58 protein-coding genes and 4 tRNA genes (1 of these 62 running past the window's edge) are annotated in these 54,638 nt (G+C 70.8%); 46 read left to right on the forward strand and 16 right to left on the reverse strand.

What is annotated here, in order from left to right:
* Positions 1-274: 274 nt before the first annotated feature.
* The 3 genes from ACIRSS_RS48545 to ACIRSS_RS48555 all read right to left on the reverse strand — a co-directional run bounded on the left by ACIRSS_RS48545 (position 275) and on the right by ACIRSS_RS48555 (position 4,055).
* Positions 275-2,596, reverse strand: coding sequence for a WD40/YVTN/BNR-like repeat-containing protein (locus ACIRSS_RS48545; RefSeq protein ID WP_400908849.1), 2,322 nt, complete (start codon positions 2,594-2,596; stop codon positions 275-277).
* 334 nt (positions 2,597-2,930) lie between these two features.
* A complete protein-coding gene (locus tag ACIRSS_RS48550) occupies positions 2,931-3,410 on the reverse strand; it encodes a hypothetical protein (RefSeq protein WP_400908852.1) in 480 nt (159 codons plus the stop codon).
* 39 nt (positions 3,411-3,449) lie between these two features.
* Entirely contained in the window at positions 3,450-4,055 is a 606-nt protein-coding gene (locus ACIRSS_RS48555; protein ID WP_400908855.1) for a TetR/AcrR family transcriptional regulator, read from the reverse strand.
* A 148-nt stretch (positions 4,056-4,203) separates the two neighbouring features.
* Here ACIRSS_RS48555 and ACIRSS_RS48560 point away from each other — a divergent pair, with 148 nt between their 5' ends.
* Positions 4,204-4,926 carry a hypothetical protein gene (locus ACIRSS_RS48560; protein WP_400908858.1) on the forward strand — a complete coding sequence of 241 codons (723 nt, stop codon included), beginning with the start codon at positions 4,204-4,206 and terminating at the stop codon, positions 4,924-4,926.
* 97 nt (positions 4,927-5,023) lie between these two features.
* The gene (locus tag ACIRSS_RS48565) at positions 5,024-6,085 is read left to right on the forward strand and encodes a hypothetical protein (protein ID WP_400908860.1); all 1,062 of its coding nucleotides are present in this window, start codon (positions 5,024-5,026) and stop codon (positions 6,083-6,085) included.
* 78 nt (positions 6,086-6,163) lie between these two features.
* Here ACIRSS_RS48565 and ACIRSS_RS48570 read toward each other — a convergent pair whose 3' ends face one another.
* Positions 6,164-6,451 (reverse strand): phosphotransferase, encoded by a 288-nt coding sequence (locus ACIRSS_RS48570; RefSeq protein WP_400909522.1) that lies wholly within the window; start codon positions 6,449-6,451, stop codon positions 6,164-6,166.
* 74 nt (positions 6,452-6,525) lie between these two features.
* Here ACIRSS_RS48570 and ACIRSS_RS48575 point away from each other — a divergent pair, with 74 nt between their 5' ends.
* Positions 6,526-7,008: a DUF3592 domain-containing protein gene (locus ACIRSS_RS48575; RefSeq protein WP_400908863.1), complete on the forward strand. Its 483-nt coding sequence runs from the start codon at positions 6,526-6,528 to the stop codon at positions 7,006-7,008.
* A 662-nt stretch (positions 7,009-7,670) separates the two neighbouring features.
* On the opposite strand, the gene ACIRSS_RS48580 is transcribed toward ACIRSS_RS48575, so the two are convergent.
* Entirely contained in the window at positions 7,671-8,642 is a 972-nt protein-coding gene (locus ACIRSS_RS48580) for a helix-turn-helix domain-containing protein (protein ID WP_400908866.1), read from the reverse strand.
* 162 nt (positions 8,643-8,804) lie between these two features.
* On the opposite strand from ACIRSS_RS48580, the gene ACIRSS_RS48585 reads away from it, so the two are divergent.
* The 9 genes from ACIRSS_RS48585 to ACIRSS_RS48625 all read left to right on the forward strand — a co-directional run bounded on the left by ACIRSS_RS48585 (position 8,805) and on the right by ACIRSS_RS48625 (position 16,355).
* A complete protein-coding gene (locus ACIRSS_RS48585) occupies positions 8,805-10,340 on the forward strand; it encodes an amidase (RefSeq protein ID WP_400908868.1) in 1,536 nt (511 codons plus the stop codon).
* Positions 10,337-11,044: a nitrile hydratase subunit beta gene (gene nthB / locus ACIRSS_RS48590; RefSeq protein WP_400908872.1), complete on the forward strand. Its 708-nt coding sequence runs from the start codon at positions 10,337-10,339 to the stop codon at positions 11,042-11,044. The genes ACIRSS_RS48585 and nthB overlap by 4 nt, the downstream gene beginning before the upstream one ends.
* Positions 11,041-11,640: a nitrile hydratase subunit alpha gene (nthA, locus tag ACIRSS_RS48595; RefSeq protein WP_400908875.1), complete on the forward strand. Its 600-nt coding sequence runs from the start codon at positions 11,041-11,043 to the stop codon at positions 11,638-11,640. Before nthB ends, nthA begins: the two co-directional genes overlap by 4 nt.
* Positions 11,640-12,077, forward strand: coding sequence for a nitrile hydratase accessory protein (locus tag ACIRSS_RS48600; RefSeq protein WP_400908877.1), 438 nt, complete (start codon positions 11,640-11,642; stop codon positions 12,075-12,077). The genes nthA and ACIRSS_RS48600 overlap by 1 nt, the downstream gene beginning before the upstream one ends.
* A gap of 16 nt (positions 12,078-12,093) precedes the next feature.
* Positions 12,094-12,288 (forward strand): CbtB-domain containing protein, encoded by a 195-nt coding sequence (locus tag ACIRSS_RS48605; protein ID WP_400908880.1) that lies wholly within the window; start codon positions 12,094-12,096, stop codon positions 12,286-12,288.
* 17 nt (positions 12,289-12,305) lie between these two features.
* On the forward strand, positions 12,306-13,064 hold the full coding sequence (locus ACIRSS_RS48610) for a CbtA family protein (protein WP_400908882.1): 759 nt from the start codon (positions 12,306-12,308) through the stop codon (positions 13,062-13,064).
* 23 nt (positions 13,065-13,087) lie between these two features.
* On the forward strand, positions 13,088-13,435 hold the full coding sequence (locus ACIRSS_RS48615; protein WP_400908885.1) for a hypothetical protein: 348 nt from the start codon (positions 13,088-13,090) through the stop codon (positions 13,433-13,435).
* A 32-nt stretch (positions 13,436-13,467) separates the two neighbouring features.
* Positions 13,468-14,529 (forward strand): phenylacetaldoxime dehydratase family protein, encoded by a 1,062-nt coding sequence (locus ACIRSS_RS48620; protein ID WP_400908888.1) that lies wholly within the window; start codon positions 13,468-13,470, stop codon positions 14,527-14,529.
* Positions 14,530-14,627: 98 nt separating this feature from the next.
* Positions 14,628-16,355 (forward strand): AMP-binding protein, encoded by a 1,728-nt coding sequence (locus ACIRSS_RS48625; protein WP_400908891.1) that lies wholly within the window; start codon positions 14,628-14,630, stop codon positions 16,353-16,355.
* Between the two features lie 45 nt (positions 16,356-16,400).
* On the opposite strand, the gene ACIRSS_RS48630 is transcribed toward ACIRSS_RS48625, so the two are convergent.
* The 3 genes from ACIRSS_RS48630 to ACIRSS_RS48640 form a co-directional block, all read right to left on the reverse strand.
* Positions 16,401-17,456: an alpha/beta fold hydrolase gene (locus ACIRSS_RS48630; RefSeq protein WP_400908894.1), complete on the reverse strand. Its 1,056-nt coding sequence runs from the start codon at positions 17,454-17,456 to the stop codon at positions 16,401-16,403.
* 11 nt (positions 17,457-17,467) lie between these two features.
* A complete protein-coding gene (locus tag ACIRSS_RS48635; protein WP_400908897.1) occupies positions 17,468-18,727 on the reverse strand; it encodes an esterase/lipase family protein in 1,260 nt (419 codons plus the stop codon).
* Between the two features lie 808 nt (positions 18,728-19,535).
* Positions 19,536-19,715: a histone-like nucleoid-structuring protein Lsr2 gene (locus tag ACIRSS_RS48640; protein WP_400908899.1), complete on the reverse strand. Its 180-nt coding sequence runs from the start codon at positions 19,713-19,715 to the stop codon at positions 19,536-19,538.
* A 113-nt stretch (positions 19,716-19,828) separates the two neighbouring features.
* Here ACIRSS_RS48640 and ACIRSS_RS48645 point away from each other — a divergent pair, with 113 nt between their 5' ends.
* The 3 genes from ACIRSS_RS48645 to ACIRSS_RS48655 all read left to right on the forward strand — a co-directional run bounded on the left by ACIRSS_RS48645 (position 19,829) and on the right by ACIRSS_RS48655 (position 21,169).
* On the forward strand, positions 19,829-20,167 hold the full coding sequence (locus tag ACIRSS_RS48645) for a helix-turn-helix domain-containing protein (protein ID WP_400908902.1): 339 nt from the start codon (positions 19,829-19,831) through the stop codon (positions 20,165-20,167).
* A gap of 3 nt (positions 20,168-20,170) precedes the next feature.
* Positions 20,171-20,638 (forward strand): hypothetical protein, encoded by a 468-nt coding sequence (locus ACIRSS_RS48650; protein WP_400908905.1) that lies wholly within the window; start codon positions 20,171-20,173, stop codon positions 20,636-20,638.
* Between the two features lie 291 nt (positions 20,639-20,929).
* Positions 20,930-21,169, forward strand: coding sequence for a hypothetical protein (locus ACIRSS_RS48655; RefSeq protein WP_400908907.1), 240 nt, complete (start codon positions 20,930-20,932; stop codon positions 21,167-21,169).
* Positions 21,170-21,295: 126 nt separating this feature from the next.
* Here ACIRSS_RS48655 and ACIRSS_RS48660 read toward each other — a convergent pair.
* The 4 genes from ACIRSS_RS48660 to ACIRSS_RS48675 all read right to left on the reverse strand — a co-directional run bounded on the left by ACIRSS_RS48660 (position 21,296) and on the right by ACIRSS_RS48675 (position 22,100).
* Positions 21,296-21,370: transfer RNA gene (locus tag ACIRSS_RS48660), tRNA-Val, on the reverse strand.
* Position 21,371: 1 nt separating this feature from the next.
* Positions 21,372-21,442: transfer RNA gene (locus tag ACIRSS_RS48665), tRNA-Cys, on the reverse strand.
* A gap of 23 nt (positions 21,443-21,465) precedes the next feature.
* A tRNA-Gly gene (locus tag ACIRSS_RS48670) sits at positions 21,466-21,538 on the reverse strand.
* A gap of 136 nt (positions 21,539-21,674) precedes the next feature.
* Positions 21,675-22,100, reverse strand: coding sequence for an SsgA family sporulation/cell division regulator (locus ACIRSS_RS48675; RefSeq protein ID WP_033293569.1), 426 nt, complete (start codon positions 22,098-22,100; stop codon positions 21,675-21,677).
* 393 nt (positions 22,101-22,493) lie between these two features.
* Here ACIRSS_RS48675 and ACIRSS_RS48680 point away from each other — a divergent pair.
* The 14 genes from ACIRSS_RS48680 (at position 22,494) to ACIRSS_RS48745 (ending at position 33,720) form a co-directional block, all read left to right on the forward strand.
* Positions 22,494-22,565 (forward strand) — tRNA-Val (locus ACIRSS_RS48680).
* A gap of 703 nt (positions 22,566-23,268) precedes the next feature.
* A complete protein-coding gene (locus tag ACIRSS_RS48685) occupies positions 23,269-24,795 on the forward strand; it encodes a sugar transferase (RefSeq protein ID WP_400908910.1) in 1,527 nt (508 codons plus the stop codon).
* A gap of 393 nt (positions 24,796-25,188) precedes the next feature.
* Positions 25,189-25,803 (forward strand): malonic semialdehyde reductase, encoded by a 615-nt coding sequence (locus tag ACIRSS_RS48690; protein ID WP_400908912.1) that lies wholly within the window; start codon positions 25,189-25,191, stop codon positions 25,801-25,803.
* Between the two features lie 133 nt (positions 25,804-25,936).
* Entirely contained in the window at positions 25,937-27,973 is a 2,037-nt protein-coding gene (thrS, locus tag ACIRSS_RS48695) for a threonine--tRNA ligase (RefSeq protein ID WP_400908913.1), read from the forward strand.
* Positions 27,970-28,512: an HIT family protein gene (locus ACIRSS_RS48700; protein ID WP_400908915.1), complete on the forward strand. Its 543-nt coding sequence runs from the start codon at positions 27,970-27,972 to the stop codon at positions 28,510-28,512. The genes thrS and ACIRSS_RS48700 overlap by 4 nt, the downstream gene beginning before the upstream one ends.
* Positions 28,513-28,574: 62 nt before the next feature.
* Positions 28,575-29,105 carry a MarR family winged helix-turn-helix transcriptional regulator gene (locus ACIRSS_RS48705; protein ID WP_400908918.1) on the forward strand — a complete coding sequence of 177 codons (531 nt, stop codon included), beginning with the start codon at positions 28,575-28,577 and terminating at the stop codon, positions 29,103-29,105.
* 89 nt (positions 29,106-29,194) lie between these two features.
* On the forward strand, positions 29,195-29,821 hold the full coding sequence (pgsA, locus tag ACIRSS_RS48710; RefSeq protein WP_400908921.1) for a phosphatidylinositol phosphate synthase: 627 nt from the start codon (positions 29,195-29,197) through the stop codon (positions 29,819-29,821).
* Positions 29,818-30,735, forward strand: a complete 918-nt coding sequence (locus ACIRSS_RS48715) for a phosphatidylinositol mannoside acyltransferase (RefSeq protein ID WP_400908924.1) — start codon at positions 29,818-29,820, stop codon at positions 30,733-30,735. The genes pgsA and ACIRSS_RS48715 overlap by 4 nt, the downstream gene beginning before the upstream one ends.
* A gap of 18 nt (positions 30,736-30,753) precedes the next feature.
* Positions 30,754-31,899, forward strand: a complete 1,146-nt coding sequence (locus tag ACIRSS_RS48720) for a glycosyltransferase family 4 protein (RefSeq protein ID WP_400909524.1) — start codon at positions 30,754-30,756, stop codon at positions 31,897-31,899.
* Entirely contained in the window at positions 31,896-32,378 is a 483-nt protein-coding gene (locus ACIRSS_RS48725; RefSeq protein WP_400908927.1) for an NUDIX hydrolase, read from the forward strand. Before ACIRSS_RS48720 ends, ACIRSS_RS48725 begins: the two co-directional genes overlap by 4 nt.
* A gap of 1 nt (position 32,379) precedes the next feature.
* A complete protein-coding gene (locus tag ACIRSS_RS48730) occupies positions 32,380-32,649 on the forward strand; it encodes a hypothetical protein (RefSeq protein ID WP_400908930.1) in 270 nt (89 codons plus the stop codon).
* The gene (locus ACIRSS_RS48735) at positions 32,646-32,903 is read left to right on the forward strand and encodes a hypothetical protein (RefSeq protein WP_400908933.1); all 258 of its coding nucleotides are present in this window, start codon (positions 32,646-32,648) and stop codon (positions 32,901-32,903) included. The genes ACIRSS_RS48730 and ACIRSS_RS48735 overlap by 4 nt, the downstream gene beginning before the upstream one ends.
* Positions 32,904-32,936: 33 nt before the next feature.
* Positions 32,937-33,203, forward strand: coding sequence for a hypothetical protein (locus tag ACIRSS_RS48740; protein ID WP_400908936.1), 267 nt, complete (start codon positions 32,937-32,939; stop codon positions 33,201-33,203).
* Between the two features lie 13 nt (positions 33,204-33,216).
* The gene (locus tag ACIRSS_RS48745; RefSeq protein ID WP_400908939.1) at positions 33,217-33,720 is read left to right on the forward strand and encodes an XdhC family protein; all 504 of its coding nucleotides are present in this window, start codon (positions 33,217-33,219) and stop codon (positions 33,718-33,720) included.
* Positions 33,721-33,922: 202 nt separating this feature from the next.
* Here the strand turns inward: ACIRSS_RS48745 and ACIRSS_RS48750 are convergent, their stop codons facing one another.
* Positions 33,923-36,031 carry an elongation factor G-like protein EF-G2 gene (locus ACIRSS_RS48750; protein WP_400908942.1) on the reverse strand — a complete coding sequence of 703 codons (2,109 nt, stop codon included), beginning with the start codon at positions 36,029-36,031 and terminating at the stop codon, positions 33,923-33,925.
* A 129-nt stretch (positions 36,032-36,160) separates the two neighbouring features.
* Here ACIRSS_RS48750 and ACIRSS_RS48755 point away from each other — a divergent pair, with 129 nt between their 5' ends.
* The 3 genes from ACIRSS_RS48755 (at position 36,161) to pdxS (ending at position 39,628) form a co-directional block, all read left to right on the forward strand.
* Positions 36,161-37,603, forward strand: coding sequence for an FAD-binding oxidoreductase (locus ACIRSS_RS48755; RefSeq protein WP_400908944.1), 1,443 nt, complete (start codon positions 36,161-36,163; stop codon positions 37,601-37,603).
* 30 nt (positions 37,604-37,633) lie between these two features.
* Positions 37,634-38,617, forward strand: coding sequence for a DUF5937 family protein (locus ACIRSS_RS48760; RefSeq protein WP_400908947.1), 984 nt, complete (start codon positions 37,634-37,636; stop codon positions 38,615-38,617).
* 69 nt (positions 38,618-38,686) lie between these two features.
* The gene (pdxS, locus tag ACIRSS_RS48765) at positions 38,687-39,628 is read left to right on the forward strand and encodes a pyridoxal 5'-phosphate synthase lyase subunit PdxS (RefSeq protein WP_400908950.1); all 942 of its coding nucleotides are present in this window, start codon (positions 38,687-38,689) and stop codon (positions 39,626-39,628) included.
* Positions 39,629-39,716: 88 nt separating this feature from the next.
* Here pdxS and ACIRSS_RS48770 read toward each other — a convergent pair whose 3' ends face one another.
* Positions 39,717-40,280 (reverse strand): helix-turn-helix domain-containing protein, encoded by a 564-nt coding sequence (locus ACIRSS_RS48770; protein ID WP_400908952.1) that lies wholly within the window; start codon positions 40,278-40,280, stop codon positions 39,717-39,719.
* A 69-nt stretch (positions 40,281-40,349) separates the two neighbouring features.
* On the opposite strand from ACIRSS_RS48770, the gene ACIRSS_RS48775 reads away from it, so the two are divergent.
* The 5 genes from ACIRSS_RS48775 to ACIRSS_RS48795 all read left to right on the forward strand — a co-directional run bounded on the left by ACIRSS_RS48775 (position 40,350) and on the right by ACIRSS_RS48795 (position 43,487).
* A complete protein-coding gene (locus ACIRSS_RS48775) occupies positions 40,350-41,042 on the forward strand; it encodes an AzlC family ABC transporter permease (protein WP_400908955.1) in 693 nt (230 codons plus the stop codon).
* Positions 41,042-41,362 (forward strand): AzlD domain-containing protein, encoded by a 321-nt coding sequence (locus ACIRSS_RS48780; RefSeq protein ID WP_400908958.1) that lies wholly within the window; start codon positions 41,042-41,044, stop codon positions 41,360-41,362. Before ACIRSS_RS48775 ends, ACIRSS_RS48780 begins: the two co-directional genes overlap by 1 nt.
* A gap of 75 nt (positions 41,363-41,437) precedes the next feature.
* On the forward strand, positions 41,438-42,055 hold the full coding sequence (gene pdxT / locus ACIRSS_RS48785) for a pyridoxal 5'-phosphate synthase glutaminase subunit PdxT (protein WP_400908961.1): 618 nt from the start codon (positions 41,438-41,440) through the stop codon (positions 42,053-42,055).
* A gap of 41 nt (positions 42,056-42,096) precedes the next feature.
* Positions 42,097-42,852: a YebC/PmpR family DNA-binding transcriptional regulator gene (locus tag ACIRSS_RS48790; RefSeq protein ID WP_400908964.1), complete on the forward strand. Its 756-nt coding sequence runs from the start codon at positions 42,097-42,099 to the stop codon at positions 42,850-42,852.
* Between the two features lie 86 nt (positions 42,853-42,938).
* Positions 42,939-43,487 carry a DUF4262 domain-containing protein gene (locus ACIRSS_RS48795; RefSeq protein WP_400908967.1) on the forward strand — a complete coding sequence of 183 codons (549 nt, stop codon included), beginning with the start codon at positions 42,939-42,941 and terminating at the stop codon, positions 43,485-43,487.
* Here the strand turns inward: ACIRSS_RS48795 and ACIRSS_RS48800 are convergent.
* Positions 43,484-43,924 (reverse strand): cupin domain-containing protein, encoded by a 441-nt coding sequence (locus ACIRSS_RS48800; protein WP_400908970.1) that lies wholly within the window; start codon positions 43,922-43,924, stop codon positions 43,484-43,486. The two genes, ACIRSS_RS48795 and ACIRSS_RS48800, sit on opposite strands and share 4 nt — an antisense overlap.
* Before the next feature lie 75 nt (positions 43,925-43,999).
* Here ACIRSS_RS48800 and ruvC point away from each other — a divergent pair, with 75 nt between their 5' ends.
* The 8 genes from ruvC to ACIRSS_RS48840 all read left to right on the forward strand — a co-directional run bounded on the left by ruvC (position 44,000) and on the right by ACIRSS_RS48840 (position 53,068).
* Complete coding sequence (ruvC, locus tag ACIRSS_RS48805; protein ID WP_354828982.1) at positions 44,000-44,584, forward strand: crossover junction endodeoxyribonuclease RuvC; 585 nt, start codon at positions 44,000-44,002, stop codon at positions 44,582-44,584.
* Positions 44,581-45,174 (forward strand): Holliday junction branch migration protein RuvA, encoded by a 594-nt coding sequence (gene ruvA / locus ACIRSS_RS48810; RefSeq protein WP_400908975.1) that lies wholly within the window; start codon positions 44,581-44,583, stop codon positions 45,172-45,174. The genes ruvC and ruvA overlap by 4 nt, the downstream gene beginning before the upstream one ends.
* Positions 45,175-45,182: 8 nt before the next feature.
* Positions 45,183-46,250 (forward strand): Holliday junction branch migration DNA helicase RuvB, encoded by a 1,068-nt coding sequence (ruvB, locus tag ACIRSS_RS48815; RefSeq protein ID WP_400908978.1) that lies wholly within the window; start codon positions 45,183-45,185, stop codon positions 46,248-46,250.
* A gap of 119 nt (positions 46,251-46,369) precedes the next feature.
* Positions 46,370-46,777 carry a preprotein translocase subunit YajC gene (yajC, locus tag ACIRSS_RS48820; protein ID WP_400908981.1) on the forward strand — a complete coding sequence of 136 codons (408 nt, stop codon included), beginning with the start codon at positions 46,370-46,372 and terminating at the stop codon, positions 46,775-46,777.
* Between the two features lie 206 nt (positions 46,778-46,983).
* Positions 46,984-48,780, forward strand: a complete 1,797-nt coding sequence (gene secD, locus ACIRSS_RS48825) for a protein translocase subunit SecD (protein ID WP_400908984.1) — start codon at positions 46,984-46,986, stop codon at positions 48,778-48,780.
* Between the two features lies 1 nt (position 48,781).
* Positions 48,782-50,011 carry a protein translocase subunit SecF gene (secF, locus tag ACIRSS_RS48830; RefSeq protein ID WP_400908987.1) on the forward strand — a complete coding sequence of 410 codons (1,230 nt, stop codon included), beginning with the start codon at positions 48,782-48,784 and terminating at the stop codon, positions 50,009-50,011.
* Position 50,012: 1 nt separating this feature from the next.
* Positions 50,013-50,531, forward strand: coding sequence for an adenine phosphoribosyltransferase (locus ACIRSS_RS48835; RefSeq protein WP_400908989.1), 519 nt, complete (start codon positions 50,013-50,015; stop codon positions 50,529-50,531).
* A gap of 188 nt (positions 50,532-50,719) precedes the next feature.
* Positions 50,720-53,068 carry a RelA/SpoT family protein gene (locus ACIRSS_RS48840; protein ID WP_400908992.1) on the forward strand — a complete coding sequence of 783 codons (2,349 nt, stop codon included), beginning with the start codon at positions 50,720-50,722 and terminating at the stop codon, positions 53,066-53,068.
* On the opposite strand, the gene ACIRSS_RS48845 is transcribed toward ACIRSS_RS48840, so the two are convergent.
* Entirely contained in the window at positions 53,044-54,321 is a 1,278-nt protein-coding gene (locus tag ACIRSS_RS48845; protein ID WP_400908995.1) for an amidohydrolase family protein, read from the reverse strand. The genes ACIRSS_RS48840 and ACIRSS_RS48845 overlap by 25 nt on opposite strands.
* A 45-nt stretch (positions 54,322-54,366) precedes the next feature.
* Between ACIRSS_RS48845 and ACIRSS_RS48850 the strand changes: the two genes are divergently transcribed.
* Positions 54,367-54,638: the 5' portion of a MarR family winged helix-turn-helix transcriptional regulator gene (locus tag ACIRSS_RS48850; protein ID WP_400908998.1), read on the forward strand. The gene runs 151 nt beyond the window's last position; the window shows 272 of its 423 coding nt (coding positions 1-272); its start codon is at positions 54,367-54,369; its stop codon lies beyond the right edge, outside the window.

Consider the following 54,638-nt stretch of genomic DNA (forward strand, 5'->3'; position numbering starts at 1 on the left):
CCGCTATGCCAAACGCGCTGCTTACTACCAGGCCGAGCTGACCATCGCTGCGATTGTGCTCTGGCTCCGATGACTTACAGGACAGCTCCTAGCCGGAGACGGTCTCGCAGGTTCGGGTTTCGTCGAACAACGCTTGACGAAACTGTTGACTTGAACGGGATGTCACGCCCCTTACGGTGACGATCTGCTAGGAGCTCGCCTCGGCAAACGTACGAATTGAGCATCTGACGACGCCGTGTAACGATCGTGCGGGTGAGGTAGCCGCTGGCAAGCGTCAGTCGTCGATCCGGATCGACCAGACGCTGCGGCCGAAGGTGGCGGCGTAGAGGGTCCGGCCGTCACCCGTGATCTTGATGTCCAAAATGGACGTGTTCGGCAGTCCGCGACCCAGGCGACGCCAGTTGCCGCGGCCGTCACGGTTGACGAACACACCGAGGTTGGTGGCCGCGTAGAGCCGTTTCCGCGATGGGTCGTAGGTGATCATCTCGACCGGTGCGTTCGGCAGCCGGCCGCTGATGTTGTCCCACGAGTTCCCGCCGTCGGTGGTTTCCCAGACGTTGGCGGCGAGATCGCCCTCGCGGTAGCCGGAGAACGCCACGAACGCGTGCTTGGCGTCCGTGGGGTCGACGACGATCGCATTGACCCAGCGTGTCGGCAGTCCCTTGCCGGTGAACTCGGTCCACGTCGCGCCGAGGTCCGTGGTCTTCCACAGCCGGCCGGTATCGGTGCCGAGGTAGATCGTGTTCGGGTCGGTCTTCGCCGGCGCGATCCACGTGATCGTCGCGTACTCGTTGCCGTAGAACGGACCCTGGTCGTTCTCGTTCGGCGGTACCGGACCGGTCAGGAAATCGCCGGGCGGGCTGATCCGGGTGAACGTGACGCCACCGTCGGTCGACCGGTCCAGGACGTTGCCCCCGAAGTAGACGACCTTGGGGTCGGTGGGATCCAGCACGACCGGTGCGTCCGTGGTGATGCGGTCGGAGTGCCGGGTGCCGAAGCTGACCGACTGCGAGTTCCCACCCGAGTCCACGTGCCGGTGACAGACACCGACCTGCGAACACTCGTAGTAGACGTTGTGGTCGCGGTAGTCGATCAGCACCTCGTGCCCGTCTCCGCCGCCGTAGGCGTTCCACTGGGTGAGGTCACCGGGTGGGGTCGTCGGTGTCCACGTCCGGACGCTTCCGTTGTCCTGCAGGCCAGTGGCCAGCCGGGTGGGATCGTCCTGGGCCACGGCGAGGTGGTACGACTGGTTGAACGGCTCGTACGTGGCGTGGACCCAGGCGCCCGACGCGCCGTTGGTGTCCGACCGGTAGACGCCACCGTCGTTGCCGAGGTAGATCCGGCCGGTCTTGTTCGGATCCCACTGCATCGCGTGCTGGTCGGCGTGGACTCCGTCGGACACGTGCCAGGTCGCGCCGCTGTCGTTGGACTCCCGCAGGTTGACGTCCGCGGCGAACAGGTGGTTCTCGTGCTGCGGGTCGACCCACATCTTTCCGAACCACCAGGCGTAACCGCTGCCGCCGCCGGCGTGCCCACCCGGCGTGAACGAGTTCCCGCCGTCGTTGGACACGTAGAAACCCTTGTCCGGGCCGTATTGCGTGGCGGAAATGACGTAGACCCGGTTCGGGTCGTTCGGTGCGACGGCGACGCCGATGCGGCCGAGGCTCGGATCGCTGTGCAGCCCGGTGCCGGCCTGGTCGGTCGACGCGGTGCCGATCACGTTCTCCAGCCGTGTCCACGTGTCGCCGCCGTTGTCCGAACGGAACAGCCCGGAGCCGACGCCGCCGTAGACGCGCGCGCCGTTGTTGCGCTGGTGGTCCCACAGCACGGCGTAGATCCGGTTGTGGTTGACGGGGTCCATCGCCAGGTCCACGCCACCGGTGGTCTTGTTCGGCGCCGGGAGCACGAGCCGCCAGTCCCGGCCGTTGTCGGACAGCCGGTAGATGCCACGCTGCTGAGCCGTTCCGGACAGGTTGCCGGTCGCGGCGACGTACACGCGCCGTGGATCCACCGGGTCGGCCAGGATCCTGCCGATCGAGCCGCTGCGGGTCAGGCCCCAGGAGTCCCAGGAACGGCCGCCGTCGGTGGACCGGTACACACCGTTGCCGAAGAACGTCAGGCCGCCGCCGGACGGATTCGCCTCGCCCGTGCCGGCCCACAACGTCCCGTCCCGTCCCATTTCCAGCGAGCCGATCGCCTGCGGCAGCCCGGCCGGCCAGGCCGGCTGGAACGTGGCGGCGGCGTCCGTGCTGCGCCACACGCCACCGCCTGCCGCCGCGACGTACATCGTGTCCGGACGACGGGGGTCGACCACGAGGCCGGTGATCCGCCCACCGACGTTGGACGGTCCGACCAGACGCCAGCCGTTGCCGTTCTCGGGCAAGGCCGCGGCCTGCGCTTCCGCCTGCCGCACCTGATCGTCGGTGACGGTCCGGAACGAAGTGAACTTGTCGTCGAGGTAGTCCGCGGGCGTCTGCGGACCGCCGGCGCCCTCGTCCTCGTCGACCTGACCGCTGTCGGCGTCGTGATCCTCGCCCTCGAGCCCGGTCACGTGCCCGGTCGCCGAGGTCAGCAACACCGCGGCGACCACGGCCACGACGAATATGCCTATGAGCCGTGAAAACCGCCGGAAACCGAACATATAGCGCACCTCGCCCGGGTGACCCTCTGATCAGCAAGGCACGCTAACCCGTTCCAACCCCGGGTGTCATCGGACGATCGACGGAAAATCCAGGCGTGCTCGGCCATTCGGCCCGCGTCGAAAGTAGGCGGAGTCATCATTTCCGATCGATGTCCGAGGCGGGCGTGAAGTTCCCCGAGCCGCCTGCCACCGCGAGGACGGGCATGTCCAGTTCGCGGGCCGCGAGCGCACGGAGGTCCGTGGCGCAGTACTTTGCTGACGAGGACGCGTCGGCGCGAGAGTGCGGTGATCAACTCGTCGGTGGTAGCCAGTCGTCTGTCTCGCGGTGGCGGCCGAGCCCGACGGCATCGAACTCATCGAGGTGCTTGCCCTTGACCGCGCCGAGCCGTCGAAGCGCCCGGGAGATGGGGCTGCCCTCGGCCGGCATCGGCTTTCCTTCGGGAAGGTGCAGGGGACCGAGGACCACCTGACCGTTCTTCCACACCTGCGCGGATTGGGCTCCGATTCCCCCGAAGTAGTCAGCCTCGACGTAGCTGATGGGACCGTCCGCTGAACAAGCGGCCAAGGCGTGACCGAACCCGGCGGGTGCTTTCCAGAACCCTTCGAGCTTCGCCGCTCCGGCGACGGTGACCGCGTCGAACAACGCGTCGGTCATCGGCAGTAAGCAGAGGTGCTGCGCGAGCGGAACGATGCATGCGACGTCCACCGTGCCCGCCAACTTCCGGAGCACAGGCTCGGCCGCGACGACCGCCTGCAGTTGATATCCCATGGCCTCATTCTCGTTGTGGCAGCGCGAGCCTTGACGATCCTAGGAGGCTTGCGGCGCGACTCCGGACGTCGGCACCGCGGCCGGTGCCTCCAGCACGGCGCGCAGGCCGGGGAGAACCAGCTTTCGCCACGTCCCGGCCAACCAGGCCGGGTCGTGGCAGAAGTCGTGCATGACCCACCAGCCCAACAGGCCGAGCGTCGTGTTGGTGTAGTGGTCGACGACCAGGTCGACCGGCAGATCCGAACCGGACTCGGCCAGCGGTTGGCTCAGGTGCTCGGTCAGCACCTGGCCGACCATCCGTTGCAGGTGGCCCGCGACCAGGTTGCCGCCCTGCCGCCCGCACAGCGCCCGGTACACCGTGCGGTGTTCGTAGGCGTGCTCGTAGAGCAGCTCGGCCGGCCGCGCGGTGTCGGTCGGGGACAGCGTGCCGACCGCGTCGCGCAGCTGGCCGAGCATCTCCTCGAAGCAGCTGAACAGCAGCGCGTCCTTGTCCTGGTAGTGCGCGTAGAACGTGGAGCGGACCACGTCCGCGCGGTCCAGGATCTCCCGGACGCTCACTGCCTCGTAGCCCTTCTCCAGCACCAGTTCGATCAACGCCTCGTGCAGCGCGCGGCGGGTGCGCCGGACGCGTCTGTCGTCGGGCATCGCAGCCTCCCGGATTCCGGTCGGTTTCGCCGATCTGTTCGTTTCCGGACAGTCGGCCCGGATCGCACGTTGACGATCGCCTGGTCCCGAACACCATACTCGAACAAGTTGTTCGATATCAGACTGACTGTTCGATGAAGGGTGCGTCATGGTCATGTGGGTACTGGTGCTCGTCGGGGCGGTGGCCACGCCGTCCGTGGCCGCCGTCGCGCTGTATCGCGGTGGGCCGGCCGCCGGGCTGTCGCCGCGCAGATCGGCCGGGGTCGCGGTGCTCGTCGGCGTGGTGTGGGGCGCGTGGGTCGTGGCGAGTGCGGCATTGGCCGCGAACGACGTCTATCACGACCCGGACGCGGTGGTGCCCTGGCTGGGGGTGGCCGCGCTCGGCGCGCTCGTCGCCGCGTTGCTGGCTGCCCGGACTCCGGTGCTGGCGCGCATCCTGGCCGCCTCGGGCACGACGACGCGGCCGGCGTGGCCGCACGCGGTGCGGGTCTTGGGCGTGCTGTTCCTGATCGCCATGGTCCAGGGCACGCTGCCGGCCGTGTTCGCGCTGCCCGCCGGGCTGGGCGACATGGCGATCGGCGTCGCGGCCCTCCTGCTGGCCCGCCGCTGGAGCCGGCGTCGGGCGATCTGGTTCAACGTGTTCGGCCTCCTCGACCTCGTTGTCGCGGTCACGCTGGGTCTGCTCGGCGGTCTCGCGACCCACCCGGTCCTGGCGGTTTCCCCGTCCACGGCGGCCATGTCGCTGCTGCCGCTCGCCCTGATCCCGACCACGGTGGTGCCGCTGGACGCGGCGTTGCACGTGCTGTCGCTGGCCCGGCTGCGTCGCGCGACGCGCTCGGCCACGCTGCCGGTGCCGGTCGTCAGCGGGTGATTCGGCAACGTCGGGTAGCCCGGGGCGCCTCATTCCCGCACCCGGGCCCGGTACGATTCCGCGGCTGAGCGGAAGCGCCGACGGGGGAAGAAGAATCATGGACATCGCTGCGAACGCGGACAGAGTCCGCGTTCACGAACCCGCGCCGCACGTGCCGTCGGGGGCCGAGCCGCTGTTCGCCGGGTACATCCGGCAGCTGACCAGGACGACCGTCCTCCGCACGGGACTCAACTGCGCGCTCGTCGGCTTCGGTGTGCTGCTCGCGCTGACCGAAAAGCGGGGGAGCGGGCTGCCGTACTTCTACTTGACGGTCTTCGGCGCCATCCTGGCGATGTTGTGCTACGTCCTGAACCTGTACCGGCGGGTCCGGCGGCTCTTCGCGGAGCCTTACCACCGGCTGGACGTCGCCCCGGACGGCTTGCTCGTGAAGGGGTCCCGGGTGTCCGTGCGGCTGCCGGACGGGCGGTGGCTGCGGACCCGGCTCTACGACGGGCAGCGGGTGCAACTGGCCGGCGAGCGCCGGTTGTGGGTGCTCGGCACCGGGCGGCGGGTGTTCGTCCGGCTGCCGGGCGCGATGTGGTTGCGGGAGGGGCGGATCGAGGACGCGCCGGTGGCCGGCGCGACGCCCGCGGAGCCGGTCTCGCGCCACCCGACGCCGCCGCGACGCGACCCGGTGCTCGCCGCGCACCGGGCGTTCCAGATCCGGCGGACGCTCGGGTCCGCGGTGACGTTCCTGGCGCTGGGCGCGGCCGGTTTCGTCTTCGTGTCGATCGTGTCGTTCGACCCCGGCAGCATCGCCGGCGCGCCCGCGGTGGGTGGCGTCGCCGGCAGCAGCGCGGTGTTCCTGTTGCTGGGCCTGCTGGTGCTCGTCGGCGCGCTGCGGATCCGCCGCCCGATCACCGAAGACACCTGGGTCGAGCTGCGGGTCGCGCTCGACACGCAGTTCGTGCCGCGCACTCGCGGGGCGACCCGGCTGACCGGCTGGGCCCTGCACCCCGACGGCCGGCAGACGCGGTTCCGGCTCGTGGCCGACGTTTCAATGGCCACGAACGTCGCGACGACCGGGCAGCTGTGGCTGCAGGGTTATCCGCGGCCGGGAAAACCGGTGAAAGCGGGTCTCCCGGGCTATCCCTGCGTGGGCTGGTTTCGCTTGACCTGAGCGCGGCTCAGCTGGAATGCCTCAAGCGATCGAGATCGAGGCCGAGCGACGGAATCGCGCGAAAGGGGCAACAGTGCATCACCGGGTCAGGGAGATGAGTTCGTCGATCGCCGATTCCGGACCGTCGTAGGTGAGGTGGGCGATGGCGTTCGCGACTCGTTGACAACGCACCTCGACGCCTTCGTGCGCGGTGCACGCCTCGGAATCGATCGCGACCAGACCGCGCAACGGTCCGCCATCGAGGACGTTGCCCAGGTGCAGATCGCCGTGCAACAACACAGGCCGGGTCCGGGTGTCCAGCAGCGCCGCGCAGCGTTCGATCGCCCGCCGCCAAGGCGTGAGTCTCGACAGCGGAGCCCGTAGGATCGTCGGATGGCGATTTCACCGCACCGGGCGGGCCCACCCCGACCGTCGGCCTTCCGGGTCCACCTCATCCGCCCGTGACCGAGCCCGAAGGCATCCCTTCTCCTGGGCGGCGGAAACCGCCGTACCGCGCGGTTTTGGGCACCCGGGTCGCCCTCGGGATCCTGCTGGCCGGGCTTGTACTCGCGGTGGCCGTCGGCCTCGGCGCAGTCGCTGTCCAGCAGTACGAGAACGACGTCCGCGGACGAGCGCTGGAGGCGCCCGCCGTGGTCACGGAGCGGGTCGACATCCGCGGCGGCTACAACGTGCGCGTCCGGTTCGTCACGGCCTCGGGCCAGGACGTCGTCGCGCTCCTGTCCGACTTTCCTCGTGATCCCGGCTTGCGCCCGGGGGAAGAGCTGCGCGTCCGCTACGACCCCGAACGGCCGGACCGGACGCTCTGGGACACCCGAGAGCCCCTGGACTTCTCCGGCTCCCGCAACGAGATGGTGGGCCTGGCTGCGGTGCTGGCGATCGCGGCCATCACGTTCTTCGTGTATACGCGCCTTCGGCAGCCCTGAGCAACCGAGCTGGTTGCGAGGCGGGGGTCGGTCGCACCGACTCGTTCGGCGGCGCCGTATGCGACGGGCGCGAACTCGATCCGGCTGAGCACAATTCAGCTCCCACGGCGAGAAGACACTTACGCCGGGATGAGGTCCGGCTCGGCGCTCAGCCAGGCGATGGCTCAGCCGCTCAAAGGCGTTGCGTTGTCGGGAATCGGCTGATCCCGAAGGCCTGATCGCACACGGGCGTCACATCCGACCGGGCACAAGACCGCCGGCGACTCACGAACCGGGACCGAAGCAGGGCGCGGTGATCTGCCTCAGTGCCCACTGCGGTCAGCGTCCGCTGACCCGTGACACTGCCGTTCCGGGATTGGCGTGCGCGCTGGCGCGGATGGCTGCCGACTTGGGTTGACGTCGCCTGAGCGAGACGCCACCGGCGACTGGCGTCTGATCGGCAACAGGGACTGAGGCGCTAAGGTGTTGTCTTGCGGCCGGTATTTGGTTGCCGGCCCGTGCGGCGGGGCCGTCCTCGTTCGTGAGTCGCCGCAGCCGGCGCGGCCGCCGACGCGGCGGTGGACGATCGGGCGACGGAGTTGCAGAGCACCGTGGCGAGCCGGACGTACGTCCAGCGCCGTCCGGGACCCTGGCTTTTGGTGGGCTGGCCGAATTCGAGCCAGCTAGCCCGAAGGTTGCTGGTGATGCTCCGCCGCGTCGGGGCGTGCGGTGCGGCGCAGCGCGCCCGGAGTCAGGCCGAAGTGCTTCTTGAACATCCGGCTGAAGTGCGCCGGGTCGGTGATGCCCCATCGCTGGGCGATGTGGTTTACCGTCTCGTCCACTGTGGCCGACGTCAGGTCGCGGTGGGCGGCCTGTAGCCGCTTCTCCCGGAGATAGCCGACGACTGTTGTGCCGTCGTTGGCGAAGATCCGGTGCAGGTAGCTCAAGGAAAGATTGCATGCCGCCGCGATATCCGCCGGAGAAAGGCTTGGGTCGCCCAGGTTGCGGACGATGAACGATTTCGCCATGGACAGGTGGACCGCCGGCGGGCTGCCGGCGACCCCGTCCTCCGACAGCAACGCGACGTACATGCTCACCATGGCTTGCTGCAAGGCCAGTTGCTGGCTCGGAGAGGTCTCCGAGTCCTGCCGGGCCATCGAAGTGAGGAGGGCGGCCGCCGCGGGGCCGACGCCCTCCTGGGAGGAGAAGACCCGGGCGGTGTGTTCCTGCTGCACCCTCTCGGACAGCGGGAGGAGCCGCTTCGGCAGAAGGCAGATCGTGAACTGGAACTCGTCGCCGGTCCGGAAGCGGAACGCACGGGAGCTGTCGTAGAGCAGCAGGTCACCCTGGGTCAGAGTCGCCGTCCGGCCGTCCTGTTCCACGACTGCCTCGCCGCGGTCCTGGAGCAGGAGGTGAAGGACGCCGGGGTCCTCGGCGCGGATGTCGCTGGTCCGCCGTTCGAACGTGTGCCGGGTGGCGCGGATCCGCCGCAGCCTGGTCTCCGCGACGCCGCCGCCGGCGACCCGTCCGCGCAGTGCGGTGCCGACCGGCTCGACGGCGAGCGGCACGAACTGGTCGCACACGCTCGAGCGCCAGTAGTCGACGCGTTCCGGGGGAGGCCGGTCCGCGGCATCGATCTGCACCGCACCTGACATGGGGTAACAGTGCGTCGTGCCCCGAACCTTGTCAACTTTTCTGCACCTCCGTGCCCTCGGATTGACTCTCGCTACCCAAGGCCGCTCCGGGTTGTTGACCCGCTCGCGCCGGGGGGCATTTGATCCCGGGCAGCGACCCGCCGACCTTGACGAGGAGAAATCATGGAGCTCCCCTCCCGCAGTGAGATCGAGGGCCTCGCCGACGAGTTGAGACTGGGGATCGGTCCCGGAGACCTCGACGTGTACCACGCGGCGGCAACGGGCCTCTTGGGCTCGTGGGAGGTCGTCGAGAGCCTGTACGACGCCGAGGTGGCTCCCACAGCCCCGGAGCGGGCGTGGTCCGAGCCGGCCGAAAATCCCCTGGGCGCCTGGTACGTCACCACCGAGCTGACCGGACGCCCGGACGGACCTCTGTCCGGGCGGCGGGTGGCGGTCAAGGACAACGTCGCGGTCGCCGGGGTCCCGATGATGAACGGGTCGGAGACGGTCCGGGGCTTCGTCCCGAAGGTCGACGCGACCGTCGTGACGCGCCTGCTCGACGCGGGAGCGACCATCACGGGCAAATCCGTGTGCGAGGACCTCTGCTTCTCCGGCGCCTCGCACACGGCGAAGACCGGGCCGATCCGCAACCCGTGGGATCTCGACCGCACAAGCGGCGGTTCGTCGAGCGGCAGCGCCGCCCTGGTCGCCGCCGGCGAGGTCGACCTGGCGATCGGCGGCGATCAGGGCGGCTCGATCCGCATTCCGGCGTCTTTCTGCGGGGTCGTCGGGCACAAGCCGACCTTCGGGCTGGTGCCCTACACCGGGGCGTTCCCGATCGAGCAGACCATCGATCACCTCGGCCCGATCGCGCCGACGGTCGCCGGCGCCGCGGCCATGCTGACCGTGCTCGCCGGTGCGGACGGCCAGGACCCCCGGCAGCCGGCCGGCGTCACCGGCGTCGACTACGTCGCCGCGCTGGAGCAGCTGGATCGTGGCGTACGGATCGGCGTGGTGGCCGAGGGCTTCGACCAGGCCAACTCCGATCCCGGAGTCAACGCCGTGGTCCGGCGGGCCGTCGAAAGCCTGACCGCCGCCGGGCACGTGGCCGAGGAAGTGCCGATCCCGTGGCACAAACACGGCGCGGCGATCTGGGACGTCATCTCCGTGGAGGGCGCGACGTGGCAGATGGTGCAGGGCAACGCCTACGGGCTCAACTGGAAGGGCACCTACGACCCGGACCAGATGGCGTTCTACGGCCGGCAATGGCGACGGGACCCGTCAGCGTTCTCGGAGACGGTCAAACTGGTCGCGCTCGGCGGCACGTACGCGTTGCGGAACGGCTACGGCGCGGGCTACGCGAAGGCCCGCAACCTCGAGCGCGTCCTGGCCGCCGCCTATGACACGGCTCTCGCCACCTACGACGTCCTGGTGATGCCGACGCTCCCGATCACCGCGAGCCTGATCCCGCCCCCGGACGCGCCGGTCGAGGAGATCATCGGCCGCGCCCTGGAGATGGTCTCCAACACCGCGCCCTTCGACGTGACCGGTCACCCCGCCTGCTCGATCCCCGCCGGCCTGTCCGGCGGCCTTCCGGTCGGACTGATGGTCGTCGGCAGGAAAGACGACGACGCGGGCGTGCTGGCCGCCGCCCACGCCTTCGAGCGCACGCTCGGAACTTTCACCGCACCCCAGTACCAGAAGGAGTTCAGCGCATGAACGGAGTGTTCGACCTCGCCGGCACCGACGGTGTCGGCCCGGTCATCGTCCCCGGCGAGGAGCCGGTCTTCCGCGCCGAGTGGGAGAAGGCCGTGTTCCCGATGTTCGCCATGTGCTTCCGGGCGGGCTTCTTCGGCGTCGACCAGTTCCGCCACGGCATCGAGCTGATCGACCCCGCCGTGTACCTGAAGTCGCCGTACTACGAGCACTGGGTTCACACCGTCGAGCACTTCGGCGAGCAGCTCGGCAAGCTCGACGTGGCCGAGCTCGACCGCCGGACCGAGTACTACCTGGCGAACCCGGACGCCCCGCTGCCCGAGCACGCCGACGACCCCGACCTGCTCGCGTTCGTCGAGGCTGTCGTTCCGACCGGTGCGTCCGCCAAGCGCGAGTCGGGCAAGCCGGCCCGGTTCACCGTCGGCGACGTCGTCCGGGTCGACCGGTCCGCGCCCAAGGGCCACACCCGCCGGGCCCGGTACATCCGCGGCGCGGTCGGTCAGGTGGTGCTGGCACACGGCAGCTTCATCTACCCCGACACCGCGGGCAACGGGCTCGGCGAACACCCCGAGCACGTCTACACCGTCCGGTTCACCAACGAAGAACTGTGGGGCGCCGACCACGCCGAGCCCAACGGATCGGTCTACTTCGACGTCTGGGACCCCTACATCGAGCTCGCCACCACCGCCGAAGGAGCGCACGCATGAGCGCGAAGATCCGTACCCAGGAGGAGATCGCCGCCCGCGTCAAGGCGCTGGAGTCGATGCTCATCGAGCAGGGGGTCATGACGACCCAAGCCATCGACCGCATGGTCGAGTTGTACGAACACGAGGTCGGGCCGCAGCTGGGCGCCAAGGTCGTCGCCAAGGCGTGGAGTGACCCCGGGTTCAAGGCCCGGCTCGTCGAGGACGCCAGCGAAGCGTGCAAAGAGCTCGGGATCAGCGGCCTGCAGGGCGAAGACATGGTCGTGGTGGAGAATAGCGACACGGTGCACAACATCATCGTCTGCACCCTCTGCTCCTGCTACCCGTGGCCGGTGCTCGGCCTGCCGCCGAACTGGTACAAGGACCCGCAGTACCGCGCGGCCATCACGCGGGAGCCGCGGAAGGTGCTGCACGAGGCGTTCGGTTTCGACGTTCCCGACCACGTCGAGGTGCGGGTGTGGGACTCCAGCAGCGAGATGCGCTACTGGGTGCTGCCGCAGCGCCCGGCCGGCACCGAGGGGTGGACCGAGGAGCAGCTGTTCGCCCTGGTCACCCGTGACTCGATGATCGGCGTCGGCCCGGTCGCCGAGGTCGCCTGATGTCCGCCGTGACGACCCTTCCGGCGCCGTACGCCGGCGCTGCGGTCCTGAGCGAAACGCGACGGGAAGTCGAGCAGCTCGTCTGCGGGATGCCCGGCGGCGAACCGGGTTTCGACCACCCGTGGGAGATCCGTGCGTTCGCCATGGCCGTGGCCGCCCATCGCCGAATCGGTTTCGACTGGGCGGAGTTCCAGGGCGCGCTGATCGCGTCCATTCAGGACTGGGAGCGCGCCGGGTCGGCGGGTGCGGTCCCGTGGTCCTACTACGAGCACTGGGTGTCCGCTCTCGAAGTCGTGATGGCCGAGGCCGGCGTGCTCGACGCGGCCGAACTCGACGTCCAGGCCAGGGAAGTCCTGGCGCTGCCGGCCAACCGCAACCACCACGAGGCGCACACCGAGCCGATCGCCGTCGATCCCGCGCGCACCGTTCCCGCCTGACCCGGAAGGAAACACCATGACACAGCGCATCGCCGTCGCCGGCGGCAAGCTCGCGACCACCAACCTCGGCATCGTGCTCACCGTCCTCGCGCTGCTGGGCGTGCTGTTCCTGTTGCAGGAAAACGGGTTCGCCCTCTCCGCGCAGGCCGCCCACTACCTGCACGAACTCACCCACGACGCGCGCCACGCCCTCGGCGTCCCGTGTCACTGAGCGGCGGGGGACAGCTGATGGACACCGTTCCGATCGGCCGCACGATCGGCTACGGCGCTCTCGCGGGCGTCGTGGCCGGCGTGGCCGGAACCGCAGCCATGTACTGGCTCGTCGAGCCGTCGATCCGGGCCTCGATCGCCATCGAGGACGCGGAGGCCGAAGGGCACAGCGGCCATGCGCACGCCACGGCGGAGGTGGTGACCCGGGACCAGCAGGTCTCCTTCGGCCTGGCCACCGTGGTGGTCGTCGGAATCCTGATCGGCATCGCGTTCGCCCTGGTCCACCGGTTCCTCCGGGCGAGGCTGCCCGGCAGCGGCTCGCCCGCGGCGTCGGTGATGGTGCTGGCCGGACTCGGCTTCGTCTCCTTCACCTTGGCCCCCGCCCTCATCGTCCCGGCGAACCCACCCGCGGTCGGCGACCCCATGACCGTCGATGCCCGCACCCTCACCTACCTGGGGGCCATCGTGGGCGCCGTCGTCCTGGTGGCCGTGGTCACCGGCGTCGCGCGCGCCAAGACCCTGTCGCAGGGAGCGCGCGCGGCGGCGGCCACCGCCGTGGGGATCGCCGGAACAGCGGTGCTGTTCTGGGCGCTGCCGGACGTCGCCGACCCGGTGCCGGCGACCGTCCCTGCCGAGCTGATCTGGCACTTCCGCGTCGCCTCGCTGGCCCAGATCGGGGTGATGTGGGTGGTTCTCGCCGCCGTTTTCGCGTTGCTGACGTCCGCCCGCCCGCGGCTCGCCCTGTCCGCGAGGCCACAGCGCGCCCAGGCCGGGTGAACGCGTCCGGGCCGCGGATCAGGATGTGCCGCGGCTGCTGCTGCGGAACCGTCCGCAAGCACCCGGACGTCGACCACGAAGGCATCGCCGACGTCCTCGAGACCACGATCGGTCCCGAAGCACAGCTCACGCGCGTCGACTGCCTGTGGGCGTGTGATCTGTCGAACGTCGTGGTCGTGAACCCGGCCTCCGATGCCCGCCGGGCGGGTGCCCGGCCGGCTTGGGTCGTGAAGGTCAACACCGTCGAACGGGCGCGTGCCGTCGCCGACTGGGTGCGCCGCGGTGGCCCCGGCCTCGCCGAGCCACCGGAAGAACTCGGCGAGGTGCTGTCCGCGGCCGGGCTCCGGCGCGTCAATCCACCCCGCCCCTGACAGCCCAGAACACTTCGTCAAGGAGAAGCACGATGGAATCCGCGATCGACACCCACCTGCAGTGCCCGCGCACCCTGACGCGCCGGGTCCCCGACGACTACCAGCCGCCGTTCCCGATGTGGGTGGCCCGCGCCGGCACCGGCCTGCAGCAGGTCGCGATGGCCTACCTCGGTGTCCAATATGGACGTGACGAGCAGCGACCGGCCGCGCTGGCCGCGCTCCGCCACATCGTCGGCACGTTCGAGGGTGCGAACGGCCCCGGTCACCACGACCTCACCGACCACGTCGACAACTCCGGCCACCACAACCTCATGGCCGTCGGCTACTGGAGCGACCCGGCCGCCTTCTGCCGCTGGCTGCGCTCCGACGAGGTCAAGGGCTGGTGGGACTCCGACGAGCGGCTGAGCGAGGGCCTCGGCTACTTCAGGGAAGTCGTCACCCCGCGCGCTGAGCAGTTCGAAACCCTCTACGCGTTCCAGGACGACCTCCCGGGTGTCGGGAGCGTCATGGGGGAGATCAGCGGCGAGATCAGCGAGCACGGCTACTGGGGTTCGATGCGTGACCGCATCCCGCGGTCGCAGACCGACTGGTTGCAGGCCGCCGGGGAGCTCACCGTCGTGTCCGGTCACCCGGCCGAGGGCGGCCGGGTGGTGGTCCGCGGCCACGACAACATCGCCCTCATCCGCTCGGGCCAGGACTGGCGGGACGCCGGCGAGGAGGAGCGCTCGCTCTACCTGGACGAGCTCCTCCCGGCCCTCGAGGAGGGCATGGATTTCCTCCGGGACAACGGCGAAACCGCCGGCTGCTACAGCAACCGGTTCGTGCACAGCATCGACCTGGACGGCAACGAGCTCGACGAGAGTTACAACATCGGCCACTGGCGGTCGCTGGAACACCTCGAGCGGTGGGCCGAGTCCCACCCGACCCACCTGCGGATCTTCGTCACGTTCTTCCGGGTCGTCACCGGCCTGGAGAAGCTGCGCCTGTACCACGAGGTGTCGGTGTCCGACGGCCGGGAGCAGATCTTCGAGTACATCAACTGCCACCCGCGAACCGGCATGCTGCGCGACGCGCGCCTGCCCGCCGGCGCCTGACCGGCTTCTCCGGGCCGGATTGCCTTCCGCGCCCGGCCCGGAGACGCCCTACCCCGTGTCCCCATGCGCGACGACCGCCCGCCTCGAGGAGCCCGCCGATGAGTACCCCCACCCCGCTGCGACGTCCGCGAGCGGTCGTCGACCTCCGCGCGGCCCGCGACCGGTTGCGCGACCTGCGGACGTCCTACGACGAGGCCGTGGCGTCGTTCCGGTGGCCCGACGTCGGCCCCACGTTCAACTTCGTCCACGACTGGTTCGACGCCTTCGCGCGCGGCAACGACCGGCCCGCGCTGGTGATCACCGAAGAGGACGGGCGCCGCGGCGCGTACACCTTCGACGAGCTGGTCACCCGCTCCGAGCTGGTCGCGGCCCACCTCGCCGGCCACGGAGTACGGCCCGGCGACAGCGTCGTGGTGATGCTCGGCAACCAGGTCGAGCTGTGGGAAAGCATGCTGGCCGTGATCCGGCTCGGGGCGGTGATCATGCCGACGACCACGGCCGTCGGCCCCGCCGAGCTGGCCGACCGCCTCGACCGGGGGCAGGCCAGGGCGGTCATCTGCAACCCCGCCGACGCGCCGAAGTTCGGCGAGGTACCGGGCAGCTACCTCCGCTTCGTCGTGGGCGGAGCCGTCGACGGCTGGCTCGACTACGCCGCGGCGTACGACACCGCTCCCGGCGCGGTTCCCCATCCGGGCAATGCCAGTACGGCGCGGCTGCTGCTGTACTTCACCTCCGGTACGACCAGCCGGCCGAAGCTCGTCGAGCACACGCACGTGTCCTATCCGGTCGGGCATCTGTCCACGATGTACTGGCTCGGCCTGCAGCCGGGCGACGTCCACCTCAACATCTCCAGCCCGGGGTGGGCCAAACACGCCTGGTCGAACTTCTTCGCGCCTTGGCTCGCCGAAGCCACCGTCTACGTCTACAACTACGGTCGTTTCGATCCGGCGGCTCTTCTGGAGCACATTCGCGTCGAGGGCGTCACGTCGTTCTGCGCTCCGCCGACGGTGTGGCGGATGCTGATCAACGCCGACCTGTCCGGTGGTCGCGGCCGGTTGCGAGAGGTGATCGCCGCCGGTGAGCCGCTCAACCCCGAGGTCATCAGCCAGGTCGAGAAGCACTGGGACCTGACGATCCGCGACGGTTTCGGCCAGACCGAGATGACCGCGTGCGTCGCCAACACCCCGGGCCAGGGAGTCAAGGCCGGCTCGATGGGCCGGCCGCTGCCGGGTGTCCCGGTCGTCGTGGTCGACCCGGTGACGAACACCGTCGTCGAGGGTCCCGGCGAGGGAGAAGTCTGCCTGGACCTCGCGCAGCGGCCGCTGACCCTCATGACCGGCTACCTGGGTGACGCCGAGCGCAACGCCGAGGCGATGGCCGGCGGCTTCTACCACACCGGCGACGTCGTCTCCCGCGACGAGGACGGCTACCTCACCTACATCGGCCGCACCGACGACGTCTTCAAGGCTTCCGACTACAAAGTCAGCCCGTTCGAGCTCGAGTCGGTGCTGATCGAGCACCCGGCGGTCGCCGAAGCGGCCGTCGTGCCGGCACCCGACCCGGTCCGGCTGGCCGTCCCGAAGGCATACGTCGCACTGGTTCCCGGCCACGAGCCCGACGCCGAGACAGCGCGCTCGATCCTCGCCTACGCCCGCTCGCACCTGGCGCCGTATCTGCGGGTACGCCGGCTGGAGTTCTCAGAGCTCCCCAAAACCATCTCCGGCAAGATCCGCCGGGTCGAGCTGCGCCGACGCGAAATCGAGGCGCGAGACAACCGGCAGGCCGGAGAGCACCGCGACGACGACTTCCCCGATCTGAAGAGTTGACCGCGCAGGCGGGTTTCGCCGGCGCGACCTGCGCGACGATGCTCTTCAGCCCTTGGCCAGCCCCTCGAGCAGCGCCGCCGAGAACTCCTTCGGCTTCTCGATGTGCGGGCTGTGCCCGGTGTCGGCGATGACCACCTCGCGGTAGTCGCCGCCCGCCGCCGCGTAGTGGTCGAGGACGGCTCTGGTCTGGGCGACCATCGGCTGCGCGGGATGGGTGGCCTCGCCCGGCCAGCCGGGCACCGCGCCGAGCCGGCCGAGGTGGGCGAGGTCGAACATCGAGGTGTCGGACACGATCTGGTCGTCCGCTCCCCGCACCCAGAGGATCGGGGGCTTGCGCTCGATCGCGTCGAGGTCGTCGAGGCGGAAATGGCCGGGCGCCATGGTGTTGAGCACGCCACGGGTGCCCGGCGCGACGCCCGGCCACGCGTCGGTCGTGGTGAAGTCGCCGGGGTAGTGGTCGTCGCCGACCCGGGTGGTGAGCATCGACTCGACGAGGTCGTCGAGGCGGGCGGGGTGGAACGGCGGTTTGACGTAGAAGGCCAGCAGCACCTGTCGCGGGGAGAACGGCGACTCGTCCGAGGCGTCGCCGTCCTTGAGCCGGGCGACGAAGTCCGGGTTGCCGCCACCGCCACCCGAGCCGGCACCCGTCGCGTCGACCAGCTCGCCGTCCGCGCCCTTGGTGCCGCCGAAGCCGTAGGGCGAGACGGGGTTGACCAGTGTCACGGTGCGCGCGAGCGCGGGGTGCTCGCGCAGCAGTTGGAGGACCACGCCGCCGCCCATGCTCCAGCCGACCAGGTGCGCGGCGCCGACGTCCAGCGCGGCCAGCGTGGCGGCCACATCGTCGGCGTAGTCGCGCACGCCCCGCGTCGCGTCCACCGGCAACGGATCGGTGCCGCCGAATCCGCGCAGGTCCACCGCGATCGGGCGGTACCGCCGCGGCAGGTCGAGCATCGATTCCTGCCAGAAGGCCGAGGACGAGACGTTGCCGTGGATGAACACGACCGGTTCGCCGTGCTCCCGGCCGGCCACCTCCAGCACGTGTGTGGTCAGCCGCTCGGTCGGCACCTTCGCCGACGTGATTCCGTCGAGGAGTGTGGTCACTGTCGTCCCTTTCACGCCAGCCAGCTCGTCACCTGGGACATCGACGCCGACGCCCAGCCCAGCTGCAAGTGGTTCACCGAACCGACCAGCGCGGTCGCGGCGAGGTGGCCGATGCCCGTGCTGTCCAACGCGCTGGCCACGAACACGATGCCGTCACTCGGGCCCCGGTTCTCGTTGAACACGCCGACGATGGTGGGCGAGCCGCCGGCCAGCAGGTACACCGAGACGCTTGCCGGGGTGCCGGCGGACTGGATGGCGGAGATCATCGACCCGGCGTCGATCGCGGCCTGGATGCCCGTCCCGTCGGTGTAGAAACCCTGGCCGCCGTAGTAGGTCGTGTACCAGTCCTGCTGCGAGCCGTCCACGCCGAACGTGCTGTCGAAGCGGGCCAGCATCTGCCGCTGCCCGGGGTAGGTGTCCCAGCCGGCGGTGGGGGTGATCGACAGTTCCGGGTGGTAGGTGTACGCGCCGTAGCAGGTCATCCTGGTGTGCGGGCTCGGCGCGTTGATGTTGACGCCGCACTCCGGCCAGATCGACAGGTCGTGCGCGTAACCGTGCGCGAACGGGTAGTCGTAGCCACCGTTCGGGCCGCCGAGGGTGATCAGCTTGCGCACGTCGCCGGCGTAGGCCCGTCCCCACGGGGGCTTCACCGAGGACACGTACATCCGGGTGGACAGCTCGCCCTTGCTCCAGCCGACCAGATCGACCTGGCTCACACCCAGCCGTGACTTGATCAGCGCGATCGCGTCACCGACCTGCTGTGCCTGCTGGCGGTTCTCGCCCTGCTTGTGCGCGAAGCCGATGGCGAACACCCGGTACCCGCGCGAGCTGAGGTACTGCATCAGCCCGGTCGACGGGCACGTCGCCGAACCGCACCCGAAGCCGCCGGACTCGTTCGGATTGGCCCAGGCCCGGTCGGGATTGTCGTTGGCGCCGTGCACCAGCAGCACCGGCGTGGCTTTCGCGCCGGTCGACCACCCGGGGGCGGAGTACAGCAGGAACCGTGACGAGGACGGCTGCGCCACCCCGCCGAAGAAGGTCAGCCGCTGCCCGTCCTGGTTGCCCCGCCCGTCCGGCGGATACTGCTCATCGGCGAATCCCGGTGTGGTGTCGCGGTAGCGCTCCACCTTGGCCCACCCGTTGGCGACGGTGCTGAACGTCGCCTCGTTGGTCAGATAGGCGGGAGCGGCCGCGGCAACCGGCGGCGCCGGCGCGGCGACCTCCACACCGACGACGATGGCGGCAGCGGCCACCAGGCTGAGCAGGCGCACGACGGGCTCCTCACGACACCGGGGGAACTCCGCAACTATCGGCCACCGGAGGGGCCGGAGCAATGTGCGCCGGCCACGCCCCGCGCGCCTCGGACATGGTCGCGGGCACCACATCGAGGGGTGCGGTCACGGGTCACCGAAGGTGCTCGGTCCAGGGTGCCTCGGGTGAGGGGCGGCCGCTTTGAACACGCAAACGTGGAAGATTTCCCGCAGGGAGGCAGCTCACTCAAGCTGCAGGTCAGTGGCGAACTTCAGTGTGGGGTTATAGATCAACTCGGTCCGCTGATTCGCACGAAAGCCCCACCGATACGGCTACCGATCGGACCGTTCGGTTCTGCAGCCGCAAGCTGGCACTTGTGCTGCTAGCCATGGGCGCGGCACAGCGAGCGACTGCTTAGCGTCGCGGAGAGTGCGCCGTGTGTCGGAGCTGGCCTGCAACGTTCCGAAGTGAAGTTGCTGCGCTCTCCGACGGTGATCTGGCGTGCACCGCGGAGTCGCCGCGCGGTTCGACTGCTCTCGGGGGATCGGCCGCGGGCACTGCTCGTCTCCAACGGAGCTGATTCTCGGAGTTAGATGCGAGAGTTGACTGCGGTTGGGTCGTCGCTTCGACGTCGTTCCGGGACGGGCCCACGAGCTGCAACCGGGCTGTCGTTCCGGCGGGAGGAGTGGAATGCCTCGACAACCACCTTTGAGATTCGACCCTGATCGCACCTCGTACCCATTCTGTCGAGCCCATGCGCGGATGTCGTGAGTGCCGTGTAGTCCGTGTTCGCCTTCGGTTCCTGCGTCGTGCTGTCGGTCGGCTGTCCTACAGCGACCTTGATGCGGCCACCGCCGGTGCGGCGAGCGACTGCCACGTAAGGCTCGATCGCAACGCGCCGGCGTTCGCGATCTCGTAGGACACGCCGCCGAGTCCGAACGGGACAGTCTGGTCGGCGTGGCTGCCGTCTGTGCCATCGGAGATCTCGATAGAGATTCGCTTGGCCATGTCTCCATCCTTCTTTGAAACGGGGCAGGTCGGCGGGCATGCCCTGTTGACGAGGCTCTTTGTATTTCTCTTGAGTTGGAGTTGAACCATCAACAGTGACAAAGGAGAAAGTGATGGAGACCGAGATGGACGTGGAGTGCCCCGACGGTGGCGCGGCCGCGATCCGGGAACTTGCTGCGGCGGTCCGTGCGACTGTGCCGGAGCCGCCGGAAGACCCGGACGCGCTGCTCACCGCTGAGCAGGTCGGGGAGCTGCTGCAGCTGTCGCCGAGGACCCTGAAGGACCGGGCTGCCGCCGGGGCGGTGCCGCATCACCGGTTCGGCAAGCACTACCGGTTCACCCGGTGCGAGCGCGGCGCCTGTGAAGCCGCCTCGGCAGCGGTTGTCCGTTCAGGACGTTGCTCAGGACTTCCGCGCCGCGTGAGGCGGGCGGAGTACAGAAAGAAGGAGTGAAGGATGGCCCACGGCCAGGAAGAGCCCGGCGCGGGTGAGTGGCGTGCCCGGTACAAGCGTCCCGATGGGACGTGGGGAAGCCGTTCAGGGTTCCCCACCAAGAAAGCAGCCGAGGACTGGGGCCTTGAGCAGGAGGCGCTGATCCGGCGGAACCTGTGGCTGCACCCGCGGGATGGCGAGACCCGGTTCGAGGACTTCGCCGAGGACTGGCGGGAGGCAGTGGCTCCGCGGCTGGGGCTGAACACACTGGCGAAGTACCGGTCGTTCCTCGACAGTCAGCTGCTGCCGCAGTGGAAGGCGTGGTCGTTGGTCGCGATCTTCAACAGCTTCGTCGAGATCGAACGCCGGCTCTCGAAGCTGCACGAGGACTATGCCGAGTCGTCCTGGTGGGTACGCCGGCACGGGCGCTGCGGGCAGCGATGCGGCTCTACGAACTTGGTCTCGGGATGTCGGGGTTCGTGCTGTGCCTGATGGACTTCTATACCGGCGCCCGATGGGGTGAACTCGTCGGGCAGCAACGGCACGAGTACGACTCGGAGCGGCGTGGCATCGCGATCCGGACGCCGCTGAAGGAGGTGGGTGGGAAGGTCCACAAAGGAGGCCGGAAGAGTAATGATCATCACGCGGACGGCCGCCAGCGGCCCCCGACGCGGCGGGGGAACTCCCGGCCGAAGAAGGGGCGGACCAAAGCCCCTGCGGGGCCTCGGTTCGTGGCGTTGCCTCCGGGGATCGCGGTGCTCTATGAAGAGCTGATGGACAGCCATGGGATGGGTCGATCTGGACGAGTCGGGAGCGGGGGAGCGGCGTCCGCCGATCCTGTCGACGTTCGCCTTCTATGAGGGACGGGCGCACGCACGCCACCTGGCTGATCGAAGACGGGATCCCGGAGGTCGCCCGGCGGAGGGGATCGCGCGGGTCTACGACCACGTGACGCCGGCGATGGTGAACCAGATCCCGGATGCGCTGGAGGAACGCCGGCTGCGGTCGCTGGCGTCCCTGTAGCCGGGGAAGCGCGCAAAGCTGGTGTCGTGGTTCCCGCACCTGCAGTCGCGCCGGGCCATCGCCGACTGACAGCAAGAAGCCCCGCCCCTCCGAGGAGGGACAGGGCTTCTGACCTGCTAAAACACGTGGTGCGCGATACTGGGATTGAACCAGTGACCTCTTCCGTGTCAGGGAAGCGCTCTCCCGCTGAGCTAATCGCGCGAGGTGGAGACGGGATTCGAACCCGTGTACACGGCTTTGCAGGCCGTTGCCTCGCCTCTCGGCCACTCCACCGTGACAGGCCCGAGAGCCTTCCGAGCGGATGACGGGATTCGAACCCGCGACCCTCACCTTGGCAAGGTGATGCGCTACCAGCTGCGCTACATCCGCACTTCCCGGCTGCGGTTCGGGAGTTTCGGGGCCGTGGCCCTGTCGCTCACCCCGTCGCCGTGGTGTGGGAAAACCATATCGGACCCCGGAAACGGCTCCGACACCGGGGTGTCACTGAGCCGTTGCGAGCCCGTCATCAGGCCAGATCGTGCGGGATCAGGTGCGTGAGCGCGTCGTCGACGTCGACCCACAGGTGCTCGTTGCCCGGGAGGACCACGTCGTACGTCCGGTCGAGGAAGTCGGCCAGCTCCTGGGCGGACGCCTCGAACATGGCGTGCCCGGAGGGCGAGTTCAGCTCGATCAGCACGGACTCGGGGTCCTCGACCGAAGGGCGGATGCGGACGTCCCCGTCACCCGCGTCGGCCAGGAGGCCGTCCGCGAGGAGGTCGCGTGCGTACACCCACTCGACCCAGCCGGCGCGGCCGGTGCGGAAGGCGGCGACGACCGCGTACGGGTCGCGTGTGTCGTAGCGCAGCTCCACCTTGACCGGAACCGCGGGCGTCCGCGGCGCCAGCAGGTCGAAGACCGCCGTCGAGCGGAGCGTCACGTGATCGTTGCGCATCGTCCTACCCTTCGTCTCCCTTCCCGGCCCGGCCCGGCCGAGGGCGTCACCACATGGGACGCATCGGGAGGCCGATTCCGTCGCAGGTGCGCCGCACATCACCCGTACGGGCCCATCAGCCCCCGTTTGCGCCCGTGTTCACCCGCACGGCGCGCGATCGACCGGCGCGCCCGTGTGAGCCCACCTCTCCATACTGCGCGGTTTAGTCGCCGGGCGATAGCACCGTCGCACGGATGTCGAACGTCGTGTCGGGCGGCCCCCGCCGGCCACAACCCCGGCTAGCTCGGGGTTGTTCGTTCCGTACTCGCCGGTAAGCGGAGTGTGGTCGCCCGAGACCACCCATTTGCAGGCGCCCGGAAGTCGTACGCTAGTGTTCTCCCCAACACCGCGAGCGGGCGATTAGCTCAGCGGGAGAGCGCTTCGTTCACACCGAAGAGGTCACTGGTTCGATCCCAGTATCGCCCACGAGTTCGCAGAGAGAGCCCCTGTTCGCCGGACGCGCGAACAGGGGCTCTCTGTCTTGTGGGGGCCGAGCCCCCACGCCTCCGCCGGGGGCGCGCCCCCGGACCCTCGGCCATGGTCGCCTTGTGAGGTTGGCCACCGTTGTGAGGTCGAGCACCGCAAAACGGAGTGAACGATCCGTTCGGGGCGTCCGTATGAGCTGACAAGAGCGGTTCCCGGCCCGGTCGCGCGGGCCGTCCGGAACTGCCTCTGAGAGCTGTCGGCGCGGCAGTCTTCTGTGGAACGAATCGGGCGCGTGACGGTCCGGTGGCCGTCGGCGCGAGCGGGCGTCCGGGTCCACTGTGGACCGGCCGGCCCGCGCAGTGTCCACAGTAGAGCCGCGGGCCCGGTTCGGCCGTTCGGAAGAGCGTGGGTCCACCCGGGTGCGGGTATCGCCCTGTTGACTACGTTCCGTAGTTTTTCCGGGGATACGCGCTATTACGCATCGTCATCGTCTTGTTATCTTGCGGCCATTTTCTGGCGGGAAAGACGCACGGCATGTGGCTGGAAATCCTTGTAACGATGCTGAGAGAGTCGCCGATACCTTGCCGTGTGAAGCCCTCCGTGGGCACAGCGCGAGATCCAGTAGTGGTGACTGTACGAAATCACTTCCGGTAACGCAGCGTGCGTGCGGATCCAAACCCGATCCCTGGTCCCGGGAGGTCAGATGGAAGAGTCGGTGCGGCCGTCGTACACGGTGAGCCAGCCACCGCCGCACATCGACCTCCAGGCCATTCCCCGCCCCGCCCAGCGGGACGACCTGACGGCCGACGCGGCCGCCACGCCGGCCCCCAAGGCACTCCCGGCGGCCTGGGAGGCGAGGTACAGAGCCTGGGTCATCGGCAGCGACGTCTTCATCACGCTGCTGGTGATCGCGATCAGCGCGTTCGTCATCGATCGCGTTGCCCCGCACGACATGCACGCCTTCGGCACCATCCTCGCCATCTTCGTCTCCCTGCCCGCCAGCCGGGCCTGGAGCCCGCGCGTGCTCGGCGAAGGCGCCGAGGAGTACCGCACGCTGGGCCGCGGCTTCATCACCGCGGCCGTCCTGGTCGCCCTCGGCGGCCTGCTGTTCGGCGCCCTCGAGGTCCAGGTCTGGGTGTTCGTCGTCGTCCCGGCCATCGCGCTCGTCGCCTTCCCGCAGCGGTACCTGCTGCGCCAGGTGCTGCACCGCAAGCGCGCCCGGGGACTCTGCCTGCTGCCGGTGATGGCCGCGGGCAGCCCGGAAACCGTCGCCGACCTCATCGCGCGCACCAAGTCCGAGGCCCACGTCGGGTGGCGCGTCGAGGCGGCTTGCACGTTCACGGGCCACGGCGCCGACCGCGACAGCGGCGAGATCGACGGCGTCCCGGTCGTCGGGCGGCTGGAAGAACTGTCCCGCTACGTGCGGCGCGGCGGCTACCGCGTCGTCGCGATCACCGCGGACCAGTACTGGACGCCGAAGCGGTTGCAGCGCCTGGCCTGGGACATGGAGGGCACCGGCGCGGAGATGGTCGTGGCGCCCGTCCTGATGGAGGTCGCGGGACCACGGCTCAACGTCACCGGCGTGCTCGGGATGCCCCTGCTGCGCGTCACGGCCCCGATGTTCACCGGCGGCCGCCGCGTGGTGAAGGAGATCGTGGACCGCGCCGGCTCGGCGTTCCTGCTGACCCTGCTTTCCCCGCTGCTGCTGGTGATCGCGCTGGCGATCAAGCTCAACGACCGCGGCCCGGTGATCTACCGCCAGCGCCGCGTCGGCCGCGACGGCGCGACGTTCACCATGCTCAAGTTCCGCACGATGGTCACGAACGCCGACGAAATCCGGAAAACGCTCGAGCAGGACAACGAGGGCGCGGGCCCGCTGTTCAAGATGAAGCGCGACCCGCGGATCACCCGCGTGGGTGGTTTCCTGCGCCGGTATTCGCTCGACGAGGTGCCCCAGCTGTTCAACGTCGTGGCCGGGAAGATGTCGCTCGTCGGCCCGCGGCCCCCGCTCCCGGAGGAAACGGCGCAGTACGCGCCGGACGCCCGCCGCCGGCTGCTGGTGAAGCCGGGCCTCACCGGGCTCTGGCAGGTGAGCGGCCGCAGCGACCTCACGTGGGCGGAGAGCATCCGGCTCGACCTGCGGTACGTGGAGGACTGGTCGCTGGCGCTCGACCTGGTGATCCTGTGGAAGACGTTCCGCGCGGTGATGGGTGGGCAGGGCGCCTACTGACCCGTCCCTGCCGCGCATCGCGCACCACGGCCGCCGATCCCCGCCGAGGGGGGTCGGCGGCCGTGTTCGCGTTTCGGGGTGCGCGCGGTGCGGCGGGCTCCGGCGGCAACGGGCGGGTTGGGCCTCGCTCGACAGCCCATCGGGCCGCCGAGCCGCCCCTGTTCGCCGCGCGGCCCCTGCTCCCGCCGCGCGGTCGGTACTGCGCCGTTCGCCGAGGTCGTCCGCACCCGGCGAGCCCCGCGCGACCCGGTCGGCTGACTGCCCCTTGCGGGCCGTAACCGCCGGCTCACCCTTGTGATCCACTTCACCGGCGCCGGATGGTTGAACGCGAAATAGTTCAACGCTCAACCTGGTTGGACGGGGTAACCGACCCAACGGAAGGAAGCCAGCCCCATGACCACCTTTGCCGAGCAGACCGAGGCCCTCGAGCTTCCCGCGGACGTCCAGAACCTCCTGTTCCGCGAGGCGCGCACGGCCAACAGTTTCAGCTCCGAGCCGGTGACCGAGGAGCAGGTCCGCGCGATCTACGACCTCGTCAAGTGGGCCCCGACGTCGATGAACACCCAGCCGCTGCGGGCGCTGGTGCTCCGGACCGCCGAGGCGAAGGCCCGCCTGCTGCCCCACATGGCCCCGGGCAACCGGGACAAGACCGAAGCCGCGCCGCTGACCGTCGTGCTCGCCGCGGACGTCGACTTCCATGAGAACATCCCCCAGGTGTTCCCGCACGCCCCGCAGGTGAAGGACAACTTCGCCGACGAGCAGGGCCGCGTCGAGTTCTCCAAGCTGAACTCGCTGCTGCAGGTCGGCTACTTCATCATCGGCGTCCGCGCCGCCGGGCTGGCCGCCGGCCCGATGACCGGCTTCGACGCCCAGGGCGTCGACGACGAGTTCTTCGCGGACAAGAAGTGGCGCTCGCTGGTCGTCGTCAACGTCGGCAAGCCGGGCGAGAACCCCTGGTTCGACCGCCTGCCGCGGCTGGACTTCGAGCAGGTCGTCGAAACCCTCTGACCTCGATCGGACGGGCCGTCTCCGGAACCGGAGGCGGCCCGTCCGGCGTTCCCGCCACGCGCGTGAGGGCCGCGCGGGCCGCCGACTAGCATCGACGGAGTCGTCTTTGTCACTCCAGCTTGAGGAGCCGATCGTGTCCCAGTCGCCCCCCGTTTCCCCCGTGGCCGCCTCCCGTGTGGTGGTACCGGCGGGCACTACGGCGGGCGCGGCGGTCCGCGAAGCCGGCCTGCCGACCAAGGGCGAGGACACCGTGGTCGTCGTGCGCGACGCCGACGGCAAGCTGCGCGACCTCGCCTGGGCTCCCGAGGCCGACGCCGAGGTCGAGCCGGTCGCCGCGAACACCGAGGACGGCCGCAGCGTCATCCGGCACTCGGCGGCGCACGTGCTCGCCCAGGCCGTGCAGCAGCAGTTCCCGGACGCCAAGCTCGGCATCGGGCCGCCGGTGAAGGACGGTTTCTACTACGACTTCGCCGTCGACAAGCCGTTCACCCCCGAGGACCTGCAGGCGCTCGAAAAGCGCATGAAGCAGATCGTGAAGGGCGCCCAGCAGTTCTCGCGGCGCGTTTTCGACTCCGTGGACGAGGCGAAGAAGGAACTGGCGGACGAGCCGTTCAAGCTCGAGCTGGTCGACCTCAAGTCCGAAAAGGACACAGTGGACACCGATGAGGTCATGGAGGTGGGTGAGGGAGAGCTCACCATCTACGACAACCTCGACCCGCGCACCAAGGAACGTGTCTGGAGTGACCTCTGCCGGGGCCCGCACGTGCCGACCACGAAGTTCATCCCGGCGTTCAAGCTGACCCGCGTCGCCGCCGCGTACTGGCGGGGGAGCGAGAAGAACCCGCAGCTGCAGCGGATCTACGGCACGGCGTGGGAGTCGGCCGAGGCGCAGGACGCCTACCTCGAGCGCGTCGCCGAGGCCGAGCGCCGCGACCACCGCAAGCTCGGCGCCGAGCTGGACCTGTTCTCCTTCCCCGAGGAGATCGGCTCCGGCCTGCCGGTGTTCCACCCGAAGGGCGGCATCATCCGCCGCGAGCTGGAGAACTACTCGCGCCGCCGCCACGAGGAGGCCGGCTACGAGTTCGTGAACACGCCGCACATCAGCAAGGGCGAGCTGTTCCACACCTCCGGCCACCTGCCGTACTACGCGGACACGATGTTCCCGCCGGTGCAGTTCGACGAGGAGAACTACTACCTCAAGGCCATGAACTGCCCGATGCACAACCTGATCTTCCGCTCGCGCGGGCGGTCCTACCGCGAGCTGCCGCTGCGGCTGTTCGAGTTCGGTACCGTCTACCGCTACGAGAAGTCGGGTGTCGTGCACGGCCTCACCCGCGTGCGCGGGCTGACGATGGACGACTCGCACATCTACTGCACCAAGGAGCAGATGCCGGGCGAGCTCCGGTCGCTGCTGAAGTTCGTCCTCGACCTGCTCGCCGACTACGGCCTCTCCGACTTCTACCTCGAGCTGTCCACCCGCGGGGACTCCGACAAGTTCATCGGCGAGGACTGGGAGTGGGAGGAGGCCACCGAGACGCTGCGGCAGGCCGCCGTCGACTCCGGCCTCGAGCTGGTCCCGGACCCGGGCGGCGCGGCCTTCTACGGCCCGAAGATCTCAGTGCAGGCCAAGGATGCCATCGGCCGCACGTGGCAGATGTCGACCATCCAGCTCGACTTCAACCAGAACAAGCGGTTCGAGCTCGAGTACACCGCGCCGGACGGCTCGCGCCAGACGCCGGTGATGATCCACCGCGCGCTGTTCGGCTCGATCGAGCGGTTCTTCGGCGTGCTGACCGAGCACTACGCGGGCGCGTTCCCGGCGTGGCTCTCGCCGGTGCAGGTGGTCGGCATCCCGATCACCGCCGACCAGGTCGGGTACCTGCAGGACGTCGAGAAGGCGTTGCGCGCCAAGGGGATCCGCGCCGAGGTCGACGCGAGCGACGACCGGATGCAGAAGAAGATCCGCACGCACACCACGCAGAAGGTGCCGTTCATGCTGCTGGCCGGCGCGAAGGACGTCGAGGCGGGCGCGGTGTCGTTCCGCTTCCGCGACGGCGGCCAGATCAACGGCGTGCCGGTGGAAAAGGCGGTCGAGGCCATCGCGGAGTGGGTCGAGCGCCGCGAAAACGCGTCGCCGTCGGCCGAAGCGCTGGAGACGGTCGTTCGGTGAGCGAAGGTCCCGAACTCGTCGAGCAGCAGGGCATCGGGGTCCAGGACGCGTTCCAGCGCCTCTGGACCCCGCACCGGATGGCCTACATCAAGGGCCAGGACAAGCCGGACGACGACGAGGACACCGGCTGCCCGTTCTGCCGCATCCCGTCCCTGGACGACAAGACGGGCCTGATCGTCGCGCGCGGCGAAGCGGTGTACGCGGTGCTGAACCTGTACCCGTACAACCCGGGGCACCTGATGGTGGTGCCCTACCGGCACGTCGCGGACTACACCGAGCTGACGGTCGAGGAGACGCGCGAGGTCGCCGAGTTCACCCAGCACGCGATGAAGGTGATCCGCGCGGTGTCCGGCGCGCACGGCTTCAACATCGGTCTGAACCAGGGCGTGATCGCGGGCGCGGGCATCGCGGCGCACCTGCACCAGCACCTGGTGCCGCGGTGGGGCGGTGACGCGAACTTCATGCCGATCATCGGCCAGACGAAGGTGCTGCCGCAATTGCTGGGCGAAACGCGGGACCTGCTCTCCGACGCCTGGTGAAACGCTCGGATGCCGTAACGACAAATCCTAATTGAGTGTTCAACCGAGGGTATGATGGGGGTATGTCCGAAACCCGATGGCTCAGCGACGACGAGCAGCGCGTCTGGCGTGAGTTCAACGCGGCCACCCGCATGCTCAGCGCGCACCTCGAAGGCCAGCTGCAGCACGACTCGGGCATGCCGCACACGTATTACGAAGTCCTCGTCGCGCTCTCGGAGGCCGAAGGCCGCCGGCTGCGGATGAGCGAGCTCGCCGACGCGCGCCAGGCGTCGCGCAGCCGGCTCTCGCACGCTGTCGCGCGGCTGGAAGCCAACGGCTGGGTGCGCCGCGAGGCCTGCCCGACCGACAAGCGCGGCGCCTGGGCCGTCCTCACGAACGAAGGCTTCGCCGCGCTCGAAGCGGCCGCGCCCGGGCACGTCGAGGCCGTCCGCGAGAGCCTTTTCGACCCCCTGACGCCCGAGCAGGTCACCGCGCTCGGGGAGATCAGCGCCGCGATCCGGCAGCGCCTCTCGCCGAAGTGCGCCGCCGCGCAGGCCGCCGAAGAGGCGCGCGAGTACCCCGGCGAGGTCGTCGCGCTGCCGAAATCGGGCTGAGCCGGGACGGCGCGTCGGGTTCGCCGAGGCGGGTGGATAGGCTGCATTCGCCCACCCGACCCTCGTAGCCAGGTGCCTCAGACGAACCGATGCTCAATATCTTCGCGCGTGCCTCCGTTTCCCGCGTCACCGATCCGATCGGCCAGGCGCTGGTCCGCGTCGGGCTGACCCCGAACGTGATGACCGTGCTCGGCACCGCCGGCGCGGTCGTCTGCGCCCTGGTCTTCTTCCCCAACGGCTACCTGCTCTGGGGCACCTTCACGGTGTGGGGCTTCGCCATGCTCGACCTCCTCGACGGCGCGATGGCCCGCGCCCGCGGCTACGGCACCCCGTTCGGCGCGGTGCTCGACGCGACCTGCGACCGGCTGGTCGACGGCGCGCTGTTCGCCGCCATCGCCTGGTGGTGCTTCGTCGTCGACGACAACCACCCGGCGGCCGCGGCGGCGCTGCTGTGCCTGGTGCTCGCCCAGGTCATCTCCTACGTCAAGGCCCGCGCCGACGCCTCCGGCCTGCCGGTGGACGGCGGCCTCGTCGAACGCGCCGAGCGGCTGATCATCGCCCTCGTCGGCACCGGCCTGCACGGCTTCGGCATCCCGTACACCGTGGACGTGACGCTCTGGCTGCTCGCCGTGCTGTCGGTCATCACCCTGCTGCAGCGTTTCGCCGCCGTCGCGAAGGCGGCCCGTGAGGCCGCGGCGGGGGAGCAACCGGCATGAGCGCGCTGTCCGAGCGGTTGAGCGCCTTCGGCTACGCGGCCGGGTGGCGGCTGGCCGGCTGGCTGCCGCCCGGGTTCGGCGGGACGGTGTTCTCCCTCGGCGCGGACCTCGCCGTCCGGCGCGACGGCGGGGGCGTGCGGCAGCTGCGCGCCAACCTCGCCCGCGTCGTCCCGCAGGCGGACGAGGTCGAGATGGACGAGCTGACCCGGCGCGCGATGCGCTCGTACGCCCGGTACTGGCACGAGACGTTCCGGCTGCCGTCGATGGACCAGAAGGAGGTCAGCGCCAAGGTCGCGGCCTCCATCACCGGCGTGGAGAACCTCGACGCCGCCCTCGCCGAGGGCAACGGCGCGGTGATGGCGCTGCCGCACAGCGGGAACTGGGACATCGCCGGCGTCTGGCTGGCCGACTACCTCGGCGGGTTCACGACGGTCGCCGAGCGGCTGAAGCCCGAGTCGCTCTACCGCCGGTTCGTCGAGTACCGCGAGTCGCTCGGCTTCGAGATCGTGCCGCTGACCGGCGACAGCTCGGCGATGCGCGTGCTGCTGAAGCGGCTGCGCGAGAACAAGGCCGTCTGCCTGGTCGGCGACCGCGACCTGACCACCAGCGGGATCCCGGTGAAGTTCTTCGGGGAGCAGGCCCGCTTCCCCGGCGGTCCGGCGCGGCTGGCCGCCACGACCGGGGCCGCGCTGATCCCGGCCGGCTGCTGGTTCACCGAGGACGGCTGGCAGATCCGGCTGCACCCGCGCATCCGCGTCACCGCGCGCGCCGAGGTCGCGGCGGCTACCCAGGCGCTGGCCGACATCTTCGCCGGCGACATCGCCGCGCACCCGGCCGACTGGCACATGCTGCAGAAGTTCTGGCCCGCCGACCTCGAGGCCGGCGAGCGGGTCAGCCTCGAAGAAGCGAGCTGAGGCGTGGCCGCGCGCCCGATGCGGATCGGGATCGTCTGCCCCTATTCGTTCGACGTGCCCGGCGGCGTCCAGGGGCACGTCATCGACCTGACGAAGGCGCTGCTCGCCCGCGGGCACCGGGTGTCCGTGCTGGCGCCCGCCGACGAAGACGCCGAGCTCCCGGAGTTCGTGCACCCGGCCGGGAAGGCGCTCGGCATCCGGTACAACGGCTCGGTCGCCCGGCTGCAGTTCGGCCCGGTGTCCTACGCGCGCGTGCGCCGCTGGATCCGCGACGGCGACTTCGACGTCCTGCACCTGCACGAGCCGGCCGCGCCGAGCCTTTCGCTGCTGGCGCTGCTCATCGCCGACGGCCCGATCGTGGCGACGTTCCACACCGCGACCACGCGCTCGCGCACGCTCTCGGCGTTCCAGCCCGTGCTGCGGCCGCTGCTGGAGAAGATCACGGCGCGGATCGCGGTGTCCGCGCTGGCCCGCCGGGTCCAGGTCGAGCACGCGGGCGGCGACGCCGTCGAGATCCCCAACGGCGTCGACGTCGAGTTCTTCTCCTCGGCGACCCCGCTGCCGGGCTACCCGCGGGCGGGTGGCACGGTCGGGTTCGTCGGCCGGTTCGGCGAGCCGCGCAAGGGCATGGGCGTCCTGCTGGAGGCGCTGCGGCGGATCCTGCCGGAGTTCGAAGACCTGCGGCTGGTCGTGGTCGGCCGCGGTGACGAAGACCAGCTGCGCCGCGACGCCGGCCCCGAGCTCGCGCCGCACCTGGAGCTGCTCGGCCAGGCCGACGACTTCGTCAAGGCGCAGGCGCTGCGCAGCGTCGACGTCTACTGCGCGCCCAACACCGGCGGCGAGAGCTTCGGGATGATCCTCACCGAGGCGATGGCGGCCGGGACCCCGGTGCTGGCCAGCGGCCTGGACTCGTTCCGCCGCGTGCTCGACGACGGCCACGCCGGGATGCTCGTCGAGACCGGCGACCCCGCGGCCTTGGCGGACGGGCTGCGCGAGCTGCTCGGCGACCCGGCTCGCCGGGCGTCGCTGGCCGCGGCGGCGGGGGAGCGCGTCACGATGTTCGACTGGTCGGTGGTGGCCACGCAGGTGCTGCGGGTCTACGAGACGGCCGTGGCCGCCGACCCGCGGCGCGTCGCGGCGCCGGAGCGGGAGCCGGCCCGGTGAGCGTGCTCGGCTGGCTGCTCCCGGTGCTGGCGCTGGTCGTCGTGCTGGGCGGGCTCTTCCTGGTGGCGACGGCGAACCGGCTCGACCGGCTGCACGTCCGGATGGACGCCGGCTGGGCCGCCCTCGACGCGGCGCTGGCCCGCCGCGCGGTGGTGGCGCGCGCGGTCGCCGTGGTGCTGGGCGACACCCGGCTGCGGACGTCGGCCGAACGCGCGGAAGCGGCGCCGCGCGTGGAGCGCGAGGCCGAAGAGGGCGACCTGACGCTGCAGCTGAGCCGCGTCGACCGGACGGGGCTGCCGCCGGAGCTGGCCGAGGAGCTGACCGACGCCGAGCACCGGGTGGTGATCGCCCGCCGCGTCCACAACGACGCCGTCCGCGACACGCTGCGCCTGCGGCGGCGGCGGAAGGTGCGCTACTTCCGGCTCGCGGGGACGGCGCCGCTGCCGGAGTACTTCGAGTTCGCCGAGCCGGAGGTCTGACGTGTGGTGGGTGGTCGTCGAGGAGCAGCGCGGCGGCGGGGACGCGCGCGCCTGGAACGTCACGAAGACGAAGCCGGCGGGCGGCGACCGCGCCCACGCCGACGACGTGGCCCGGCGGCTCGCGTTCGACCACCAGCCGGTGCACCCGTCGGCGGTCAAGGAGCGCAAGGTCCTGCGGGTCGGCGACGGCTACCTGGTGATCGCGACCGGCCGGACCGCGACGTTCCACTTCCGCGTGACGCTCGGCGAGACCGTGGCGGCACCGGAATGAGCTGGTGGGTGGTCGTCGAGGAGCAGCGCGGCGCGGGTGACGGCCGGAGCTGGTCGTTGTCCGAGACGTTCTCCTACGACGACCAGGTGACCGCCGAAGCCGAGGCCGAGCGGCTCGCGCGGGAGTACCAGCCGGTCTACCCGTGCTCGCCGAAGTCGCGGAAGGTCCTGCGCGGCGCCGATGGGTACGTGGTGATCGTCGAGGGCCGGACGTCGACGTTCCACTTCCGGCTGAGCGTGCTCGAAGAGATCTGAAACCCGTCACGGCCCGCCCGCGTCGGAGCGGGCATGAGTACGTGGTGGGTGGTCATCGAAGAGCAGGGCGGCATGGGCGACGGCCGGGGCTGGGGCGTCGCCGACGCGGCGGGGTACGCGGACCGCGACACCGCGTTCGGCGAGGCGTACCTGCTCGCGAAGCAGCACCGGCCGCCCCGGCCCGCGTTGCCGCAGAACCGGGTCGTGCTGCGCGTCAGCGACGGGTACCTGGTGCTCGTGAGGGGCAAGACCGACCTGTGGCAGTTCCGCGTGACGGTGGGCGAACAGGGCGGCGGCTGACAGACTGGGCGGCATGAGCGAGACCTGCGACGTCGCCCACGGCACGGCCGAGGCGGACCCCGGTGTGCGGACCCTGGTGGCGGTGTTCGCGTCGCCGGTTTCGCGGTACCTGCTGAAGTTCGCCCGCGACCTCGGCTACCACGTGGCGCTGTTCGAGCCGGACGCCGCGCGCGCCACCGACGGGCCCGAGGGGATCGAGGCGGACACGACGCTGCCGCCGCTCGACGGCTCGGCGGACGTCGTCGTCACCGACCACCACCGGCCCGAGCTCGGCGAGGTGCTGAAGGCCGCGCTGGGCGGGAACCCGCGCTGGATCGGCGTGCTCGGCAACCCGCGGCACCCCGGCCCGCACGTGGCCGCGTTGCGGGGCCTGGGCGTGAGCGACGACGACATCGCCCGCGTGCACCGGCCCGTCGGGCTGAACATCGGCTCGCGCACGCCGCCGGAGATCGCCATCGCGACCCTCGCCGGCCTGCTGGCCGACCGCAACGGCCGCCCGGGCGGCTTCGACTTCTGACCCGTCGTGAGTGAGAAACAGGGTTAGAGCACTGTTTCTCACTCACGACCGGGCTAGTGGACCCCCCAAACATAAGGCCACGGCGCCAAACGGGGGCGGCGGGGGGGGGGCCCCCCCCCCCGGCCCGCGCGGGGGGTAACCATTCCGCCCCGGTGTTTTGTGACAAACGGTTTTTGCCCTGTTTAACCCCCCCACGACCGGGCTAGTGGACCGCCATTCCTTCCGGCATCGGCTCGAAGCGGGCGTGCCGGCGGGTGAACGTCGCCGTGCCCGACGTCATCGAGCGCAGGTCGATCAGGTAGCGGATCAGCTCCGTCGCCGGGACCTCCGCCCGGATCACCGTCCGCCCGCCGTCGCCGGCTTCGGTGCCCAGCACCCGGCCGCGGCGGGACGAGAGGTCGCCGAGCACCGTGCCGAGGTGCTCGTCCGGCAGCCGGATCGCCACCTCCTCCAAGGGCTCCAGCATCGTGATGTGCCCGTTCGCCGCGGCTTCGCGCAGCGCGAGCGCGCCCGCGGTCTGGAACGCCGCGTCGGAGGAGTCGACGCTGTGGGCCTTCCCGTCGACCAGCGTCACCTTCACGTCGACCACCGGGTGCCCGTCGGCCAGCCCGCGCGCCAGCTGGGCCCGCACGCCCTTCTCCACGCTCGGGATGAACTGGTGCGGCACCGAGCCGCCGACGACCTTGTCGACGAACTGGAACCCGCCGCCACGCGGGAGCGGCTCGACCTCGATGTCGCAGACGGCGAACTGGCCGTGCCCGCCGGACTGCTTCACGTGCCGCCCGTGTCCCTTGGCCGGCTTGGCGAACGTCGAGCGCAGGCTGATCTTCACCGGCTCGGTCTCGACGTCGGCGCCGCCCGCCCGCAGCCGCGAGAGCACGACGTCGGCGTGCGCCTCGCCCATGCACCACAGCACCAGCTGGGCGGTCTCGGCGTTGCGGTCCAGCCGCAGCGTGGGGTCGCCGGCGACCAGCCGGGACAGGTTGCGGGCGAGGGTGTCCTCGTCGCTGCGGGTCTTCGCGATCACCGCCACCGGCAGCAGCGGCTCCGGCATCGCCCACGGTTCCATCAGCAGCGGCTCCTCCGGCGAGGAGACGGTGTCGCCGGTCTCGGCCGAGCCGACCTTCGTCAGCGCGCAGAGGTCGCCGGCGACGCAGTAGGGCACTTCCCGCAGGTTCGCGCCGAGGGGGGAGTAGAGGTGCGCGACGCGCTCGTCGGCGTCGTGGTCCTCGTGGCCGCGTTCGGCGAGGCCGTGCCCGGACACGTGCACCGGCCGCTCCGGCCGCAGCGTCCCGGAGAACACCCGGACGAGGGACACCCGGCCGACGTAGGAGTCCACGGCCGTCCGGACGACCTCCGCGGCGAGGGGGCCCGCGGGGTCGGCGGTGATGGCGGCGTGCTCCCCGCCGTCCGGCGTGGTGACGTCGGGTGGCTGGTGCTCCAGGGGCGAGGGGAACGCGCGGACGATCCCGTCGAGCACCTCGGCCAGGCCGATCCCGCTGGTCGCGCACACCGGGATCACCGGGTGGAACGTCCCGCGCGCGACGGCGGTTTCGAGGTCGGCGATCAGCGTCTCCTCGGCGATCGCCTCGCCGGCGAGGTAGCGGTCCATCAGGGACTCGTCCTCGCTCTCGGCGATGATCCCTTCGATCAGCTCGTTGCGCGCCTCGGCCATCCGCTCCAGGTCCGCCGGGTCGGGCTCGCCGATCTTCGGCGGGTGGCCACCGGAGTAGTCGAAGTACCGCTGGGTGATCAGCCCGACCAGGCCGTCGCCCGCGGGCAGGTACAGCGGCAGCACGCCGTCGCCGAACGCGGCCTGGCACGCGGCGATCTCGGCCATCGCGTCGGCCCGGTGGTGGTCGAGCCGGGAGACGACGACCGCGCGCGGCATCCCGACCGCCGCGCACTCTTCCCACACCGCGACCGTCGCCGCGTCGACGCCTTCGGCGGCGCAGACGACGAACAGCGCCGCGTCGGCCGCGCGCAGCCCGGCCCGCAGCTCCCCGACGAAATCGGCGTACCCCGGGGTGTCGATCAGGTTGATCTTGTGGCCCTGGTGCAGCACCGGCGCGACCGAGAGGCCGACCGATCGCTGCTGGCGCACCGCCGCGGGGTCGTGGTCGCACACCGTCGTCCCGTCGACCACCGAGCCCGCGCGCGGGACGGTGCCGGACGCCGCGAGCAGCGCCTCGGTGAGGGTCGTCTTCCCCGAGCCGGACGGGCCGACGAGCACGACGTTGCGGACCTTCGCGGGGTCGTCCACAGCGACGGCGGCCCCGGTGTCGGCGTTCTTGGCTTGTTTGTCTGCCATGACGACTCCTCGGCGAACGGCTGGTGTACGAGATGTGTCCTCGATCACACACCCGCTACCCTGGTCACGGCAAGGCAGGGCCCCCGGGACCAGCCGAATGCCCGGGGGACACGGGGCAGGGGGAGTGACGTGGACAGGCGGACTTTCTTGCGGGTTTCCGGAGCGGTGCCGGTGGCGGGCCTGGCGGGGTGGCCGCCGCCGGACGACTGGGAGCGGCTGCGCCGGCGGCTGACCGGCCCGCTCTTCCGGCCGGGCGACCCGGGTTACCCGGAGGCCAAGCAGGGTTTCTTCACGATGTACGACGACCGGCAGCCGGCCGCCGTCGTCGGCGCCGCGCGCGTCGAGGACGTCCAGGAGGCCGTCGCTTTCGCCGCGCGGCACCGCTTGCCGGTGGCGGCCCGCAGCGGCGGGCACAGCTACCCCGGCTATTCCACTGTGGACGGCGGGATCGTCGTGGACCTGAGCCGGTTTTCGGGGATCGAGGCGCGACCGGACGGCCGGGCGGTGATCGGGGCCGGCGCGCGCTTGGGCCCGATCGCGACGACGCTCGCCGCGGCCGGCCGGGTGCTGCCCGCGGGCAGCTGCGGCACGGTCGGCATCGCCGGGCTCGCCCTCGGCGGCGGCGTCGGCGTGCTCGACCGGAAGTACGGGTTGACGTGCGACCACCTGGAAGCGGCGCGGATCGTCACGGCCGACGGCCGGGTGCGGACCGTGTCGGCGGCCGCGGAGCCCGACCTGTTCTGGGCGCTGCGCGGCGGCGGTGGCGGGAACTTCGGGATCGTCACCGGCTTCACCTTCCGGACGGTGCCGGTCGCCGACGTCGCCACGTTCGCCCTCGAGTTCCCGCCGACCGCCGGAGCCGCGTTGCTCGCCGCGTGGCAGGAGTGGCAGCCGGTAGCGCCCGACGAGCTGTGGTCGGGGATGGGGCTGGCGTGGAACGAGGCCACGCTCGGCGGCACCTTCCTCGGCCCGCGGGCGCGGATGCACGCGCTGCTCGAAGACCTCGTCCGCCGCGTCGGCACCGCGCCGACGGTGTGGAACGAGGGCGTCCAGGACCACCTGAGCGCGATGCGCTCGTTCGACGACCAGGAGTCCCGGCCCTCGGCGGCCGCGGACCGGGGGACGTACATCGGCACGTCGCGGATGCTGACCCGGCCGCTCGCCGACCCGGGCGCGGTCGTCGGCGTGCTCACCCGCGACCCGGGCGTCCGCACGATCGTGGACTCGGCGGGTGGCGCCATCGCGCGCGTCGGGGCCCGGGAAACGGCGTTCCCGTACCGGACGGCGCTCGCCAGCCTCCAGTTCCTCCACGGCGCGGAGCCGGAAAACGGCGGGGAGGCCGGTGCGCGGCGCTCGCTGGCCGCCGTGCGCGACGGGCTCGGGCCGGAGTTCGGCACCACGGGCTACGTCAACTACCTCGACCCGGAGATGCCGGACTGGGCGCGGGCGTACTACGGGGTGAACCTGCCGCGGCTGCGCGCTGTCGCCCGGAAGTATGACCCGCGAGGAATTTTCGCTTTCCCGCAAGGACTTTCGGCGCCCCGCTCGACTGTCCATATCGGAGAGACGTAAGCTCCGCGGCACTCGGCAGAGAGGCAGCGCGTGCTCGACCTGGCATTCTCCACAGAGGACCTGGCGCACACCCGGTTCGCGTTCTCGCCCGCGTGGGAGATCGTCGCGAGCGTCCGCGTCCTGAACCAGCCGGGGGAGCACGCGCTGCACCTGCCGTGGGTCAAGCGCGCCACCGCCGCGCTCGCCGAGGCCGGGCTGGACATCGGGCTCCTGCGCGACCTCGTCCCGCTGCGGCACCTGCCCGGCTTCCTGGCCGCCACACCGTCGACGCCGCTGCCCGAGCTCGCCGACGAGCTCGCGGACCTGCGCGACGTGCCCGCCCGCGTCGTCCGGCGCGAGCTGGACGCGATGGCCGGGCCGCGCACGCCCGCGTTGAACCGTCTCCACCGCGACCCCGAAGCCGGTCTCGAGCGGCTCGCGACGCTGATGGAGCAGTACTGGGAGCTGGTGCTCGCCCACGACTGGCCGCGGATCCGCGCGCTGCTCGAGGCCGACGTGCTGCACCGGTCGCGGATGCTGGCCCAGGGCGGGGCCGCGGAGCTGTTCAACGACCTCACGCCGCTGGTGCGCTGGCAGGGCGGCACCCTCACGGTCGCGCACCGCCACCTGCACGCGGCCGTGCCGCTCGACGGGCGCGGCCTGGTGCTCGTGCCCTCGGCGTTCGTCTGGCCGCGGGTGTTCTCCAAGACCGACCCGCGCTGGCAGCCGGTGCTGCGCTACCCGCCGCGCGGCATCGCCACGCTCTGGGAGACCGGCACGGCCGCCGCGCCCGGCGCGCTGGCCGCCGTCGTGGGCCGCGGCCGGGCCATGCTGCTGACCGAGCTGACCGCGCCGGCGTCCACCGCCGAGTTGGCCCGCCGGACCCGGCTCAGCGCGGGGGCGGTGTCGCAGCACCTCGGCGTCCTGAAGGCCGCGGGCCTGGTCAGCGGGCATCGTGCCGGACGTCACGTGCTGTACGCACGGACCCGGGCCGCGGAAGTCCTGGTCGCGGGCGTGCCGGAAGTGGACTCCTGAGATAGCCGCGTACTGGCCTGCTTGAAGGGTCCACCACGGACCTACCCTCGGATGCGTACCCACCGATTCATGTCGAAAGGCCTTGTCGTGTCCGAGCAGCAGACCACCGCCACCGGCGGCACCGTCCAGTCCGTCACCGGCACCGCCAAGGTGAAGCGCGGCATGGCCGAGATGCTCAAGGGCGGCGTGATCATGGACGTGGTCACCGCCGACCAGGCCAAGATCGCCGAAGACGCCGGCGCGGTCGCGGTCATGGCGCTGGAGCGCGTGCCCGCCGACATCCGCGCCCAGGGCGGCGTCGCGCGGATGAGCGACCCCGACCTGATCGATGGCATCATCGAGGCCGTCTCGATCCCGGTGATGGCGAAGGCCCGCATCGGCCACTTCGTCGAGGCGCAGGTCCTGCAGTCCCTGGGCGTCGACTACATCGACGAGTCCGAGGTGCTGACCCCGGCCGACTACGCCAACCACATCGACAAGTGGGCCTTCACGGTGCCCTTCGTCTGCGGCGCGACCAACCTGGGCGAGGCGCTGCGCCGGATCACCGAGGGCGCGGCGATGATCCGCTCCAAGGGCGAGGCCGGCACCGGCGACGTCTCCAACGCGACCACCCACATGCGCCAGATCCGCCAGGAGATCCGGCGGCTGACGTCGCTGCCGGAGGACGAGCTGTTCGTCGCCGCCAAGGAGCTGCAGGCGCCCTACGAGCTGGTCCGCGAGGTGGCGCAGGCCGGCAAGCTCCCGGTGGTGCTGTTCACCGCGGGCGGCATCGCCACCCCGGCCGACGCGGCGATGATGATGCAGCTCGGCGCCGAGGGCGTGTTCGTCGGCTCGGGCATCTTCAAGTCCGGCAACCCGGCCCAGCGCGCGGAAGCGATCGTCAAGGCGACGACGTTCTACGACGACCCCGACGTGCTGGCGAAGGTCTCGCGCGGCCTGGGCGAGGCGATGGTGGGCATCAACGTCGAGGAGCTCCCGGAGCCGCACCGCCTCGCCGAGCGCGGCTGGTAGATCCACCTCGATCGATCGAAGTGGCCCCGTGGACCGTCGGTCTGCGGGGCCACTTCGCGTGCCGGGGCAGCACGGCCGGGCCGGTGGCTCAGACGTATTCGGAGATCTCGACGGCGTACGTGCCCGGCTCGAGGGCCTCGAAGATGTGCGGCACGTCCCCCGGGTAGCAGATGTAGTCCCCGGGCAGGAGCTCCTCGGGGTTGTCCATGACGCCGACCCGCGCCCGGCCCGCGCACAGCACGATGTGCTCGACCACCCCGGTCATGTGCGGGTCGGAGCGCCGCGGGGTGCCCGGCTCGCCGCGGACCACGTAGATGTCGCGGCGGGCGCCCGTGGGGCACGCCGACAGCAGCGTGCAGGCGTAGTCGGCGTGTTCGGCGAACACCGTCGGCCCCCGGCCCGCGCGGACCACCCGGACCTTCGGCCGCTCCGGCTCGACCAGCCGGGAGAACGGCACGTCGAGGGCGACGCCGAGCGCCCACAGCGTCTCGACGCTCGGGTTGCCGGTGCCGGACTCGAGCTGCGAGAGCGTCGACTTGGCCAGGCCGGCGCGGCGCGCGACCTCGGTCAGGGACAAGCCCGCGCGGGTGCGTTCCCGGCGCAGGGACGCCGCGATGATCTCCAGCGGCGCGCCGGTGGTTTCCTGCGACATTGCTGTTCGCTCCATCGGTCGTTCTGTTCGCCTTGACGAACACGGGTGCCTGTGTTCACCATAGAACACATGCGTTCGATATGGCGAACACTCGATCGGGGCCTCGCCCGTGACATCGGCCTGGTCTGTCTCGCCGATTGTCTCGTGGGGGTTTCCTACGGCGCCATCGCGGTGAGCTCCGGCTTCCCGCTGTGGCTGCCGATGCTGATGTCCCTGCTGGTCTTCGCCGGGGCGTCGCAGTTCATGTTCATCGGCATCGTCGCCGCGGGCGGCAACCCGTTCGCCGCGGTGCTGGCCGGGCTGCTGGCCAACGCGCGGCACCTGCCGTTCGGCTTCGCGATCGGCGACGTCCTGGGGAAGCGGTGGACGGCCCGGCTGGCGGGCAGCCACCTGATGATCGACGAATCGGTCGCGTTCGCGCTGGCCCAGCGCGAGGCGCACCGCCGGCGCGCCGCGTACTGGGCGTGCGGGATCGGCCTGTTCGCCTGCTGGAACATCGGCGTGGTCGGCGGCGCGTACGCCGGCACGGCGATCAGCGACACGGACGCGTTCGGCCTGGACGCGGCGTTCCCGGCGGTGCTGCTGGCGCTGGTGCTGCCGTCGCTGCGCGACAAGGCGACCCGGCTGCCGGTGCTGATCGGGGTGCTGGTCGCCCTGGCGGCGACGCCGTTCCTGCCGGCGGGACTGCCGGTGCTGCTCGCGCTGGCGGGGGTGCTGGCCGGGGTGGCGGCGAAGGAGCCCGAGCTGGAGGAGGCGCGCTGATGGACGGCGTGGAACTGCTGATCGCCACGGGGGTGCTGGCGGCCGGGACGTTCGCGTTCCGCTTCGCGGGGCCGGCGCTGCGCAGCCGGGTGAAGCTGACCCCGAAGGCCGAGCGGCTGATGGCCCTGGCGGCGGTGGTGCTGCTGGCGGCCCTGGTGGCGGTGAGTGCCCTGACCGAGGGTCACGGGTTCGCCGGGATCGCGCGGCCGGCGGGGGTCCTGGTGGCGGGGGTGCTGGCGTGGCGGAAAGCACCGTTCGCGCTGGTGGTGGTGGCCGCCGCGGCGACGGCGGCGTTGCTCAGGCTGGCCGGCGTGCCGTGAGCGAGGCGGCTGACCTGCCGGTAAGCCACCGAGCCGGTGCGTCTAGGCTGGTGGGAAGGTCTTTCGGGAGGTCGGGTGTCGTCGGAACCGGTCATCGGTGTGCTCGCCATGCAGGGTGCCGTGCGGGAGCACGTCGCCATGCTGGAAGAAGCCGGTGCGCGCGCCAAGCCCGTCCGGCGAGCCGGTGAGCTGTCCGAAGTGGACGGCCTGGTGCTGCCCGGTGGCGAGTCGACCACCATGTCGAAGCTGCTCGAGACGTTCGAACTGCTGGAACCGCTCAAAGCGCGGATCGCCGAGGGCATGCCCGCATTCGGCTCGTGCGCCGGGATGATCCTGCTGGCCCGGCAGACCCTCGACGGGCGGCCCGACCAGCAGCAGCTCGGCGGGCTCGACGTCGTCGTCCGGCGCAACGCCTTCGGCCGGCAGGTCGACTCCTTCGAGGCGGACCTCGACTTCGCCGGCGTCGACGGCGAAGTGCGCGCGGTTTTCATCCGGGCGCCGTGGGTCGAGAAGGCCGGTGACGGCGTCGAGGTGCTGGCCACCGTCAGCGGCGTGCCCGGCGTGGACGACGACACCGCTAGGATCGTCGCGGTCCGGCAAGGGGCGGTGCTGGCGACCGCGTTCCACCCGGAGCTGACGCCCGACGTGCGGGTGCACCGGCTGTTCGTCGACCTCGCGCGGAAGGCAGCCTGAGACGCGGTGCCCGGCCGGGGTACGGAACAGATGGAGGAGAGATGAGCGGCCACTCCAAGTGGGCCACCACGAAGCACAAGAAGGCCAACCTCGACGCGAAGCGCGGCAAGCTCTTCGCGCGGTTGATCAAGAACATCGAGGTGGCCGCCCGCACGGGCACCGGTGGTGGCGACCCGGATGGCAACCCGACGCTCTACGACGCCATCCAGAAGGCCAAGAAGAACTCGGTCCCGCAGGACAACATCGAGCGCGCCCGCAAGCGCGGCGCCGGTGAAGAGGCCGGCGGCGCCGACTGGCAGAACATCACGTACGAGGGCTACGGCCCCAACGGCGTGGCGGTGCTGATCGAGTGCCTGACCGACAACAAGAACCGCGCCGCGATGGAGGTCCGCACCGCGCTCACCCGCAACGGCGGCTCCCTCGCCGACCCGGGCTCGGTCGCCTACATGTTCAACCGCAAGGGCGTCGTGCTCATGCCGAAGGCCGGGGCCACCGAGGACGACGTCCTCATGGCGGTCCTCGACGCGGGCGCCGAAGAGGTCAACGACCTCGACGAGAGCTTCGAGATCGTCTCCGAAGGCGGCGACCTGGTGCCGGTGCGCAAGGCCCTGCAGGAGGCCGGCTTCGAGTACGAGTCGGCGGAACTGACGTTCCTCCCGACTGTCAGCGTCCCGCTGGACGCCGACGGCGCGAAGAAGGTCTTCAAGCTGATCGACGCCCTCGAAGACTGCGACGACGTCCAGAACGTCTACGCGAACTTCGATGTCCCAGACGAGGTGCTCGCCGAAGTCGGCTGAGTTTTCCCTTGCGCCGCACCGCTTTCGTGCCCGGGCCGGAAACTTTCCGGCCCGGGCACTGTGCTCTCCCGGCCTCGTCAGGCAGAATGTGCGCCGTGACCTCGACGACCCCCGCCTCCGCCGACATCACCGCCGAACTGTCCGCCGAAGAACTGCGTCTCATCGAATGGATCGAGACGCAGGCGAAGGAACGCGGCAACGCGGTCATCACGGTCGCCGGGGACGACGAGGGCGCCGGCTACTGCTTCACCGCCTGCGCGTGGGCGCTGCACCACGTGCCCGAGGCCGTCGTGGTCGGGCTGCCGGAGCAGATGGGCCAGGTGCTGCTCGACGCCTACGTCGACCGCGCGGCCAACGGCGAGATCTTCGAGGTCGGCCGCCGCTACGACGACTTCTTCGAGGGCGTTCCCGTCGTGCTCGAGCGCGTCAACAAGGGGCACTACCCCGAATACTTCGGCACGGCCTTCCTCATCTACCCGGACGGCGACTTCCCGGCGCTGCAGCTGATCGTCGCGACGCCGGAGGGCAAGTTCCCCTGGCACCCGGACGCGCCGGAGGGCTTCGACCGGTGGCAGCCGGTGCTGACCGAGAGCGGCGACCCCGAAAGCTGGACCCCCGGCGTCGACGGCCCCTAGAACTTCCCCAGGTCGGCGGCCGCTTCGGGGTACTGCCGGGCCAGTTCCGCCGCGGGGGAGAACTCCACGCAGTCGTCGGTGTACGGCGGCACCACGACCGTGCCCAGCAGGCTCCACGAACCGCGCGTGAGGGCGGCCTGCCAGGTCCCGGCCGGCACGACGACCTGCGGCCGTTCCCCGGCGGCGACGTCGGTGCCCAGCACCGGCCGTTCGACCGAACCGTCCGGGTGCAGCAGCAGCATCGCGGCCGGAGCCCCCGCGTGGTGCATCCAGACCTCGGTGCGGTCCAGCCGATGCGGCGCCGAGCGCTCCGGCGCGACGAGCAGGTAGTAGATCGCGGACCCGTCGGGGGAGCGCCAGCTCTGCGCCCACCGCCCGCCTTCGACGGGCAACGGCTCAAGTCCCAGGTGGGTGATGAAATCCGACGGCTCCGGCATGTCTGCCATCCTGCCGCAGATGCGCCCAGTAGCCTGCTAGCTCGAACTGGTGTTCGCGGCGGGAAGGAAGAACGGGTGCGGGTGCTCGGGGTCGACCCCGGTCTGACCAGGTGCGGCCTGGGGGTCGTCGACGGCGGCAAGGGCCGGGCCGTCCGCTGCGTCGCCGTCGACGTCGTGCGGACGCCGCCCGACGCCGATCTGGCCCACCGGCTCCTCGGCATCTCCGACGAGGTCGAGCGGTGGATGGACAAGTACAAGCCGCAGGCCGTGGCCGTCGAGCGCGTCTTCGCCCAGCACAACGTCCGGACCGCGATGGGCACCGCGCAGGCCGGCGGGGTGGTCGCCCTGGCGGCCGCGCGCCGGGGCCTGCCGGTCGTCTTCCACACGCCGAGCGAGGTGAAGGCCGCGGTCAGCGGCTCCGGCCGGGCGGACAAGGCCCAGGTCACGGCCATGGTCATGCGGCTGCTCAACCTCGAGGTCGCCCCGCACCCCGCCGACGCCGCCGACGCCCTCGCCCTGGCCATCTGCCACCTCTGGCGCGAGCCGATGCGAGCCCGGCTCGCCGAAGCCGAAGCCCGCGCGGCCGAGATGGCCCGCACGCACAAAGCCCGCCTCGCCGCGGCGGCGAAACAAGCCAAGAACCCTGGAGCAGCACGATGATCTCGTCGGTACGCGGAGAAGTCCTTTCGGTCGGCCTGGACCACGTCGTGGTCGAGGTCGGCGGGGTCGGCTTCGCCGTGCAGGCCACCCCGGCGACGCTGGCGACCCTGCGCCGCGGCGAAGAAACCCGGCTGCACACCGCGCTGGTCGTGCGCGAGGACTCGCTGACGCTGTTCGGCTTCGCCGACGCCGACGCGCGCGAGCTGTTCGGCCTGCTGCAGACGGTGTCCGGGATCGGGCCGCGGCTCGCGCTGGCCACCCTCGCCGTGCTGGACCCCGACAAGCTGCGCGCCGCGCTGGTCGAAGGCAACATCACCGTGCTCACCTCGGTGCCGGGCATCGGCCGCAAGGGCGCCGAACGGCTCACCCTGGAACTGCGCGACAAGGTCACCGCGCTCGGCTCCGGCGAAGCGCCCGCCATCACGGCGCCCGGTGCGCTGCGCGCCGAAGTCGTCGAAGCGCTGGCCGGGCTCGGGTTCCCGGCCAAGCAGGCCGAGCAGGCGGTCGACAAGGTCCTCTCCGACGGTGACGGCCACACGACGGCGAGCGTGCTGCGCGCTTCGCTGGCCACCCTCGGCCGGAAGCGGTAGGCGCGGCCGTGGAGTATGAAGCCGTGGAGGAAGACGAAGCCCTCTCGGCGTGGGCCCAGACCGGCGAGGAGACCGTCGAGGGCACGCTGAGGCCCCGCAAGCTCGACGAGTTCGTCGGCCAGCCGCGCGTGCGCGAGCAGCTGGAGCTGGTGCTCGAGAGCGCCCGCCGGCGCGGCGTGCCACCCGACCACGTCCTGCTCTCCGGCCCGCCCGGCCTCGGCAAGACGTCGATGGCGATGATCGTCGCGGCCGAGCTGGGCGCGGCCATCCGGATCACCTCGGGCCCCGCGCTGGAGCGGGCCGGCGACCTCGCCGCGATGCTGTCCAACCTGGCACCCGGCGACGTCCTGTTCATCGACGAGATCCACCGGATCGCCCGCCCCGCCGAGGAGATGCTCTACCTCGCCATGGAGGACTTCCGGGTCGACGTCGTCGTCGGCAAGGGCCCCGGCGCGACCAGCATCCCGCTGGAGATCGCGCCGTTCACGCTGGTCGGGGCGACCACGCGGTCGGGTTCGCTGACCGGCCCGCTGCGCGACCGGTTCGGCTTCACCGGCCAGATGGAGTTCTACACCGACACCGAGCTGGAGCTGGTCGTCCGCCGCGCGGCCACCATCCTCGACATCCCGATCGACCGCGACGGCTGCCAGGAGATCGCCGGCCGCTCGCGCGGCACGCCCCGGATCGCGAACCGGCTGCTGCGGCGCGTCCGCGACTACGCCGAGGTCCGCGCCGACGGCAAGGTGACCCTGGAGGTCGCGCGCGCGGCGCTGGCCGTCTACGACGTCGACGAGCTCGGGCTCGACCGGCTCGACCGGGCCGTGCTCACCGCGCTGACCAGGTCGTTCGGCGGCGGGCCGGTCGGGATCTCGACGCTGGCGGTGGCCGTGGGGGAGGAGGCGACCACCGTGGAAGAGGTGTGCGAGCCCTACCTGGTGCGCGCCGGTATGCTCGCCCGCACCCCGCGGGGCCGGGTCGCCACGGCGGCCGCCTGGGAGCACCTCGGCCTGGTGCCGCCCGCCGACCACCCGGGGCGCCCCGACCCGGGCGGGCTCGCGCCGTTCGAGCAGGACTGAGCGGCCGGGACCAGCGGGTGGGTGTCGGCGTCCGCGCTGGTACCTGGCACACTTGACAGGAGCACATACCCAAAAACCGGACATTTCGGCTGGGCCCGGTGTCCGTCGAACGGAGAATCATGCAACAGCTATTGCTGCCCCTGCTGCTCGTGCTCGTCCTCGCCGTGCCGCTGGTGATGAGCACGCGCAAGCAGAAGAAGCAGCAGGCGGCGCAGCAGGACCTGCAGAGCAGCCTGGCGCCCGGTGACCGCGTGATGACCACGTCGGGTCTCTACGGCACCGTCGCCGACGCTTCGGGCGACAACACGATCGACATCGAGATCGCCCCCGGCGTCGTCACCACCTGGCTGCGGCTCGCGGTCCGCGAGAAGGTCGAGCCCGTCGTCGAGACCGACGAGGACGCCACCGACGACGTCGTGGACGCCCCGGCCGAGGAGTCGATCATCGAGTCGGGCTCCGGCAGCAAGGACGACGAGCCGCAGACCACCGCCCAGGTGGCCCCGCCGCTGGAGCACGGCAAGAAGTAGGCCTCGTGCCACCCCGGGAACGCCCGACGAAAGTCGGTGTGGCCTCGCACGCCGGGCTCACGCAGCACCGAGTAGTGTCTCGGTGCTGCGTGCGTGTCCGCCGTCATACCCGTGCCCGGGAGTGAATCGCACACAGTCCCTCCCGGTAACCCTCCGGGTGGGCACCGCATCAGTGGGGCAACCCAGTCCGAGGAGACCGAAGCACCGTGGCATCATCGGCCGGGCATCTCCGCCCGGGACGCTATCTCGCCTTCTTCGCCCTGATCGTGATCGTGCTGTACGCGCTGGTGTTCCTCACCGGCAACCACAAGCCGACCCCGAAGCTGGGCATCGACCTGCAAGGCGGCACCCGGGTCACGCTCACCGCCCGCACCCCCGACGGCGGCCAGCCCACCCGGGAATCCCTGAACCAGGCGCGCCAGATCATCGAGCGGCGCGTCAACGGGATCGGCGTCAGCGGCACCGAGGTCCTCCTCGACGGCAACAACGTCGTCATCACCGTCCCCGGCGAGCAGGGCGACCAGGCGAAGAACCTGGGCAAGACCGCGAAGCTCGGCTTCCGCAAGGTCGTCGCGAACGCGACCCAGCCGGTCGTGCCGCCGCAGACCACGACCCCGCCGCCGGCCACCGGCGCCCCGACCTCGGGCGCCCCGAAGTCGACGCCGCCGTCTTCGGGCGCTCCGGCGGCCTCCTCGGGGGCCCCGACGACCAAGCCCGGTGGCGGTGGCGCCCCGGGTGCCGCGCCCGCGCCGCAGCAGAGCACCACGCCGGCCCCGCCGAGCAGCAGCACCACGCCGCCGCCGGCGTCGAGCCAGGCTCCGGCGCCCTCCGACGGTTCGGTGGACGCGCAGACCGCGCAGCAGATCCAGGCCGCGAAGGCGGTCCGCCAGAACAAGGACCTGATCGGCGCCGACGGCCAGCCGAACCAGGAGCTCGTCGCGAAGGCGATGGCGTCGCTCACCTGCGCCCCCAACGCCAAGGACGCCCTCGAGGGCAACGACGACCCGAAGCTGCCGCTGGTCGCCTGCGGTGACCACAACACGTACAAGTACCTGCTGGAGCCGGAGTTCCTGCCGGGCACCGAGATCGCCGACGCGAACTCGACGTACAACACGCAGAACGGCCAGTGGGTGGTGAACCTCAGCTTCAAGAGCGAGGGCACCAAGATCTGGGCGGACTTCACGTCGAAGAACGTCAACCAGCAGGCCGCGTTCGTGCTCGACACGCAGGTCGTGTCGGCGCCGAACATCCAGGTGGCCATCCTGGACGGCAACACCCAGATCACCGGGAAGTTCACGCAGGCCGAGGCGAAGGACCTGTCGGACATCCTCAAGTACGGCTCGCTGCCGCTGTCGTTCGCGTCCTCGGACGCGACCACGGTGTCGGCGACCCTCGGCCTGGCCTCGCTGCAGGCCGGTCTCATCGCCGGCGGCATCGGCCTGCTGGTGGTGTTCATCTACTGCCTGTTCTACTACCGCCTGCTCGGCGTGCTCACCATCCTTTCGCTGGCCCTGTCCGGCGCGCTGGTGTTCGCCGTTCTGGTGCTGCTCGGCCGCTGGATCGGCTACACGCTGGACCTCGCGGGCATCGCCGGCCTGATCATCGCGATCGGCATCACGGCGGACTCGTTCGTCATCTACTTCGAACGGCTGAAAGACGAGATCAGAGAGGGTCGGACGTTCCGGTCCGCGGTGCCGCGCGGCTGGGTCCGCGCCCGGCGCACCATCCTGGCTTCGGACGGCGTGAGCTTCCTGGCCGCGGCGATCCTGTACGTCATCGCGGTCGGCGACGTCCAGGGCTTCGCGTTCACCCTCGGTATGTCCACCGTGCTCGACCTGGTGGTCGTGTACCTGGTGACGCACCCGCTGGTGGCCATCGTGTCCACGTCGAAGTCGTCGTTCCTGTCCAATCCGAGGAACCTGGGCCTCGGCGCCGTGCAGCAAGTGGGTTCGCAGCGTAAGAAGTCGACCTCGGTCGGCCGCGCGAACGTGAAGGAGGCCTGACGTGGCGGTCGAAGAACTGGGCACGGACGCCGAAGGCAACGCCAAGGCGGCGGTGAAGCCCGGCAAGAAGGAAAGCGTCTTCCACCGGCTCTACGTCGGCACGGGCGCCTTCGACGTCGTCGGCAAGCGCAAGCGCTGGTACGTCTTCTTCGGCGCGCTGGTGCTGATCTGTCTCGCGTCGATGATCATCCGCGGCTTCAACCTCGGCATCGAGTTCGAGGGCGGCACGCAGATCCAGATGCCGGCCAACGGCACGCACGGCGTGATCACCGAGCAGCAGGCGAAGGACTCGTTCGAGAAGGCGCTCGGCCGCCCGGCGGCCGAGGCGCAGAAGGTCGGCACCGGCGCGGCGTCGACCATCCAGATCCGCACCGACACGCTGAACGCGGCCGACGTCGCGAAGGTCAAGCAGACCCTGTTCCAGGACCTGGGGCCGAAGGGCACCAACGGCCAGCCCAGCGTGCAGGCGATCAGCGACAGCGCGGTGAGCGCGTCCTGGGGCGGCGAGATCTCGCAGAAGGCGCTGATCGCGCTCGGTGTGTTCCTCGTCGCGGTGGTCATCTTCCTGGCGATCTACTTCGACCTGCGGATGGCCGCGGCGGCGCTCGTCTCGCTGCTGCACGACATCCTCGTCACCGCCGGCGTGTACTCGCTGATCGGCTTCGAGGTCACCCCGGCGACCGTGATCGGCCTGCTGACGATCCTCGGCTTCTCGCTGTACGACACGGTGGTCGTGTTCGACAAGGTCCGCGAGAACACGCGCGGCCTGCTCGGGCTGACCCGCCGCACCTACGGCGAGGCCGCCAACCTGGCGCTCAACCAGACCCTGATGCGGTCGTTCAACACGGCGTTCATCGCGCTGCTGCCGATCCTGGGCCTGCTGATCGTGGGGTACGTCCTGCTCGGTTCGGGCACGCTGCAGGACCTGGCGCTGGTGCAGCTGACCGGTACGTTGGTCGGCGTCCTGTCGTCGGTCGCCCTGGCGACGCCGCTGCTGGTCGACTTCAAGATGCGCGACCCGAAGTACGCGCAGCAGGCCGAGCGGGTCCGCCAGCGCCGCGTCACCCAGGAGCGGAAGGCGGCGGGCGAAGAGGACTTCGACGCCTCGGACGACGACTCCCTGGCGAAGGAGCTGCGCAAGGAGAAGGCGTACGCGGCCGCGGCCAGCGTCCCCGCCCGCATCCAGAAGCAGCGCCCGTCCGGCAAGCCCGCGGGCAAGCGGAAGCGCTGACGTGGAGCTCGACGACGCCCTCGGCCTCATCGCCGAGGTGCCGGACTTCCCCGAGCCCGGCGTGCTGTTCCGCGACCTGAGCCCGCTCTTCGCGGACGCGGGCGCGTTCAGGGCGGTGACCGACGCGCTGGCGGAGACGCTGGAACCCGGTGTCGAGGCGCTCGCGGGGGTGGAAGCCCGCGGGTTCCTCCTCGCCGCGGCCGTCGGGTACGCCCGCGGCCTCGGCGTGGTGCTGATCCGCAAGCCCGGCAAGCTCCCGCAGGTGGCGGGCCGGGTGGACTACGCGCTGGAGTACGGCACGGCGACGGTCGAGCTCCCGGCGGGCGTCGTGCGGCCCGGCCAGCGCGTGGCGATCCTCGACGACGTCCTGGCCACGGGCGGCACGGTCGCGGCGACGGGCAAGCTCCTCGAAGACGCGGGAGCCGTGGTCGACGGCGTGTCGGTGGTCCTGGAACTGGCGGCCCTGCGCGGCCGCGAGGTGCTGGGCAACCGGAAGATCCACGCCCTGCAGTCCTGCTGACGTTCCATGAGGGGCACCTTCCTGGCTTTCGAGGCCGGCAAGGTGCCCCTCATGACTTTCGCCACCCGCGGTGGTGAAGCCGCTGGTCGCGGGCTCGGCATCCCCCTGAACGGGCGCACCCGAGAGGGCCGCGAGGCGTAGCGGCTACCCTGGTGTTCCGAAGGCCGCACGAGCAGCAGGAGGTGCGGGTGAGCCAGGAGCTCGACGCCGCGGTGCCCGCGAAAGAGGGCGCCCCGCAGAACGGGCAGGCGGCGGCCCAGCCGCCGAGGCCGAACGGTGCGGCGCCGAACCCGTCCGCGACCCGGCGGGTCCGGGCGCGCCTCGCCCGGCGGATCACCGCGCAGCGCGCCGCCCCGGTCAAGCAGGTCCTCGAACCCCTGGCCGTCATCCACCGCGAGCTGCACCCCAACGCCGACCTCGGGCTGCTCCAGCGCGCCTACGACGTCGCCGAAGAGCTGCACCGCAACCAGCGGCGCAAGTCCGGCGACCCCTACATCACCCACCCGCTCGCCGTCGCGACCATCCTCGCCGAGCTGGGCATGGACACCACGACCCTGGTCGCGGCCCTGCTGCACGACACCGTCGAGGACACCGGCTACGCCGTCGAGAGCCTGAAGGCTGACTTCGGCGAGAAGGTCGCCGAGCTCGTCGACGGCGTCACCAAGCTGGACAAGGTCAAGCTCGGCACGTCCGCCGAGGCCGAGACCATCCGCAAGATGGTCATCGCGATGGCCAAGGACCCCCGCGTCCTGGTCATCAAGCTCGCCGACCGGCTGCACAACATGCGCACCATGCGCTTCCTCCCGCCGGAGAAGCAGGCCCGCAAGGCCCGCGAGACGCTGGAGGTCCTCGCCCCGCTGGCCCACCGCCTCGGCATGGCCACGGTCAAGTGGGAGCTGGAAGACCTCGCGTTCGCCATCCTGCAGCCCAAGAAGTACGACGAGATCGTGCGCCTGGTCGCCGACCGCGCGCCCTCGCGCGACATCTACCTGCGCTCGGTCATCACCGACCTGACCAGCAACCTCGTGTCGTCGCGGATCACCGCGAAGGTCGAGGGCCGGCCGAAGCACTACTACTCGATCCACCAGAAGATGATCGTCCGCGGCCGCGACCTGGACGACATCCACGACCTGGTCGGCGTCCGGATCCTCGTCGAGGACGTCCGCGACTGCTACGCCGCCATGGGTGTCGTGCACGCGCTGTGGCAGCCGGTCCCCGGCCGGTTCAAGGACTACATCGCCCAGCCCCGCTTCGGCGTCTACCAGTCGCTGCACACCACGGTGATCGGCCCGGACGGCAAGCCCCTCGAGGTGCAGATCCGCACCTACGAGATGCACCGCACCGCCGAGTACGGCATCGCCGCGCACTGGCGCTACAAGGAAACCAAGGGCACGCACACCGGCAACGCCATGGACGTCGACGAGATGGCGTGGATGCGCCAGCTCCTCGACTGGCAGCGGGAAGCGGCGGACCCGGGCGACTTCCTCGAGTCGCTGCGCTACGAGCTGGCCTCCCGCGAGATCTTCGTGTTCACGCCCAAGGGTGACGTCATCACGCTGCCCGTGGACTCGACGCCGGTCGACTTCGCCTACGCCGTGCACACCGAGGTCGGGCACCGCTGCATCGGCGCCCGCGTCAACGGCCGCCTGGTCGCGCTGGAACGCAAGCTGGAAAACGGCGAAGTCGTCGAGATCTTCACCTCCAAGGCGGAGAACGCGGGGCCGTCGCGGGACTGGCTGCAGTTCGCCGGCTCGCCGAAGGCGCGCGCGAAGATCCGGCAGTGGTTCGCCAAGGAACGCCGCGACGAGGCGATCGAAGGCGGCAAGGAAGCCATCACCAAGGAGATCCGCAAGGTCGGCCTGCCGATCCAGCGCCTGGTCTCCGCGGAGTCGATGGGCGCGGTCGCCACCGAGCTGCGCCACGCCGACATCTCGTCGCTGTACGCGGCGGTCGGGGAGGGCCACACCAGCGCGAAGCACGTCGTGCAGCGCCTGGTCGCGCTGATCGGCGGCGTCGACGCGGCGGAGGAAGAGCTCGCCGAGCGCGCCACGCCGTCGACCGTCACGCGCCGCCGCGGCTCCAACGACGTCGGGGTCGTGGTCAAGGGCGCCAGCGACGTCTGGGCGAAGCTGGCCCGCTGCTGCACCCCGGTGCCGGGCGACGAGATCCTCGGGTTCGTGACCCGCGGCGGTGGCGTTTCGGTGCACCGCACCGACTGCACCAACGCCGGCGACCTGCAGTCCCAGCCGGAGCGGCTGGTCGAGGTCGAGTGGGCCCCCTCGGCGTCGTCGGTGTTCCTGGTGGCCATCCAGGTCGAGGCGCTCGACCGGCACCGCCTGCTGTCCGACGTGACCAAGGTGCTGGCGGACGAGAAGGTCAACATCCTCTCGGCGTCGGTCACCACGTCCCGCGACCGCGTGGCGGTCAGCCGGTTCTCGTTCGAGATGGGCGACCCCAAGCACCTCGGCCACGTCCTCAAGGTGGTCCGCGGCGTGGAAGGCGTCTACGACGTCTACCGCGTGACGTCGGCTTCCTGAGGGATCCAGGAGACGCCGGCGGCCGCGGCGATCCGCGCGCGTGACTCCAGGAGCCGCGCGCGCAACGGCGGCAGGTCGACGTCGAGCAGGCGCCCGTCCCGTTTGACCGCCTTCCCGGCGACGTAGACGCTGTCCACCAGCCCGGGGTGACCGGCGCTGACGATGGTGCGGACCGGGTCGCCGACGGGGAAGACCGAGAGGTCCTCGGCGTCGAGCAGGACCAGGTCGGCATCGTGGCCGACGGTGAGCCGGCCGGTGGTGCGCCCAAGGGCCCGGGCACCGTCCGCCGTGGCGAACTCGAGGACGTCGCGAGCCGTGACGCCGCCGCGCTCGGCGGCCAGTGCGGTGCGCATGGCGCCGAACAGGTCACCACCGGCGGACAGGCAGTCGTCGACCGACAGCGTCGGGCGGATGCCGGCGGCGAGCGCCCGGCCGGTCACCGGCGGCGCGAAGCCCATCTTCAGCTCGACGTCCGGGCTGACCGATACCGAACACCCCGCCTCGGCCAGCATCACGAGCTGGTCGTCGGACAGGTCGTTGCCGTGCACGATGGTCGTGCGGTCGTCGAGCAGGCCCCGCGCGCGCATGCCCTCGATCGGGCGGTCGCCGTACCGCCACCCGCCGGTGCCGTGGACGTGCGTGCTCACGGGGAGCCCGAGTTCCCGCGCCAGCGCGACATCGGCGGCGGTTTCGTCCATGGTGGACATCACCGGGCCGCGCAGGCCCAGCGCCATGTCCTCGCCCGGCAGCAGGGCCCGCACCCGCCGGATCTCCGGCGCGATGTCCGGCCCGTCGGCCCCGTAGCAGAAGATCGAGTGGCCGGGTGCGTCGCGCAGCCCGGCGATCGCGGCGTCGGCGTTCTCCGGGTGCAGAGCGCAGTGGAACCAGTCGAGCATCGTCGTGACGCCGGAGTTCAGGGCTTCGAGGCGGCCGAGGAGGTTGCCCAGGTAGACGTCCTCGGGCCGGTAATGCGGTTTCAGCGTGCCGTGCGCGGCGACGCGGTACTGGTCGAACGTCCAGTCCGCGCCGAGGCCGCGGAACGCCGTCTGCCAGGTGTGCCGGTGCGTGTCGACGAACCCGGGCAGCACGATCTTCCCCGTCGCGTCGACGATCTCGGCATCGGCGATCTCGGCGTCGAGCGTGGCGCCGATGGCGGCGATCCGGCCGTCCTCGATGAGCACGTCGCCACGGGGCAGGTCCCCGAGCGCCGGATCCATGCTGACCACCATGCCGCCGCGCAGCAGTGTCTTCATCGGGTTCCTCCCAGAGTTGACGTGTCAACTCTGTAGGCTACTCCCATGTTGGAGCCGGCGGAGTGGGAGTTCTGGGACACCTGGATGCGCGCCCAGCGGCGGCTCGCCGGTGAACTCGACCGCGGGCTGCAGCGCGACTGCGGCATCTCGAAGGCCGAATACAGCGTGCTGAGGACGCTGACCCGGCCGATGCGCGTCGGCGAGCTCGCCGACGCGCTCGACTGGGAGAAGAGCCGCGTCGCGCACCTGCTGACGCGGATGGAGAACCGCGGCCTGGTGGCGCGGATCGAGGACGGCGCCACCGGCCGGCGCACCGG

It is taken from the genome of Amycolatopsis sp. NPDC101161 (assembly GCF_044768185.1).
GTDB lineage: Bacteria > Actinomycetota > Actinomycetes > Mycobacteriales > Pseudonocardiaceae > Amycolatopsis.

Excerpts from the sequence above, each read along its gene's own strand:
- ACIRSS_RS48550 (WP_400908852.1), bottom strand. The coding sequence starts at position 3,410 with ATGGGATATCAACTGCAGGCGGTCGTCGCGGCCGAGCCTGTGCTCCGG.
- ACIRSS_RS48555 (WP_400908855.1), bottom strand. The coding sequence starts at position 4,055 with ATGCCCGACGACAGACGCGTCCGGCGCACCCGCCGCGCGCTGCACGAG.
- ACIRSS_RS48560 (WP_400908858.1), top strand. The coding sequence starts at position 4,204 with ATGGTCATGTGGGTACTGGTGCTCGTCGGGGCGGTGGCCACGCCGTCC.
- ACIRSS_RS48565 (WP_400908860.1), top strand. The coding sequence starts at position 5,024 with ATGGACATCGCTGCGAACGCGGACAGAGTCCGCGTTCACGAACCCGCG.
- ACIRSS_RS48580 (WP_400908866.1), bottom strand. The coding sequence starts at position 8,642 with ATGTCAGGTGCGGTGCAGATCGATGCCGCGGACCGGCCTCCCCCGGAA.
- ACIRSS_RS48585 (WP_400908868.1), top strand. The coding sequence starts at position 8,805 with ATGGAGCTCCCCTCCCGCAGTGAGATCGAGGGCCTCGCCGACGAGTTG.
- nthB (WP_400908872.1), top strand. The coding sequence starts at position 10,337 with ATGAACGGAGTGTTCGACCTCGCCGGCACCGACGGTGTCGGCCCGGTC.
- nthA (WP_400908875.1), top strand. The coding sequence starts at position 11,041 with ATGAGCGCGAAGATCCGTACCCAGGAGGAGATCGCCGCCCGCGTCAAG.
- ACIRSS_RS48600 (WP_400908877.1), top strand. The coding sequence starts at position 11,640 with ATGTCCGCCGTGACGACCCTTCCGGCGCCGTACGCCGGCGCTGCGGTC.
- ACIRSS_RS48605 (WP_400908880.1), top strand. The coding sequence starts at position 12,094 with ATGACACAGCGCATCGCCGTCGCCGGCGGCAAGCTCGCGACCACCAAC.
- ACIRSS_RS48610 (WP_400908882.1), top strand. The coding sequence starts at position 12,306 with ATGGACACCGTTCCGATCGGCCGCACGATCGGCTACGGCGCTCTCGCG.
- ACIRSS_RS48615 (WP_400908885.1), top strand. The coding sequence starts at position 13,088 with ATGTGCCGCGGCTGCTGCTGCGGAACCGTCCGCAAGCACCCGGACGTC.
- ACIRSS_RS48620 (WP_400908888.1), top strand. The coding sequence starts at position 13,468 with ATGGAATCCGCGATCGACACCCACCTGCAGTGCCCGCGCACCCTGACG.
- ACIRSS_RS48625 (WP_400908891.1), top strand. The coding sequence starts at position 14,628 with ATGAGTACCCCCACCCCGCTGCGACGTCCGCGAGCGGTCGTCGACCTC.
- ACIRSS_RS48640 (WP_400908899.1), bottom strand. The coding sequence starts at position 19,715 with ATGGCCAAGCGAATCTCTATCGAGATCTCCGATGGCACAGACGGCAGC.
- ACIRSS_RS48645 (WP_400908902.1), top strand. The coding sequence starts at position 19,829 with ATGGAGACCGAGATGGACGTGGAGTGCCCCGACGGTGGCGCGGCCGCG.
- ACIRSS_RS48650 (WP_400908905.1), top strand. The coding sequence starts at position 20,171 with ATGGCCCACGGCCAGGAAGAGCCCGGCGCGGGTGAGTGGCGTGCCCGG.
- ACIRSS_RS48655 (WP_400908907.1), top strand. The coding sequence starts at position 20,930 with ATGGGATGGGTCGATCTGGACGAGTCGGGAGCGGGGGAGCGGCGTCCG.
- ACIRSS_RS48675 (WP_033293569.1), bottom strand. The coding sequence starts at position 22,100 with ATGCGCAACGATCACGTGACGCTCCGCTCGACGGCGGTCTTCGACCTG.
- ACIRSS_RS48685 (WP_400908910.1), top strand. The coding sequence starts at position 23,269 with ATGGAAGAGTCGGTGCGGCCGTCGTACACGGTGAGCCAGCCACCGCCG.
- ACIRSS_RS48690 (WP_400908912.1), top strand. The coding sequence starts at position 25,189 with ATGACCACCTTTGCCGAGCAGACCGAGGCCCTCGAGCTTCCCGCGGAC.
- ACIRSS_RS48705 (WP_400908918.1), top strand. The coding sequence starts at position 28,575 with ATGTCCGAAACCCGATGGCTCAGCGACGACGAGCAGCGCGTCTGGCGT.
- pgsA (WP_400908921.1), top strand. The coding sequence starts at position 29,195 with ATGCTCAATATCTTCGCGCGTGCCTCCGTTTCCCGCGTCACCGATCCG.
- ACIRSS_RS48715 (WP_400908924.1), top strand. The coding sequence starts at position 29,818 with ATGAGCGCGCTGTCCGAGCGGTTGAGCGCCTTCGGCTACGCGGCCGGG.
- ACIRSS_RS48720 (WP_400909524.1), top strand. The coding sequence starts at position 30,754 with ATGCGGATCGGGATCGTCTGCCCCTATTCGTTCGACGTGCCCGGCGGC.
- ACIRSS_RS48735 (WP_400908933.1), top strand. The coding sequence starts at position 32,646 with ATGAGCTGGTGGGTGGTCGTCGAGGAGCAGCGCGGCGCGGGTGACGGC.
- ACIRSS_RS48740 (WP_400908936.1), top strand. The coding sequence starts at position 32,937 with ATGAGTACGTGGTGGGTGGTCATCGAAGAGCAGGGCGGCATGGGCGAC.
- ACIRSS_RS48745 (WP_400908939.1), top strand. The coding sequence starts at position 33,217 with ATGAGCGAGACCTGCGACGTCGCCCACGGCACGGCCGAGGCGGACCCC.
- ACIRSS_RS48750 (WP_400908942.1), bottom strand. The coding sequence starts at position 36,031 with ATGGCAGACAAACAAGCCAAGAACGCCGACACCGGGGCCGCCGTCGCT.
- pdxS (WP_400908950.1), top strand. The coding sequence starts at position 38,687 with ATGTCGAAAGGCCTTGTCGTGTCCGAGCAGCAGACCACCGCCACCGGC.
- ACIRSS_RS48770 (WP_400908952.1), bottom strand. The coding sequence starts at position 40,280 with ATGTCGCAGGAAACCACCGGCGCGCCGCTGGAGATCATCGCGGCGTCC.
- ACIRSS_RS48775 (WP_400908955.1), top strand. The coding sequence starts at position 40,350 with ATGCGTTCGATATGGCGAACACTCGATCGGGGCCTCGCCCGTGACATC.
- ACIRSS_RS48780 (WP_400908958.1), top strand. The coding sequence starts at position 41,042 with ATGGACGGCGTGGAACTGCTGATCGCCACGGGGGTGCTGGCGGCCGGG.
- ACIRSS_RS48790 (WP_400908964.1), top strand. The coding sequence starts at position 42,097 with ATGAGCGGCCACTCCAAGTGGGCCACCACGAAGCACAAGAAGGCCAAC.
- ACIRSS_RS48795 (WP_400908967.1), top strand. The coding sequence starts at position 42,939 with ATGTGCGCCGTGACCTCGACGACCCCCGCCTCCGCCGACATCACCGCC.
- ACIRSS_RS48800 (WP_400908970.1), bottom strand. The coding sequence starts at position 43,924 with ATGCCGGAGCCGTCGGATTTCATCACCCACCTGGGACTTGAGCCGTTG.
- ruvA (WP_400908975.1), top strand. The coding sequence starts at position 44,581 with ATGATCTCGTCGGTACGCGGAGAAGTCCTTTCGGTCGGCCTGGACCAC.
- yajC (WP_400908981.1), top strand. The coding sequence starts at position 46,370 with ATGCAACAGCTATTGCTGCCCCTGCTGCTCGTGCTCGTCCTCGCCGTG.
- ACIRSS_RS48845 (WP_400908995.1), bottom strand. The coding sequence starts at position 54,321 with ATGAAGACACTGCTGCGCGGCGGCATGGTGGTCAGCATGGATCCGGCG.